Source organism: Saccharicrinis sp. GN24d3 (assembly GCF_052400645.1).
Lineage (GTDB): Bacteria > Bacteroidota > Bacteroidia > Bacteroidales > Marinilabiliaceae > Saccharicrinis.
This window is the reverse complement of sequence record NZ_JBQTGI010000012.1, coordinates 91,238-148,908: the sequence shown is the minus strand read 5'-3', so window position 1 is coordinate 148,908 and position 57,671 is coordinate 91,238. Positions and strand designations below refer to the sequence as shown.

Here is a 57,671-nt window from a genome sequence, read left to right as displayed (position 1 = left end):
CAATAGTTACATGGGGATTGTTTTTAGATAAATCACGAATCAGGTTTCTGCAGTTTTGCTTTCCCTCTTCCGTAACCTTTCTTGTTCCAACAACAGATAAAAGCTTTTTTCCGCTCAAAGAATGCGCCCCTAACTTATAAATCATCACTGGACCATCGTCACAATTATTAAGTCGCGAGGGAAAACGATCGTCCAGGAAAAAACAGGCTTCAATGTTTTTCTTTACAAGAAATTCGATTTCTTGCTCTGCCCTTTCCAGCGGTGATGAATTCGCAATCAACGAAGCTTGCTTCGTTCCGATTCCCGGAATTTTTGCCAATACCTTCTCCTTTTCTTTAAAAACAGCTTCTACATCTCCCAAATAGGCCACAACATTCCTAATTAGTTTTGGCCCCAAACCCTTCACCAAGCTAATGGCAATTTTATATTTTAACTGATTCTCCAATATCAAGGCATCATTTAATCCCGTAAAAATATAGAATTAACAACGATTAAGCCTATTGAATTAATGGGCAAATGCCAACAATAACTTTAATTTTTAAACATTATATCCACATTATGGAAAAACCCGACCTGTCAGTCGAAAAACATGACTAAAGCCCCCAATTCGGGTCGTCGGCGGTTTTTACTTGATGGAAGCAAAGAATTTTTTAAGATCGTTCAAATCCTTGCTCGAAAACGCAGTTATATAGATGGGAGGGTACTTAGCCAACTGGCTGGATGACATTTGAAACAACAGCAGTTTCTTTCTATAAAACTTATTCCCATTGATTTCATATTTAATAAATGCGGTTATAGGCACCCGGAACATTTTAAAATCCCTGCCAAAAGGAAAAGAATTATAGAATCTGACTTCAAAATGGTCGTCTACTTTGTCAATCTCAAAATAATAGTAACCACCATACACAAAAAAGTAAACGATAAGGGCCGCAATAAACCCACTGGTCCACTGTAACCAAATATGCATTAAAACATCAATAGTTAACGAACATACAAACAAGGCTGCAAAAATGATGATCCCGAATGTAAATATCAATTGGAAACTGCCGGCTGTCTTTCTATTATTCATCTTGTCTGTACATTTTTTAGTAAATTAAAATAAAAATGCGCAAAACACAAAACGCCTTTTAGCTGCAAAAACAGTTTATCGACCAACTATTTCCGTGTATAAAAACCTCGCAGGCTTAAAAAGTCACATTTTAAGTAATAATTTTGCGCTGCGCCATCCTTTTTTAATTATTTTTGACGACTTAAAATTCAACGCAAACAATAAAATTAATGCAGGTAATTGAAGAGAGCGAATCGAAGGTGTACGGAGCCGACGATTTAAGGAAAGATCTTTCAGCACTAATTGATAAATACAGGCGAGGCAAAGTTTTCCTGTTAATGGATACCGGATCACATAAACATTGCTATCCTAAAATAAAGGGGTTGCCCGAGATCGACGAAGACAACATGCTCGTTATTGAGCAAGGTGACCACAACAAAAATGTGGAAACGATTTCAAATGTTTGGCATTTTTTAAGCACGCACGGTGCCGACAGAAAGTCGATGCTTATTAACCTGGCAGGTGGAATGCCGTGCGATTTGGGTGGGTTTGCCGCAGCCACTTTTAAAAGAGGAATCGATTTTATTAACATACCAACTACCCTACTTAGTCAGGTAGATGCCAGTGTGGGAGGAAAGACAGGCATCAACTTTCATAGTTTTAAAAACGAGATTGGGGTATTTAAACATGCCGCTTCGGTACTGGTGTGCAACGACTTTATAAAAACGCAGGATCAGGAAAATATATGCTCGGGGTTTGCCGAAATGATAAAACATGCCCTCATCTATTCCAAAGATACCTGGAACGAACTAAAAAGCTTCAATATACAAAACACCGATATAGAGGCTTTAAAGCCTCTTGTTGTTAATTCAATACATATAAAAGAGCACTTTGTAAAGGCTGATCCTACCGAAAAAAACGTCAGAAAATCGCTGAACTTTGGACACACTATCGGGCACGCATTCGAAAGCTTTGCCATGAAGGAGGGCACCCCTATATTACATGGATATGCGGTTGCCTACGGCATGATTGCCGAACTATATCTTGGCCATAAGATCTGCGGCTTTCCCTTGACTAAACTAGAGGAAATAAATCAGATATTGACTTCCATTTATGGTAAATTTTCGTTTGGCGAAAATGATTTTGAATATCTGTATTATTTAATGACCCACGATAAGAAAAACGAGAAAAACCAAATTAATTTCACCCTCTTGGAAGATATCGGTCAGATAAAAATAAACCAGACCTGCACCAAGGAAGAAATTTTTGAGGCATTGGAGTTTTATCTGAACATTTAATTATTAATATTTTGATCGTACATATAAGATAGACGTGACAGCAATGCCACATATTGGTACTAAAGCAGAATCACAACGTCTCTTATCTCTTCCCGCCAAAAACCAATGATATGTGGTGGGATATTAAACAAGGTGAAATCCCGATACCTTTTATTAATATTAATTCGGGATAGTTTCACTCCATATTTAATTAAAAATGCAATATACAGTTACCGCACCAAAAGAAGTTGCACCCTATAAAGTAGCACTGCCTACCTCAAAAAGCATTAGTAACCGAGCGCTTATACTAAACGCCTTGGCATATAGTTCCAAACCTATAAAAAACCTTTCCGACAGTGACGATACGCAACTCATGTTAAAAGCTTTGCAGTCGGACAGCAATAATTTTGACGTTGGGGCAGCCGGAACGACCATGCGATTTTTAACGGCATTTTTATCCAAGATTGTAGGCGAATGGACCATTACGGGATCGGAACGTATGAAGCAACGCCCTATTAAGATTTTAGTTGAAGCTTTAAATAAGCTAGGTGCAAAAATAGAGTATATAGAAAAGGAAGGATATCCACCATTGCGTATTTTTGGCAGTTCCATGGAAGGCGGAGAGCTTGAACTACCTGGCGATGTGAGTAGCCAATACATTTCGGCGTTATTGATGATTGGTCCAACCATGAAAAACGGCCTCAAACTGACCTTGACAGGTGAAATTATATCCAGACCGTACATCACGCTTACTTTAAAGATGATGGAAACGTTTGGGGTTAAGAGCGATTGGAAAGGAAATGTGATATCTGTTCCAGCCGGCAATTACCAACCCACAGATTTTACGGTAGAGGCTGATTGGAGTGCTGCTTCATACTGGTTCGAAATAGCTGCCTTAACACCCGGTTGTGAACTAATCCTGCAAGGTGTTAAAAAGTACAGCGAACAAGGAGACTCGAAAGTTGCAGAACTCTTCAATCAACTGGGCGTTAGCCATAAATTCTCACAAAAAGGGTTGATACTGAAAAATACGGGCGAAACAGTTAAAAGGTTTAATTATAACTTTATCGAACAACCCGATCTGGCACAAACCTTTGCCGTTACTTGCTGCTGCCTGGATATACCATTTAAGTTTACCGGGTTGCAAACTTTAAAAATTAAGGAAACCGATAGAATTAACGCACTGATAGACGAACTAAAAAAGATGGGATTTGTGCTGACCTCGAATCAAGTAGACGATTTGGTTTGGGATGGCACAACATGTGAGAAAGAGCAAACGCCTTGTATTGCTACTTATAAAGACCACCGAATGGCGATGGCCTTTGCCCCTGCTGCATCAACAATTGGAAATATGGATATCGACGATCCGGCCGTAGTTTCTAAATCGTATCCTAAATATTGGGAGCACTTAAGCGAATTTGGGTTTAAAACGGAAGAATAAAAATATCACGCAGTAATAAAAAAACAGAAGGTGAATGATATAATATCGTTCACCTTTTTTCATAGATAGTAATGATAAGATACTGTATCTACGATAGAGTCTTTAGGGATTAATTCTCCACCATCACTCTACAATATTGGCCTTCAATTACAAAGGACGAAAAACTTATTAAAAAAAAGATTAAGGATTATGGCGAATGGCACTTTATCCTAAATGGTACAAATAAATGCAAGCCAATTACACCGATGCAATATATGTACAACTCTTATTACCATCATTTGCAATATAATTGCTATGTCCCCCCTCCTGTTTCACACTAAATTACATCCATTATCCATGTAACATTTAATCTAAAATTAAATCCTATGAAATCACTAAAAGAAAGTCAATGTTATTGGCGTGTTATGGCAATATTTATACTCATAGCCTTTATAGCCACAAACTGTAACGACCCTGCCGTAGATGATCCGATCCTTGACATCCAAGAAGAAGAAACTGCGAGCCTTGATGATTTACTGGCACAAATCGACCCACTAAAGGATATGGTTATCGTACCAAATGATGGCTCAATACAGGAAGCACACGATGCCATCATCGCTGAAGGCACAATCTTTGTTGAACCCGGCACATATTCCGAAACCTTGGACACCAAGGGCAAGACGGTTCAAATGATTGCATTAAGCAACAATGCCGACCAGGTCGCATTCAACAATCCCGAACAAACCGAAATACAATCTCTATCCGGCGACCAATTAAAAAGAGGGAGGAAAAACCGTATAAAGATGACCAGGGAGAATCTGGGTGGTGGAATTGCTCACTACAAATTCGAGGTTAATATTGGTAATGGAGAATATGACATGGTACGCATTCATCGGGTTGTAAAAGAACATAGACCTTATCGACCTATTAAAACAAAAGGTAATATTTTTATGGTTCATGGAGCCATTCAGAACTTCGATGATATCTTTTTAACTGCAGGAGCTGAAAATCCAGATGCAACGACCTCCGCTCCAATTTACCTGGCAACAAACAAAATAGATGTATGGGGTATTGATTTAGGATGGACAGAAGTTCCCATAGAAACTACAGATTTCTCATTTATGGAAGTTTGGGGTGTAGAAAAAGATGTAGACCACACCCTAAAAGCAATGACTATTGCCAGACTGATCCGTGGATTTACAGGGCAAAGCTTTTGCAAAATGAATTTACTTGGATTTAGTTATGGTGTTATGGTGGCTTATGGTGGCGCAAACCGCGAAACTCAGACACATAGAATTTGTCGCAATATAAAAGGTATTATTCCGGTAGACAGCCCATTTAAACTCAACCCTGCAGATCCTATTGCAATGGCAATACATGAAATAGCATACTCAAATGCTGAAAAAAACATAGCAAAGCTAAACTCAGGGATTTACAGTCGCGGTGATGATTATGGTCCATTCATCATCAATGTATCAAGTCTTGCCTATTACGAACCTGACGAACCCTCAGCGATATTCTCAGCTTTTGGTTTTACCAATAGTCAAGCCGCAAAATTTATATTCTCTATGGCTTCAGAACCAGATTACTGGCATTTCTATGCCGGTGACAAAGATAGTTTTTTATATACTGATCCAATCCGCAGTTTTAGATTGGGCGTCAACCTATCGCCTTATATGCCATTATTAATGACTTATGAAATGTCTTCCGTAAAATGCGACTATTACGATGTTAGTTTTGATGATCATCTATCTGAAATTAAGGTGCCCATATTATATATTGGAGCCGGAAGCGCAGGAACATTGGGCGAATATACACCCACACTTACATCCAGTTCTGACATTAGCAACCTTATTGTAACAATCCCAGGCGCGGAACCAGCCACTGACTATGGTCATGCAGACCTTTGGTTGGGTTATGATGCTCACAAACTGGTTTGGGAACCACTTTATCAGTGGTTGCTCGAGCATTAATTTATATTTTTTCTCATACAGTAACTCTAAAGGGTTAAAATTCGCTTTGCTGATAACTTTAACCCTTTAAATTTGCTAACCTTAAATTATTATATTTCCTCTGATACGGTGATATCCATTTTAAACTCTTTCGGAAATTACCTTTCATTATATAGTGGCTATAAGAAAAGGCAACAATTCTCTTTTAAAAACCTCTCTGCCCGTGGCAGACAGGTAACTCTCCCGAATACGAGTTCGGGACAGGCTCTAAAGGGAGAACCAGAACTCCCCGTAGAGAGATAATTCTCCACCATCACTCTACAATATTGGATTTTTAATGCAAAAAAGACGAAAAACTTTTTATTAAAAAAAAGATTAAGGATTATGGCGAATGGCACCTTAACTTAATTGGTACAAATAAATGCAAGCCAATTATAACGATGCAATATATGTACAACTCTTGTTACCATCATTTGCCATATAATTGCTATGTCCCCCCTCCTGTTTCACACTACATTGCATCAGTGGATTATACCAATTCAAAATTATATTTCAAACCTTTAAAATAATTATGATGAAAACACTTGTAAAACTTATGTATTTTATGACCTATTTAGGTCTTGTGCTTGCTTGTGCTCAATCCGATGATGTAGTGGATGAAATGTCGGATACTAGTTTAAAAAGCGGTAGAACACATACCGTAACTCTTCCGTTTGAAGCCAACTTCTTGGGTGAATACACTAATGTTATTTATCCCGATTCAACATGTGATGAATCTTATAACTGTCGTGTTTTTGTTGATTATACCGGGACGGCTACTCATCTTGGAAAAATGTATGGAAGTTTTGAATTCTGTGCCTGTGGTCCCGACGACCCTAATATTGAAGGTCCCGACGGAAAATATACTGGAGGTGAAACTTGCTTTCATGCCGCAAACGGTGACAAATTATTTCTACGTAGCGAAGGAAGCAGTGTTGCGTATCAAATGTTACCCGAACACCCTGAATACGTAAAGTCATGGTGGAGGGATAATTGGGAAATCACAGGCGGCACCGGACGCTTTGAAGGTGCTACCGGATGCGGAACATCTGACGATTACAACAGTTCGTTGGATTCCTATTCACATCATCACTGGACAGGAACCATTACAATGGTGAAAGGCAAAAGAAAATAACTACAACAACCATCTAATAAAATAACTTTACTGGGTTCAGCAAGTCGCTGAACCTTTTTTATGTTTTTCTTCATAGAGAACGATGCTATAATAGAATTCTATGCAGTACTAACAGGATAATTAAAATATTGCCATATGTAATATATTTTCGTAACTTTTTAAATCTAAAAATCCCATATATCTTTTCTTTTACTTAATCAATCATGACAGAGGAGCACAATACAGATAAAATCTTTATCGACAAGCTTACTGAAATAGTTAAAGAAAACCTCTCTGATGAGCATTTTGGGGTAAATGAATTGGCCGAAAAAGCTGGTTTTAGCCACTCTCAGCTTCATCGTAAACTAAAAGCAATCACCAACCAGTCGGCAAGTCAATTTATCCGTGGACTACGATTGGTTAGCGCTAAAAAAATACTAGAACAAGAGTTATACACCGCTGCCGAAATAGCTTATAAAGTTGGTTTTGGTAGTCCGTCATATTTCAGTAAATGCTACCACGATTATTTTGGCTTTCCGCCAGGGAAGTTCAAGAAACATATACATGAAAATAACGAAGACGTAAAGAACATTGAAGAAGATACAACAGAAACTATTTCACACAATGAACCTCTTTCTACAGTTCATACAAAAAAGAAAAGAACATCTTATAAAAAACACATTGCATTTGCTCTGGGAATATTGTTGATTCTTGCACTTTCGTTTTTTACTTATAAATATTTTGAAGAAGAAGCTTTAGTTGTGAATCATACTATTGCTGATAAATCCATCGCTGTGCTTCCTTTGAAAATTCTAATTAACGAAGAGAAAAATCTATATCTGGCAGATGGCATTATGGAGGATATATTAAACCGACTTTCTCAAATCAGAGATCTTCAAGTGAAATCAAGAATTTCAGCTGATAAATACAGCGACACCAATATCTCGTTACCTGAAATTGCCAAAGAGCTAGGCGTTTCGTATATCCTTGAGGGAAGTTTGTTGAAAAACAGTGACAGAGTAAAGATATATGTTAGACTTATTGAAGCTAAAAGCGATAATCATGTTTGGTCCGATCAATACGACCATGACTTGTCTGATATATTTGAATTTGTTTCTAATGTTTCCAAACAAGTGGCAGATGCGTTAAAAACAGTATTGTCTGATGAGGAAATAGAAAAACTTGACAAGAGATATACCGAGAGTGAAGAAGCTTACAATTTGTATTTGGAAGGACGTTTTCATTATCGATTAAGAACAGAGCAGAGCTTCAAACAAAGCATAGAGCTTTATAACCAAGCTCTTGCAATAGATTCGAATTATTCTTTAGCTTATGCAGGCTTGGCCGATTCTTATCTTACCAGCACATGGTATCGTTTCATACCACCCAAAGAAGGTATAATTAAAAGCAGGGCTTTTGCATTAAAAGCCTTAAGTTTTGACAGTAATCTGGCACAAGCTCATACTACATTAGGTGGAATAGCTACATATTTTACCTATGATTATAAAACAGCAGAGAAAGAACTTAAACTTGCCCTTGAAATTAATCCGGCTTATGTTAGAGCAAACAAAGTTTATTCAGAGTATCTGGATGTGATTGGAGATAGTATTGAAGCACGTAGATATATTAATATTGCCCTTGAGTACGACCCTTCCTACCACAACTTAATATTCCTTAGCTATAGATACTATTTCCGCAATGGTAATTACGATAAAGCACATATAGTGTCAAACAAACTGGTTAGATTAGATAAAAGAGAAAAAATGCATTTCTGGAGAAATTTTGAAATTAATTTAAGAAAAGGAATGGATGAAGAAAGTATAAAAAATTTAAAACGATTTTTAATCGCTGACTCTGCCAAAATAGAACCAAAGGTAATAGATGATTTATATAAGGAGAAAGGAATAAAAAGCATTATTCGTTTTATTATTGAAAATGATTTAGTAACCAATGATAGAGGTAGGAAGAATTATAAATCTGCGAGATTATATGCATTTATTGGTGATAACAAACAGGCTTTACATTTTATCGAAAAAGCTTTTGATGTCCACATAAAATATGAGCAGGACTTTATTCATCTCCGTTCAGAACCTGAGTTTATCGCTTTGCTAGTAAAAATGAACTTGGAAGGATATTGATATGCTTACTCCATTCAGTAAACCCTAATTACATTATAAATTCAACATGTAATTATATTTTTAAGAAAATGATGGTTATGCTCAATCACTTGGGCTATAATCTCTACGCAGACCATGCCTGTCATCGTACCTTAGTACTCGTAAAGTTCGATGTCAAATTTAATACTCAGACCCATGAAAAATACAATCGTTTTTTTATTATGTATCACGTTCTCAATCGCAGCATTGGGACAAGATATAAAAGGGACATTGCTACCCGAGATCAAAGTGACCCCGCCTATATTTATGGGAATGGAAAATTTTGTAAAAACAATAGAAGCGGAAGAAACACATTCTATAACTCAATATTTAGGCGAGCATTTTCAGTACCCTGAAGATATGGGTTTCATTTTCTTCGGAACAGAAGTCGTTAAATTTACAGTTAACCCAAACGGCGAATTAATTAACTACCATATTATCAACAGTATTGGATTCCCCATTGACGACGAAATTATCCGTTTGTTGAAAACAACCAACGGAATGTGGAAACCTGGTCTCAACAACGGAGAGGCAGTTGAAATGGAGAAAGAAGTCGCCATGGAAATCAAAGTCGGACAAACAAAGAATCTTGCTCTTTATCTGGATTTTACAAGTAAAACTTTGCATAGCTATAAAAAAGGAAGCAAAGCCTTAATAATTAAAGGAAATGCCAAAAAAGCATTAACACATTTTAATAATGCGATGCGATATAGACCTTATGAGAAAACTAATTTATTAATGAGAGGACTTTGCCGATATGAACTCGGAGATGCTGATGGAGCTCGACAGGACTGGGTTCGCCTTAAAGAATTGGGTGGTTATGATATTGAACCAGAATATTTTGCTGAAATAAAAAAACTGAAAGGATATCAGGAGTTTGCCTTTATGTATTTAAAACAATAGTTGGGGACTCCTTAATTCCTCCTGACCTTGTTGGACCTGATGCAGAAGAATGGTAAGAGTTTGGAACTTATTTCCCAAAGTTCCCCTCCGTTATTTTAGCCAACCTTTACGATTACCATGATGCAGAAAATACCAACACTTCATCGGGCTCGACTTAACCAAAACTTTAGTTCTATTCCAAAGCTCTAGATGAGATAAACATAGACATAGTCAACTTAATTTACCCTAACAATATCGTTTACGGATTCCTTGGCAAAGGGCATGTTATTGATTGGAAGTTCTATGAAGACATTAATCCTATAATCTGGGAGTTTATTAAAGATCGTCCTGGCAGGAAATATTAATCCAACGACATTAGCATTCTTTTTTCCGCGCTACAAAATATGGTCGTTTTTATGAATACTATATACCACTCATCCGATGACTCGTGATTGTCGGATGAGTTCTTATCATTCATCAGTAAATATATTTTACTCCAAAAAACTTTCTTGTCAGGATTTGATTGCATAACGTCTATACTGCTATAATCATAAAAAAACTGACATGAAGAACACTTTAATGATCGCACTCTTATTTGTTTCACTTATATTAACAAATGCACAGGAAGCGTTAACTCTTGAAGACAAAGCACCAAATTTTCGAGCCGTAACAACAAAAGGAGATGTTATTGATTTATCGGAAATCACCAGGCAGCAACAAATCGTTCTCTTTTTCTACCGCGGCCAATGGTGCCCGTATTGCAACAAACAAATGAGCGAACTACAGGATTCTTTGGATTTTATTACCAACTTAGGCGCTAGGGTCATTGCCATCACGCCCGAAAAACCGGAAGAAGTCGAAAAAACCATTGAAAAAACAGGTGCATCATTTGATATTATTTACGATGAGAACCATAAAATCATGGATAAATACAAGGTGACCTTTAAGCTTCCAAAAACCAAGCACGCCAAGTATAAAGCCTGGGGTATAGACATCAATAAGGCCAGCGGCAATAGCGATTATGCCTTACCCGTTCCAGCCACGTACATCATTGATAAAAACGGTATTATCAAAGGCTCTTTCTTCGATGAGGACTACAAAAAAAGAATGAGCGTTAAAGAGGTTGTTGAAATTTTAAAGAGGTAACCATATTGGGGAAAAATGCGTCTGCGTTCACTTCCCCAGTTTATTTACTTCCCGAAAACTCAAAGCTAACTTCTCTGGAACTCTCAATTGGCATCCCGTTTATCTTGGGAGCAATCCATTTAGTGGCTTTTAATTTTTCTTTGAGCTTTAAAGCAAAATCGGCATCTATCGATAGGTCAACATCCACCTTAACCACCTCACCTTCAGATGACACAAAAACTTTAACCTGAACTGCCATTTTCTTTTCTATGGTTGGATAAGTTAAACTGCGTTCCATTTTTTTAACGAGTTTTTTCATCCCACCTTCCGGCTCCGGCAGTAGCATATTATCCTTTACAGCACTATCTGAACCTAACCTGGCTTTAGCACGCCCGGCTGCTCCCGAAACTTCCTTTTTCTTCTGGCTCCCGTAACCAGTCACAACAACTTCGTCCATGGCCAGGTTCTGGGATTGCATCACCAGCTCGCCGACACTATCATCTTTGACAACGGCCAACTTATCCTTGAAGCCTATGTATTTAAGTTCTAACACAGCTCCGCTTTTAGGTGCCGAAATTTCAAAGTTCCCCTCCAAATCGGTAACTACACCTTCGTTTCGTAGCGACTCCGAGACTGCATCTCCAACCTTTGAATACATTACCGTAACCCCGGGCAACGGCATTCCTTGCTCATCCACTACCCTGCCCCTGAAAGAAGCCAAAACAGTATCTGGATAGGTACTTGCTATTCCTCTAATTCTAATATCACGAAATTCACGGTCCCCTTCGCCTTCAACCGCACTTACATCCACACCAGCTAATCTGCCTACCAACGCGCGTTCAGCCTTCACGGTCGAATCTTCATAACGTAATGCCATATTTACTTCCGGTTGCAATCCGGTGTCCACCACATCAAGCTTTGCCAATGCCTTGGTCGATATTGGTATTTCTTGCTCTGGCCCTTCAGTTTTCTTATGCGAAAAAGATGCCTCCTTTAATTCACCTACTGGTTTTGTCTGCAGTTCTTCTTCGTTCCTGGCTAACTTTGTTTGCGTGGGTGCGGAGGCTGGTTTCAACAGCATGGAATCTTCCGTTTTAACCTCCTCCTGAAGCTCTATGTTATCACTCACCAAATGAGTCTTTTGCGCTTCCCTATGAATCATGTACAACGTTGTGGCCCCAACCAGAAGCAAAAGACCGGCGGCAACCCTCATCCACACCGGAACAAGTCTTGCTTTTTTACTGTTTCTCAAACTAGCATGCAACACCTTCAACTCCGTTTCCACTTCCTCCATGCTCTTACCCTGATAACCTTCAACAGCATCCATCAAAAACGGGTCAGCCTCCATCCTGCGCTCAAAAGCATAACGATCCTCCTCAGTCATTTTACGACCAAGATATTTTAATATCTCTTCGATATGACGATCGTTATTTTCCATTATTTTCCAGGCACAGTTTTAAATTCCTCTTTGCGTTTTGAATATAACTCTTCACCTTTTTTACTTCTATCTGCATTTTATCGGAAATTTGCTGATAGGTCAACTGTTGAAAATAAAAAAGTTCGATGCTTTGTTTTTGTGCTTCTTTTAATTTTTCGATGCACGCTCTTAGCGCTTCCTCATTTCTTTCTTCCTCTTCCTTATCAATAGGATGCACCATAAACTCCGATTCCATAATTTTACCCGCCCAAAAATTGCTCTCATCTATCGAAAGCGCTTTATGTTTGGTTTTGCGCAATTGCATCAGGCAATAATTTTTTGTCACCACATATAACCAAGGTTTAAAACTATCTACTTCCCCATTTTTCAAGGAAACGGATATCTTTTCAAAAAGTTGTATGACTGCATCCTGTGCATCATCCTTGTTTTTCAGATACTTTAGGCACACACCATAAATCAGATCCATATAGCGACCATACAATTCCCCCAAAATATCCAGGTCGTTTGTGTCCTTATACTTTTTAATGATCGCCTCATCGGAGGTTTTTATATTTTTACTAAAAATGGATCGCATTGTATTTTAGAATTGTGGATAAATGTATAAAACATCGCTGAAAATTGTTCTCCCAATCTGATTAATTCATCCATTTTATGGAATACGATTTACAAATATTCTATTATACATGTATTGTTTGTCCAACGCCGTTGCAGATCTTCACATTTTAATTGACAAAAGGAAAAAAAACAATATCCTATCTTAAAAAAATATAAATATTCAAGTGCACACCGCTTAACTTTCATGTATTTCTGTACAATTTTCTATTTTTACAATCCATATACCACTTATTAAACGAATAAGGTTCCAAATGTCATGCTCTCCCTTCTTTTACTTTAACATCTGTAACGATGTGCTATGGATTTAGTGTGACTTTTCGAACAATTGCCATTTGAGAACATCATTCATCATTTTTGGCATCCTTATTTATTAAGCATTTAGAGTACTTAATTTATCGTGTTGATAATGAAGCAAATTAATAGAGCCGTAATTTAGAACAGCTTAATTTTATTTAATCTAAATAGTTTGTTAATTTTGCGCATTCTTAAAATTATTATTTAATTAATTTGGCCTTGTTAATTGGTAATGAACCTTAACGATTACAAGTTGTTATGGGGGTACAAGTAAAGGAGAGATTATGGCAGAAGATCAAGATAGAATATTAGAGGAAGTAACCGGTAATGAATATAAATACGGGTTCACTACCGATATCGAAACGGAAACGATTCCCAAAGGGCTGAACGAGGATGTCGTTCGCCTTATATCGGCAAAAAAAAACGAACCCGAATGGATGCTCGAGAATAGGTTAAAAGCTTTCGAGTATTGGAAAATGATGAAAAAACCGGAATGGGCGAAGCTCAAAATTCCAGAAATAGATTTCCAGGACATCATCTATTATGCTGCACCAAAACAAAAACCGCAGCTGGATAGCTTGGACGATGTTGACCCGGAATTAAAGGCAACATTCGACAAGCTGGGAATTCCTTTGGACGAACAGAAGATCCTTTCGGGAGTAGCCGTGGATGCGGTAATGGATAGCGTTTCGGTAAAAACCACGTTTAAAGAAACCCTGGCCGAAAAAGGTATAATTTTCTGCAGCTTCAGTGAGGCAGTGCAGGAGTATCCCGACCTGGTCAAAAAGTATATGGGCTCAGTTGTCCCTTACACCGACAACTTTTTCGGCGCACTCAACAACGCCGTATTTAGCGACGGGTCATTTGTTTACATCCCCAAAGGTGTTAAATGCCCTATTGAATTATCTACTTATTTCAGGATCAACGCGATCAACACTGGTCAATTTGAAAGAACCTTGATTGTGGCCGAAGAAGACAGCTACGTAAGCTATCTGGAAGGCTGCACCGCACCTCAGCGCGACGAGAATCAACTTCATGCAGCCATTGTTGAGATTGTTGCTATGGAAAGAGCGGAGGTAAAATATTCCACTGTTCAAAACTGGTACCCTGGCGACAAAAACGGAAAGGGCGGTATTTATAACTTTGTTACCAAAAGGGCTTTATGCAAAGGTGACTATTCAAAAGTTATGTGGACACAAGTTGAGACAGGTTCGGCCATCACATGGAAATATCCCAGCTGCGTGCTTATGGGCGACCATTCCGTTGGAGAGTTTTACTCCGTTGCAGTTACCAATAATTATCAGCAGGCCGATACGGGCACCAAGATGATTCATATTGGTAAAAACACCCGAAGCCTTATCGTTTCAAAAGGTGTTTCTGCCGGTAAAAGCCAAAACAGTTACCGCGGGTTGGTGAGGGTCAATAAGAAAGCTGAGAATGCACGTAACTTCTCGCAATGTGATTCTTTGTTAATGGGAGATAAATGCGGGGCACACACCTTCCCTTATCTCGAAATAAATAATAGCTCGGCGGTGGTGGAGCACGAAGCTACCACTTCAAAAATTGGTGAGGATCAGATCTTCTATTGCAACACCCGCGGACTCTCAACTGAAGATGCGGTTGGCTTAATTGTAAACGGATATGTTAAAGAAGTCATCAATCAATTGCCGATGGAATTTGCCGTAGAGGCTCAAAAATTATTACAAATAAGTTTAGAAGGTAGTGTAGGGTAATTATTCGTTTTTGAGACAGGAGACTCAACGATAAAACTTCACATACCTTCAACTTTAAAAACTTTTAACTGGAAAAAGAATGCTAGAAATAAAAGACTTACACGCTAAAATAGAAGACAAGGAAATATTGAGAGGAATCAACCTAACCGTTAAACCAGGGGAAGTTCACGCTATCATGGGTCCCAATGGATCCGGGAAAAGTACATTGTCGTCGGTTCTCGCAGGTAGCGAGGTTTTTGAAGTATCGGAAGGGTCAGCAAGTTTCTATGGTAAAAATTTGTTGGACATGCCGGCCGAAGACAGAGCTCGGGAAGGGTTATTTTACAGCTTCCAGTATCCGGTAGAGATACCCGGAGTTAGTATGGTTAACTTTATGCGTACCGCAGTAAATGAACACCGTAAGTACAACAAACAGAAACCATATACCGCCAGCGAGTTTTTAAAACTGATGCGCGAAAAAAAGAAATTGGTGGAGATCGACTCCAACCTGACCAACCGCTCAGTTAACGAAGGCTTTTCCGGTGGCGAAAAAAAGAAAAACGAGATTTTTCAGATGGCCATGCTTTCACCCAAAGTGGCTATCTTGGACGAAACAGATTCCGGATTGGATATTGACGCCTTACGCATTGTGGCCAATGGAGTTAACAAGTTAAAGTCGAAGGATAATGCTACGATAGTGATTACCCACTATCAACGACTTTTAGATCACATTGTACCGGATTACGTGCACGTATTATATAAAGGTCGAATAGTAATGTCGGCAGGTAAGGAACTGGCGCACGAATTGGAAGAAAAAGGGTACGACTGGATTAAAAAACAATTCGAAGATTAAAGCTAGTAAGCGCAGGAGCTAATACTTGACAATTTAAGCTCAAAATTTCTTGAACATCACAAAAAGGTTTGACAATGAGCATTGTGAGCACAGATTTAAAAACAGAACTAAAATATACTTCTCTTTTTGCAGAAGAAAAGGGCAAACTCAACCTATTGGTTTCCGATGTCATTTCGTCGCAACGAGAAAATGCCATTCAACTGTTTGAGGAAAAAGGCATTCCTACCAAACGGGTTGAAAACTACAAGTACACCAACATGGTACCTCTTTTCGAGGAAGATTATGGGTACGATTTCGAGCACGAAATATTTAAACAAGATCTTTCCGATGTGTTTAACTGCAACGTGCACGATTTGGAGGCGACCACCGTTTACCTTATCAACGGATGGTATTATCGTAAAAATCAGCTGCCCGCCAATTTACCCGAAGGGGTTATCATTGGGAGTCTGGCCGAATGTTCCAAGTCGCATCCCGAACTTTTCGAAGCGCATTATAACCAATATGCCAAAAACGAAGAAGATAGTATGGTTGCTTTAAATACGGCTTTTGCCCAAGACGGATTTTTCATTTACATTCCCAAGGGTACCGTTATTGATAAACCCATTCAGATTGTAAACATCATGGATGCCAGGGAAGATTTAATGGCCTTCCCGCGAAACCTGGTAATTGTTGAAGAAAATGCCCAGGCTAAAATCCTGCTTTGCGAACATACTATTTCCGACAAAAAATACCTGATTTCAGGAGTAACCGAGGCCTGGGTGGGCGAAAATGCCGTGTTCGATATATACAACATCCAAAACCAGCATAACCTGACCACCAACATTTCGTCGGTTTTCGTAAAGCAAAAAAAACATTCCAGTGTACTGACGCACAACCTGACCTTGCATACTGGCGTTACCAGGAACAACATTTACATCCATATGGATGATGAGCATTGCGAGTCGCACGTGTACGGTTTGTTTATTTCGGATAAAAACCAACACGTCGATAATTTCACGTTCATCGATCATGCCAAGCCAAACTGTTACAGCGAGGAATTGTTTAAAGGAGTATTGGACGATGCGGCCACGGCTGCTTTTGCCGGAAAAATAATGGTACGTCCCGATGCACAAAAAACCAACGCATTTCAACGCAACGACAACTTGCTGCTTACCGAAACAGCCAAAATGAACACCAAGCCCATGCTCGAAATCTACGCAGATGATGTGAAATGTTCTCATGGTGCCACCGTGGGACAATTGGACGAAAAAGCCATGTTTTACCTGCGCTCCAGGGGAATTAGCAAAGACGAAGCACGTATATTATTAATGTACGCCTTTGCATATGAGGCTGTTGAAAAAATAAGGGTGGAAGCCGTCCGGGAACAAATCAGGGAACTGGTGGAACATGTGTTCCGAGGCGAACTTAACAAGTGTAGTTCTTGCGTTTTATGCGGACAGGAAGCAGAGCCTGGTTACACTTGCATGTAAAACCTGCTAGTTAGTAACTGTTCCATGGTCACTAGTCAATAGTGTTGGCCAATGACTAAAGACAGATGACTTCCCGTCCAAATTAAATTTGGAGCCACGGGATGTCGTTTCACTCCAAATGACTAATAACTGATGACCAATATAGATATTAAAAAGGTAAGGGCACAATTTCCGATTTTGAACAGCACCATTCACGGCAAGCCTTTGGCCTACTTCGACAATGCCGCTACTACGCACAAGCCAGATAGAGTGGTAAACAAGGTGAAAGAGGTTTACGAAACCTTGAATAGTAATATTCACCGAGGAGTACATTACCTGAGCAATCAGGCCACTTTGGCCTATGAAGAAGCCCGCACCAAAGTACAATCATTTATTAATGCGGCGCATTCACATGAGGTAATATTTACCTCGGGAGCCACAGGAGCGATTAATTTATTGGCCAATTCTTTTGGGGAATCCTATATATCCGAAGGGGATGAGATCATCATTTCGCACATGGAACACCATTCTAACATTGTTCCCTGGCAAATGATGTGCAAGCGCAGAAAAGCCATATTAAAGGTAATTCCCATCAATGGTAATGGAGAGCTAGTTATAGACGAGTTTAAAAAATTGCTTTCTCCCAAAACCAAATTGGTTGCAGTAACCTACGTTTCCAATGCTTTGGGCACGGTTAACCCAATAGATGAAATTATAAAAAACACACATGCCAACAATTCACTAATTATGGTGGATGCATCCCAGGCCGTGCAGCATTTAAAAGTTGACGTGCAGGCCATGGACACCGATTTTATGGTTTTTTCGGGACATAAAATCTACGGCCCAACAGGTACAGGCGTACTGTACGGAAAGGAAAAACTACTGAACGAGATGGAACCCTGGCAAGGGGGTGGTGAAATGATTAAGACGGTTTCGTTTGAGGAGACAACGTACAATGAGCTACCGTTTAAATTTGAAGCGGGTACACCTAATATCGCGGGAGCAATCGGCTTGGGAGAGGCAATCGATTTTGTTTCGGAGTTAGGTGTCGAAAACATTTATGAATACGAGGATGAATTGCTGAGATATGCTACGGAACAATTCATCAAAATTCCGGGCATGAGAATTATTGGCACAGCAAGCAAAAAAGCCAGCGTAATCTCGTTTCTGGTAAACGACATACATCCGTTTGATATGGGTACCATGCTCGACAAAATGGGCTTGGCAGTGCGAACAGGACACCATTGCGCGCAACCCATTATGGATTTTTTTGGTATTCCCGGAACACTACGGGCATCCTTTGCCGTATACAACACAAAAGAAGAAATAGACCGTTTGGTTGAAGGCATCACAAAAATTGCCAAGATGTTCGGATAACACCCATCCGTTAATGACATTGGCGTTCAATTCATCTCGTCTTTAACGCTATCATTGATCGATCGGTATCCATATGCTAACTTAATTAATGGCTATAAGAAAAGGCAACAATTCTCTTTCAAAACCCTCTGACTCTCCCGAATACGTATTCGGGAGAGTCAGAGGGTTTCACTAAGGAGAATTTATAGAATAGAGAGTTTTCTTAGATGCACTAATTATTATAAGTGGTATAATTTATTTTTCCCATCTTTGCACAGACTTTCTTTTGTTTATAAATAAGAGACCATATAAAATGACAATTAAAGAGATACAAGACGAAATAGTTGAAGAGTTTAGCTCGTTTGATGAGTGGATGGACAAATACGCATACTTGATTGAGCTGGGTAACGATTTAGAACCCTATGATGATCAATACCGGGTGGAACAAAATATTTTGGAAGGATGTCAATCCAAGGTTTGGTTGCACGCATGGATGGAAGATGGTAAGGTGTATTATATGGGCGACAGCGACGCCATCATCGTAAAAGGAATTGTGGCTTTGATGATAAGAGCGTTATCCGGTCAAAGCCCTCAGGACATTATCAATAGCGACCTTTCGTTTGTGGATGTAATTGGTTTAAAAGAACACCTTTCTCCAACCCGATCGAACGGATTAGTGGCTATGATCAAACAAATGCGCCTCTTTGCCATAGCATTTAAAGCTCAGCAGGCTTAAACAAAACATTTTGCAAGACTGTTCTCTTATAGATTAGAGACATTAGATTAGAGATAATAGAACAATCCGTTTTATGGAAAATAAATAACACTCGTGTTATGTCAGGCATGGAATTTCGTGTAAGTTGCCATGATTATTGAATTTTTCAAAAAGAGAAAAATTAATCTGAGCCATATTCGTTCTTTTATAATATCCCAATCTATTCATTAAAACAGATGATAGGCAACAAGATAATATAACACGAGTTTATCGCTAATCCTTCATCTAAAAATCTTTACACTATGGACAATGAATTTTTATCAAAAGAAGAAGAGATAGTTAACACGCTAAAAACCATATTCGATCCGGAGATTCCGGTGAACATCTATGACTTGGGGCTTATTTATGAAGTAAATGTTAACGAGGAGGGCAAAGCAAACATTGTGATGACCTTGACCTCGCCCAACTGCCCTGTTGCAGAATCAATGCCCGAGGAGGTATTTGATAAGGTCAGCGACCTGGACGGTATCACACATGTCGACGTAAATTTGACCTTTGATCCTCCCTGGACAAAAGACATGCTTTCGGAAGAAGCCTTATTGGAACTTGGACTTCTTTAGAGGTTTCGGATTTCACATATTATATTAATGTGGACTTATTAAAGGAGGCATATAGCAAATTAATTAAGGACAAAGCCAAAGCATTGGGCTTTGATGCATGCGGTTTTACCAAGGCAGAAGCGTTAACTGAGGAAAAGGAGATTTTAAGGGGTTGGTTGGATAATAATAGGCATGGCAATATGCAATATATGGCCAACCACTTCGAAAAAAGAGTGGATCCCTCAATGTTGGTTGAAGGCGCAAAGTCCGTTATTGTGCTATTGACCAACTATACCCCGCAAAAAAAACAAACCGATCCTGATGCTCCCATTATTGCCCGTTATGCCTACGGGCAAGATTATCATCATGTAATTAAAGATAAGCTCAAGCTTCTGTTTTCCTATATTCAGGAAGAAATATACCCTGAACTTGAAGGGCGTTATTTTGTGGATTCAGCTCCCGTGCTGGAACGCAGCTTAGGGGTGAAGGCCGGATTGGGCTGGATAGGCAAAAACACAAACCTTATCCATAAAAAAATCGGCAGTTATGTTTTTATTTCGGAGCTCATCATTAATCTCGAGCTTCCGGCATCGGAGCCCATCAAGGAAGCCTGCGGTGGATGTACCCGTTGTATCGATGCCTGCCCCACCCAGGCGTTGATTGCACCAAAAACACTCGACGCACGTAAATGTATATCCTATCTTACCATTGAAAACAAGGAAGATATACCGGAAGAATTTGTCGGCAAGATGGAAAACCGCGTTTTCGGTTGCGATATCTGCCAGGAAGTGTGTCCCTGGACATGGAAATCGCGTCCGCACACGAACGAAAACCTGCAACCTGTCACCAAAATACTAGAACTCACCAAAGAAGAGTGGCAAACACTAAACCCTGACACATTCAGCGAAACATTCAGAAAATCAGCGATTAAAAGAGCGAAGTACACAGGTTTAAAGAGAAATATAGATTTTCTCCTGTCAAAAAAACAAAAATAACGACAATACCTTTATACCGAATATATTACATTTGGTATCTGGAATACCTGATTTTTGATGTTTTATGCACAACAACACATTCACAACCTTCACAACGCATTCAAAAGATGGAACCCAATTGCACGGACATTATCTAATGCCTTGCACAGATGCCGTTGCCGTTATTTATTTTATCCATGGGCTTGGCGGACATTCTGGGCGGTTTCTTCAACCTGCATCTTTATTTGCCAAAAAAAATATCGCTTCCATTGGCATTGATTTGAGAGGCAATGGACGTTCGGAAGGGAAAAGAGGCCATACCGATAGCCTCGAAAAATACATGGAAGACATTGACGCTTGCGTGAATTATAGCTCCAGGCTTTTTTCCGATCAGCTACCTAAACTAATAATGGGAAACAGCATGGGCGGAGCCATAGCACTTCATTACGGCATTAAACATAAAAATATGTTTTCGGGCCTTATATTAACCGCACCATGGATAAGACTAACCAGCCCAATCACCAAGGCCAAAATGTCTGTCATGGGTATCCTCGATAAAATAGTCCCCACTTATACATTTTCTTCAAAGGTTAAACCGGGGCAAATTTTAACTGAGAACGAACATCAAATGACAGAAGAATCCGACGAACTTATCCACAAACAAATAACAGCCCGATTGTTAATGGAGATGCACAAATTGGGAAATCAATTATTGGAAAAAGCAGATTGTTATCTTCCAACGTTAGTGCTGCATAGCAAAAACGACCCTGTTACCGATTATGCAGCCAGTCAGGAATTGTGCGGCAAACATTGCCTTTCGTGCAAATTGGTTACCCTGGATTTTTACACCCATGCGGTTCCGTTTGAAGAAAACAACACAGTTTACATTGAAGCACAAAGACATATAGATAAAATTTTAGTAGCCCATGAACAACTTCAGGACTGAAATAAAAGTTGATGAATCTGTTCACAAAATTGAATACGATTCGCAAGTGATGTTCCTGGGATCATGCTTTTCTGATAACATGGGCAATAAATTCAAAGAATATAGACTGCCTGTATTAACAAATCCTTTTGGTGTTATATACAATCCCTTGAGTGTTGCCAACACTTTAAGATCAGTAATAAGAAATAAAACATATACCGAATCGGAATTGCGATACCATAACGATTTATGGTTGAGTTTTGATCATCATGGTTCTTTCTCAAAACCAGATAAAAACGAGACTTTAAGATTAATCAATGACAAATGTCAAATTTCGTACGAATATTTAAAGCGAAGTCGGTTTATTTTTATCACCTTTGGCACGGCTTGGGTGTATCAGTTAAAAGAAACCAACCAAATAGTATCTAACTGTCATAAGTATGCTGCCAGATGTTTTAATCGCTATTTGCTTAACATTGAGGAAATAGTAAACACTTACAAATTATTATTGACAGAATTACTGGTATTTAATCCCGATTTAAAAATTGTATTTACGGTGAGTCCTGTGCGACATTGGAAAGATGGAGCGCATGGCAACCAAATTAGCAAATCAACTTTAATGATAGCGATCAATAACCTATGCGAGATGTTTGAAAGCTGCTCTTATTTCCCTGCTTACGAAATACTTATGGACGACTTAAGGGATTACAGGTTTTATGCCGGGGACATGTTGCACCCTAACAGTACTGCAGTGGAATATATTTGGGAAAAGTTCGAAATATCTTTTTTTTCCACAAGTACCTTGCATTATAAAAATGAGATGCTTAATTTAGAAAAGGCAGTTAAGCACCGTGCTTTGAACCCAGCCACAGACCAGCACCAGCGTTTTCTTAAAAAACAAATCGAAAAAATTGAAAAACTTATGATAACATACCCAAAAACTGATTTTGGTAACGATTTGAATGTATTACGTACTGAAATTATTTAAATTATTATAACAAATCGATAATTAATATAAAATTAAAACCTTTTAACCTGTAAATGTTCTTTTTAACACCATTTGTTCATATATTGGAACATCGTTAATAACTAGTTAATATAATACCCAAACATATTACTATTTTATTTAACACCCCTGTTTTATTAAACTTAATTCTAATGCAATAAACCAAAACAACTAATGTCCTATTTAGCATTTGAAAAATCCAAATTGATTAACCTTGAGCAATCCCTTTTCAAGGAGATACTCAGAACCAACCGAGCCGGTTCTTATTCCAGCTCAAGTATTGTTGGTTGTAACACCAGAAAATATCACGGGCTGTTGGTATGCCCGATTCCTGAATTTGAAATGACCCGGCATGTGCTAGTGAGTTCCATTGACGCTACCGTTGTGCAGCACGAAAAGGAGTTCAATCTTGGTATTAGAAAATACCATGGGAGTCATTACGAGCCTAAGGGGCATAAATATATTCGAGAACTCGATTTCGATATCATTCCCCGCAAGGTATACCGCGTAGGTGGTGTTGTGCTGGCAGTTGAGGAAGTGCTGGTGGCAAAGGAGGAGCAAGTGTTGGTTAAATACACCTTGTTAGAAGCCCATTCGGAAACAACCCTGAAGCTAAAACCTTTTTTGGCCAACCGAAGTGTTCACGAACTAACCCGGCAAAACCTGCAAGCCAATACCAAGTACGAAAAAATTCAAAACGGCATTAGCATACAGATGTACCCTAACCTGCCTAAGTTGTCTATTCAGCTATCCAAGGAAAATGAATTCGTGCCGATTCCGGATTGGTTTCGCGGCATAGAGTACTTTAAAGAAGAAAGGCGCGGTTACGACTATAAAGAAGACCTTTATGTACCGGGCTATTTCGAAGTTGAAATCAAAAAAGGTGAAAGTGTAATTATTTCAGCTTCTACCAACGAACAAAAAACGGGTGGTTTTAAAGCTAAGTTCAACAAGGAAGTTGAAAGGCGTATACCCCGCGACGGAATGTACAACAACCTCTTAAATTCTGCTTCCCAGTTTTTTGTGGACAAAGGAAATGTGACGACAATGGTAGCAGGATATCACTGGTACAAAAAGAGATTGCGCGACACATTAATCTCAGCCCCGCTTTTAACGCAGGCCTTGGAAGATGACGAATTATTTGAAAAAGTGCTGGCTTCTTCAGCTAAGGAGATTAAAGCAAGCATCACGGATAAATCCCTAACTGACATCAAGGAAGTGGATACTCCGCTGTGGTTTTTCTGGACCCTTCAACAGTGTTGGGGCAAATCGTGTATCAAAGATCTTTGGAACAAATACAAAGATCTGTTAGTATCCATTATTAATGCGTACAAAAAGGATAGATACGACAATGTAACAATGCTCGAAAATGGGCTCATCTATTCGTCCGACGATAAACATCCGCTTACCTGGATGAACGGAATGTGCGACGGAAAGCCTGTGACACCGCGCAACGGAATGTGCGTGGAAGTGAATGCCCTATGGTACAATGCCCTGTGCATGACCGTGCAATTGGCCAAAACAAGTAAAGACAATAAGCTGGCCAGTGAACTTGAACCGCTTGCCGAACAAGTTAAAGAATCTTTTATAGCTACTTTTTGGAACGATGACGAGCAATATCTGTACGATGTAGTAAACGGAGACAGCAAGGACTCTTCTGTAAGGCCCAACCAGGTTTTTACAACCGCATTTGCCTATTCGCCTTTGAGTAACGAACAGAAAAAGTGCGTTCTTGATGTTGCAAGAAATCAATTGGTTACACCTAAAGGACTAAGAACCCTGTCCCCCCAGAATCCTGCATACATGGGAGTAACAGATGGCTTTGCCAATATACGTGAGTTTGGTATTCACCAAGGTGCAGTATGGCCGTGGCTGGCCTCTTTCTATGCGGAAGGATATCTGAAACTTCATAAACAAGGGGGTATCAGCCATATCAAACTTTTGGTTGACAATTTCGAAGAAGAAATGGTGAATCACTGCATAGGCACTTTATCCGAGTATTACGACGGCAACCCTCCGCATATGGGTAAAGGTGCAGTAAGTATGGCCTGGAACGTGGCCGGAGTTCTTAAAATTCTTAAACTAATCGAAAAATATAGCTAATATGAGGGTATTAATGTTTGGCTGGGAGTTTCCTCCTCATATTACAGGTGGACTCGGCACAGCTTGTTATGGTTTAACAAGAGGTTTGTCTCACGTGAAGGATTTAGATGTTTTATTTGTGGTACCTAAGGCCTATGGCGACGAAGATCAAAGCGCCATTAAACTAATGGGTGCCAATAATGTATCTATCCGTCAGAGAAAAATCGATCTGAAAAAATTTGAAAAAGAAATGGACTACATCGAGGTGGATACGCACATCATACCTTATGTAGACCCTGAAGAATACTGGAAACTGACAAAACTGAAAGTTGAAGGCGAAAAGAAAATAGTACAAACGAACGAAGAGGGCAAGATTGATTTCTCGGGTAAGTATGGTGCAGACCTGTTGCACGAGATCTCTAACTATGCGCTGGTTTCCAGCGTGATTGCACAGGAGAATGAGTTTGATGTGATACACGCCCATGATTGGCTGGCCTATCCGGCCGGAATAGCGGCAAAAGAGGCTTCGGGCAAACCCCTGGTGGTGCATGTGCATGCTACCGACTTTGACCGAAGCGGAGGAAGTGTGAACCCGACGGTTTTCGAAATTGAAAAAAGAGGGTTAGATGCTGCCGACCGCATAATTACGGTAAGTAACCTCACGAGAACCACGGTAATCGAAAAATATGGTATCAATCCTGACAAGGTAGTAACCGTGTACAATGCCGTCGAACCCAAAGATATGGAAACGGAATTACCGTTTAAAAAGAACAAAGGTGAAAAGGTAGTTACTTTTTTAGGTAGAATCACCATGCAAAAAGGCCCTGAATATTTTATCGAGGCAGCTTACCGTGTCCTTCAAAAAATGGACAATGTGCGGTTTGTCATGGCAGGCAGTGGAGACATGATGGAAAAGATGATCCGTAGGGCAGCAGAACTTAAAATTACCGATAAATTTCACTTTACAGGATTCCTGAAAGGGGAAGATGTTTTTACCATGTTGCGCATGAGCGACCTGTATGTTATGCCTTCGGTTTCTGAACCATTTGGTATTTCACCACTGGAGGCCATGCAAAGCAATGTGCCGGTACTCATCTCATACCAATCGGGAGTGGCCGAAATATTAAACCATGCGATAAAAACAAATTTCTGGGACATTGACGCCATGGCCGATGCCATGTACGGTGTATTGAAATACCCATCACTGTCCAAGATGTTTATCCATCATGGCAAAAGCGAAGTTGAATCCTTAAAATGGGAAGATTCGGCTCTTAAAGTGAAAGAAGTATATGACTCTGTTGCCCAAACAGAAGTTAACTAACCTAAAAATCTACACATAATATGAAAACTATCTGTTTATATTTCCAGGTTCATCAGCCATTTCGTTTCCGTCGCTATAGATTTTTTGATATAGGTAACGACCATTATTATTATGATGACTATTCAAACGAGAGCATCCTACTGAAGATAGCCGAAAAAAGCTACCTGCCAACCAATGAGTTACTACTTAAACTTATTAAGGCAAATAAAGACAAGTTTAAAGTGGCCTTTTCGCTGTCGGGGATTGCCATCAAGCAATTTCAATTATATGCCCCGGAGGTTATTGAGAGTTTCCAAAAACTGGCTGCCACCGGCCAAGTGGAATTTTTGGCCGAAACCTATTGCCACTCACTGGTTGCCCTGAAGGACAAAAAGGAATTTGAGCGCCAGGTAAAACAGCATGGCGACATGATCAAAGAGCTTTTTGGCCAGAAACCTACCGTTTTTAGGAACACAGAGTTAATCTACTCCGACGACATGGGCGACATGGTATACAAAATGGGTTACAAGGCCATGCTTACCGAAGGAGCCAAGCATGTGTTAGGATGGAAAAGCCCTAACTACCTATATTGCAACAGCATCAATCCAAAACTAAAAGTTTTGCTTAAAAACTTTGTACTTAGCGATGATATTGCATTCCGTTTCGGAAACAAAGACTGGAACGAATGGCCCTTAACGCCCCAAAAGTATACCCAATGGCTGAAGGATGTTGATCCCAAAGCCGAAGTAATCAATTTGTTTATGGATTACGAAACCTTTGGTGAGCACCAATGGAAAGAAACCGGTATTTTTGAATTTCTGGAAGGATTGCCCGAAGAGATTCTTAAACACAAAGAATTATCTTTCTCTACACCTTCGGAAGTGGCGGACAACCTGCAACCGGTTTCGGCGATTAACGTCCCGTACCCTATTTCGTGGGCCGACGAAGAACGCGATCTTACTGCCTGGTTAGGAAACGAAATGCAGGAAGAAGCGTTTAATAAGTTATATGATTTGCTTCCTAAAATTAAGAAATGCGATGACGCAAAACTGAATGACGACTGGATTTACCTTCAGGCAAGTGATCACTTCTATTACATGTGTACCAAGTACTTCTCCGATGGGGATGTGCACGCTTATTTCAACCCGTATGAATCCCCTTATCAGGCATTTATCAATTACATGAATGTATTGAGCGATTTTACCCTGAGGCTGAATGCGGAAGTACCCGAAAATTCACAGGAAGAATCCATTTCGCACCTCACCAGTATCCTAAAAGAAAAAGAGGACAAGATTGCACAACTTGAGGCCAGTCTGAAAAAACTACGCGCCAAGAAAAAGAAAAAATAAAAAATACCTGTAAAAATTATTAGTAATCGATTAAATCGAGAAATTATGAGCATCAAAAAGCAGTTTTTAAAAAGTAAACCTGAATGTAAGGTTACATTTAAATTCGAGAAAAAACCAGACCTTACTCCAGAGTCTGTAAAAGTTGTTGGAGATTTTAATAATTGGGACAAAAACACAGAACCCATGAAACCATTGAAATCGGGTGATTTTACACAAACCATTAACCTTAACAGTGGTTCGCAGGTGCAATTCCGTTATTTGGTGAACGACAGCTTTTGGTTAAACGATGACCAAGCCGATGGTTTTATCGATGCCGGTATTGGCGACTCGGAAAAAAACAGTTTATTACAACTGTAATGTATTAATTATTGCTAAAGAGGATACCCCTTTAAATGGCTATCGAAGGGGTAACCTCTATTTTTTTTATACGGTTTGAAACCACATTTACTATTTTATCTATTGCAGAAATGAGTAACAACTATTTAAAACCCGACTATGTTTTTGAAACGAGCTGGGAAGTGTGTAATAAAATGGGCGGTATTCATACCGTTTTATCAACCAAAGCCTTAACCTTGGTTGAGCACTTCGGGGACAATATGATCTTCATTGGCCCCGATTTTTTAGGAGGCCCACAAAACAAAGAGTTTGAAGCGGACGACTCGCTTTTTCCTGAATGGAAAGAAATTTTAACCAAGGAAGGTCTGCGCGTCAGAATGGGAAGATGGAAGGTCGTAGGCCGCCCAATAGCACTCTTAATCGACTTTAGTACCTTTATACCACAAAAAAACGATATCCTGGCCCGATTTTGGGAGCTGTACAAAGTGGACTCAATTTCCGGACAGTGGGAATATATCGAATCAACGCTGTTCGGATATGCTGTGGGTAAAGTTATCGAAAGCTTTTACAAATGCTACCTGAACATTAACCATAAAGTTATCGCTCATTTTAACGAATGGATGACAGGAAGTGGAGCGCTATATTTAAAGAATGCACTTCCCCAGGTGGCTACAGTTTTTACCACACATGCAACGGTTGTTGGACGTTCTTTGGCAGGAAACGGAGCGCAATTATATGATCACCTGCACACCTTTAATGCAGACATATGCTCGCATGATCTTGGGGTTGCGGCCAAGCATTCGGTTGAAAAAAAATCCGCACAAAACGTTGACTGTTTTACAACAGTATCTGACATTACGGCCAAAGAATGTGCCCAATTTATGGAACGGAAAGTAGATGTTGTTACCCCCAATGGCTTCGAAAAAGATTTTGTTCCTCCCAAAGAAGAATTTGATAAAAAGCGAGCGAATGCCCGCAAGCAATTGAGAAAAGTATCGGAAGCATTGCTTGGATACAAACTGTCCGACAATGCCCTTTTTATCGCCAATAGCGGAAGGTATGAATACAGAAACAAAGGTATCGACGTTTTCCTGGATGGCTTAAAACACCTGAACGAAAAGGACGGTTTCCATCGCGAAAAAGTTGTTTTTATTTTGATCCCTGCCAACAACTACGGTGCACGTAAGGACTTAATTGCCAAACTCAACGGTGAAAGTACCGAAGAGCTCGAAAACCCATTTTTAACCCATGGCCTTAACGACCTGGGCTACGACCCTATCATCAACAAATTACAAGACATACACCTTAATAACGAAAAGGATGATACGGTTAAGTTAATTTTTGTACCCTCATACCTGAAAGGCAACGATGGCATTTTCAATTTGCCCTATTACGACATCCTTATCGGGATGGACCTAACAGTATTCCCGTCGTACTACGAACCTTGGGGCTATACACCACTGGAAAGTCTGGCTTTTAGTATACCTACCATCACAACTAACCTGGCCGGATTTGGAATTTGGGCCACACAATATTCCAGCAAAATAAAAGATGGTGTAGCCGTAATTGAACGTAACGACCACAACACAGAGGAAGCTGCTCATGAGATAGCCAGTACCATTGCTGAATTTGCCGCTAAATCGGAAACTGAAGTAGAGCAAATCAGGCAGAAAGCAAAAGATATCTCTTCAAAAGTTGATTGGGATATTTTAATGGAATACTATTTAAAGTCCTATGATTTGGCCCTGAACGCTGTCAAAAACCGTCAGGATCAGATTGGTGAAATCAAACAAGAAAAGCGTATCCGCATAAAACCCGAGAAATCGTCGCTCCCGGTTTGGAAAAAGCTGCTTGTAAAATCCAGGCTGCCTGAAAGAATTCAGACGTTAAGTGAACTGTCCCAAAATTTATGGTGGACCTGGAATTACCAGGCAACGGAGTTGTTTGAATCTATTGATAGGGAGGTATGGCTGAACTGTGGCAAAGACCCCATTAAATTACTGGAGCGCGTTAGTTACGATTATTTGTTGGAACTTTCCGAAAAAACCGACTTTGTTGAAGAGCTGGATAACGTGTATGCGATGTTCCGCCAATATATGGACAGGCCGGAGAAAATAGATCCATCAATTGCCTACTTCAGCATGGAGTATGGAATCAACGACACCCTAAAAATTTATTCGGGTGGCCTAGGCGTATTGGCAGGCGACTACTTAAAAGAAGCCAGTGACTCTAACGTCAACATGACTGCCATTGGTCTATTGTACAGGTATGGATATTTCCGCCAGTCGCTTAGCGTTCATGGCGACCAACAAGCCAATTTCGACAAGCAGGAATTTTCGACCCTTCCGTTGACCGAAGTAAAAAATGAAGACGGAACCCCTTTGGTACTAAAGATGTCTGCTCCCGGCAGAACTGTTTATGCTCGTGTTTGGCGCGCCGATGTGGGTAAAATCCCGTTGTACTTGCTCGATACCGACCACGAGTCAAACAGTGAGGGCGATCGTAATGTTACCCATAGTTTATATGGCGGGGATTGGGAAAACCGGTTGAAACAGGAAATATTATTAGGAATAGGCGGTATTCAATTGTTGGATACATTAGGCATTAAAACCAATCTTTTCCATTGTAACGAGGGACACGCAGCATTAATCAATGTTTCGCGCCTGATGAAATACATCAAAGCTAAATACTCATTCCCTGAAGCCATGGAATTGGTTAGAGCCTCTACCTTGTTTACAACCCATACGCCTGTTCCTGCAGGACATGATAAGTTCGACGAGGATTTAATCAGGGTATATTTCCGTCATATTCCTGAAAGGTTACAAATTTCGTGGGAAGAGTTTATGGCACTGGGTAGGGAAAACCCCAACGATGAGCATGAGAAATTCTCGATGAGTGTATTGGCTGTAAAAACATCGCAGCAAATAAACGGGGTTAGCTGGTTGCACGGAGAAGTTTCCAGAAACATGTTCCAAAACCTTTGGAAGGGATTCTTCCCCGAAGAGGTGCCCATTGGACATGTAACCAACGGAGTTCACTTCGGAACATGGACCTCGAGCGATTGGCAAAGGTTGTACGAGAAAAACTTTGACAACAAATTCAAATCTGACCTATCTAATAAAGATTATTGGCGACAAATTCAAAATGTAGCTGACGAGGATATCTGGAAAGTTAGGACCGGCCTTCGCACCAAGCTAATCGACTTTGTTAAAAACCGGATGGAGAAAAATATGTCGAGCAGTCATGCCGACCCGTCTCATATTCTCGAAGTTCTGGATTCCATGGACAACAACGCCTTAACCATTGGTTTTGCCAGAAGGTTTGCTACTTACAAACGCGCACACCTGTTGTTTACCGACGAAAAGCGTTTAGCTGAGATTGTGAACAACCCCGAAAAACCGGTTCAATTTATCTTTGCCGGAAAAGCGCACCCAGCCGATGGCGGTGGTCAGTCCTTGATTAAACATATTGTTGAAATATCTAAAAAACCCGAATTCCTGGGCAAGATTATTTTTCTTGAAAATTATGACATGGAATTGGCCAAAAGACTGGTTAGTGGTGTAGATATTTGGCTGAACACCCCTACCCGACCTCTTGAGGCTTCCGGTACCAGTGGAGAAAAAGCAGAGATGAACGGGGTGCTTAACTTTAGTGTATTGGACGGATGGTGGTACGAAGGTTACCGTGAAGGTGCCGGATGGGCCCTTTCCGACAAAAGAGTCTATGACAACCAGAACTTTCAGGATGAGCTGGATGCCGCCACTATCTACAGTATGTTAGAGAACGAGATTGTTCCTCTATTCTACGACAAAAACGAATATGGAATCTCCACGGAATGGGTTCAGTACATCAAAAACTCCATTTCGGAAATAGCGCCAACATATACTACCAAGCGTATGATGGACGATTATCTGGATCGTTTCTATTTGAAGATGGACAGCCACCTCAAAGAACTTGTATCTGATAATTGTAAGAAAGTTCATGATGTTACCAATTGGAAACGAAAGGTAAAATCCAACTGGAACGAAGTTGAAGTGGTAAAAATTGAGATGCCCGATATCTATGAGCGTCAATTGGGAATAGGCGATACCTATCAAATCAACCTGGTGATTGACTTAAAATCCCTTGAAGGAATTGATTTGTCGGTACAAGCAATTTTTGCGGATGTAAACGATGATGGGACAGCCAAGATGTTGAGCTTAGAGCAGTTTGTGCTTGAAAAGACCGAAGGTTCATTGCTTTATTATTCTTTGAACCACAAATTGAATATACCGGGTGTATACAACTACGGTATCCGAATGTTCCCGGTCAATAAAGAATTGTCCGTTCAAACTGATATGTGCTGTGTAAGATGGATCTAACAAATCGGTTCATTGGTCATTGGTCAGCTGGAACAAAGCGACATTCCGACGCATGAAATCTATTTCTGTTGGTATGTCGTAAGCGATGACAGATAATTAGACCAATAAATGGCGTAAATGTTGTGACTAATGTAAAAATATGCCCAACCGATAATATCGGTTGGGCTTTTAGCTAAGTTAACTCTAATCTATTAACGCCACCTTTTACAGACTGTATGAAAATTAGAATTATGGGTTTAGCATCCTCCAATTAATGCAAAAATGGATGGATGTGGAGCATCTTTCAACTTCAGTGATGAATACTACAAGTTATTCCTGTTTCCCTATGAAATTAACACTTGGGACAATGCCGATCGATTAACAATAGCGTTAAATATGAAATAAATCTAACGCTAACATCATAGACGAATCGGGATTACCCGTTGAAGACTATCTCTTTATCTGTGCTATTAATTTTTGAGATGAAAAATGGCTGGGTTATGACCGTGGGAGCGACTCTTTTGGGAGAATCTTTCTTTATTATTGCTTCAATGGAATTATTGGTTTCAACTAATCGTTCAACTTTAATTGTATAACCTCCGGTTACTTTAATTTCTTCAATAACAGCAAGCACAACATATTTAGTAAAGTCTATTTCTATCTCAGAAAAACGTTCACTTACATTATTGGTAGTATTAATCTTATCTAAAAGATTTTCCCATTCGTTTGAATTATGAATAACCAGGTTAACTTAAGAAATCATTTCACTGCCATTTACTTATAAGTTCCCTGTTCCAATTACAAATTGCTCAACCTACTCCAAATCACCAGAATCGTTTCCACAGCAATTTAGTCCAACAAGACTTGCCTGAACAAGTATCAATTTTATAGTTTTTGTTGCTTGTTCCATATTGTATTAATTTTTTGCGTATGTCTTAAGTACAATGAAGCTAGGTCAACCTATGTTATCGATGATGTTCATTGTCATCTTTTATGACTTCAACCACTTTGATATCCTTGTTATACGGCATCGGAACAACAATATGGTATTTCGCACCTGCGGCTACCGCAGAATTATCAGTTAAAAAGGTCACCGTGTAAACAAGTTCTTCATTGTTTGCCTCCACTTTTTCATGTAACAAAGATGCTCCCGCAGCAAAACTTTTGCTTCCCAGAATTATGATATATTCAGAAAAATCGATTTGAGGCAGGCAATCAGTAGTAATATATTTTTCCAGTTCTTCTTGTGAGTTTATGATATAATAATTGTTGGTGTGCCCCATCTTCAAGTGCCATATGTGATGCTCACAACCAAAGTCGGCAAACTTGTAAAACTCAGCAGGTATTAATACGTCTTCTTCCAGGTATTCCTTTTGACAACCTGCTCCCATTAAAACAGGCAACAGCAAAAAAGACAAGATTTTGAATATGGTATGTTGCATGACGTTTGATGATAAGCTACGATAATTAGACCATTAAAATGTCAAAAGGTTGCGTGCATTCACTATTTCACTTGAATTTTCTAATAAAAAACAAAGCCCAACCGCATAAATCGGCCAGGCTTCGTTTAAGAATTAACAATTGAATGTTTAATTTTTATATAATGGCAATCCTCTCTGTCGACATTTTTTTTAATTCGTCAATATTCGTGTTTATTCGAGCCAATTCGTGGATTAATGAACCCGCTTTGGCGGGATACGCTCCATCACAAATGCAGTGCGAGCCGGAATATATAATTTCAATTGATATTGATCCTGATTATATGGCATTCGGTGCGCAAAATAAGTCAGGGACTCATCCACATTTCCATATCCGCCAAACTCGGGATTGTCGGTACTGAGTACAATCTTGTATTTACCGGCATCCGTAAAAATTCCGTAATCGGTATATGAGTTTGTGGGAGAGAAATTGAAAATAAAATAAAAGCCCCCCCTTTTAAAGCACATCAGCTGATCTGCTTCGTTAATGTTTATCCCATAACAAGGCTCATTGTTTACCAGGTAGCCCGACTTGGCCTTATCTATCATGGCCTTATCGAAATTAGATAAAAATTTGAACTTGAGATCGGGATTCTCCATCAATCCCCACTGACGACGGGCATACTTGTGCGACCATCCATTGCCTTCTCTTGGAAAGTCGATCCACTCGGGATGGCCGAACTCATTACCCATAAAATTCAGGTATCCTCCATATGCAGTCGACAGGGTTGCCAAGCGAATCATTTTATGCAATGCCAGTCCCCGGTCAATAACCAAGCTTTCCGAGGCCAGGTTCATCTTGTCATACATTTCCTTATCAACCAGGCGGAAGATAATGGTTTTATCCCCCACCAAAGCCTGATCGTGCGATTCGGCATACGAAACAGTTTTTTCGCCGAAACGATGCTGGGACAATTCGTGGAATATCTGTCCCACATTCCAATGCTCGTCACTCTTTTCTTTGATCATCTTAATCCAGAAATCGGGCACTCCCATCGACAGCCGATAATTAAAACCCAAACCTCCGTTTTCAATAGTATCGGCCAAACCGGGCATGCCGCTCATATCTTCGGCAACCGTAATGGCATTGGGGTTAATATGATGAATCAATTGGTTGGCTAGTGTAAGATAGGTAATCGCGTCCATATCCTCGGTTCCATTATAATAATCGGCATAGGACGAAAAAGCATATTCCAGCCCATGATGAACGTACAACATACTGGTTACGCCATCAAAACGGAATCCATCAAAATGGAATTCCTCAATCCAGTAACGACAGTTGGAAAGCAAAAACTGAAGCACCTCCGTTTTACCGTAATTAAAACACTTACTGTCCCAAGCCGGATGCTCTCCTTTGCCTCCATCGTGGAAATATTGATATACGGTTCCATCGAAACGACCTAAGCCCTCCACCTCATTTTTTACGGCATGTGAATGCACAATGTCCATAATAACAGCAATACCGTTTTTGTGTGCCTCATTGATTAAATCCTTAAGTTCTTCCGGCGTTCCAAAGCGAGAAGAAACCGCAAAAAAGTTGGATACGTGGTAACCAAAACTACCATAATACGGATGCTCCTGAATGGCCATTAGCTGAATGGTGGTATATCCGGCCTTGATAATTTTTGGCAACACATTATTTTTGAACTCTGTATATGAACTTACCTTTTCTTCTTCCGATGACATGCCCACATGCCCCTCGTATATCAGCAAAGGGTTTACCTGAGGTTTGAAATCCCCGTCCTCCCATTTAAATTCTTCCTCGGGCTGCCAGACCTGGGCGCTGAATATTTTAGTTTGATCATCCTGAACTACCCGCTGTATATGCGAAGGCAAACGCAGTCCGTCACCTCCTTCCCAAAAAACATGAAGCTTGAACAAATCGCCGTGCTTTAACACTGATTTAGGGATATAAATTTCCCAATTGCCATTATCCTTTTTCTCAAACCGATATCTGTCATCACATTTCCACTGGCTAAAATCACCAATCAAAAATATTTGGGTAGCGTTGGGCGCCCATTCCCGCAAACGGTAGGTATCTCCTTCGGGGTGCAAGCCATAATAATCAAACCCTCCGGCCATCTGATACAAATCGCCAAATATGCCGTTTAAATAATTAAGTTTATTCCGATAATGGGAAATCCTACCTTTAATTGGTTCTTCAAATGGTTGTAACCAAGGGTCGTTTTTTACAAAAATTGGTGTTTCCATATTAAAATGATAAGGTATAGTTTCTTGTTTTTGAAAATGGATCTAAATATTTGGAAAGTCTTTCGCTTATTTGCGACAATCATTAGCTGACATCCCTATTAAACAAATCGTTTTATGCCAGTTTTATGCTAAAACTTATTTGTTAGATACTAATATAGCAACAGTATTTGGCATACCATCTATAATTTTAGAAAATTTGATGGTTTATTAACCTCAATTTTTGTTTTGAGAATTGTAACTTTGTCAGGGTATACTGAAAAAATTTCATGCTCGCATTAGAATATCGCATGCATCACATTAGTAAACAATGATTTACCAAGCCCATACTAGAACCAGTAACACATAAAACATGGATATACAGCAAATAAAACAACGATTTGGAATTATTGGGAATTCTTTTGGCTTAAACCGTGCCATTGATATTGCTGTACAAGTGGCACCTACCGATTTATCAGTCCTGATAACAGGGGAAAGCGGAACAGGCAAGGAAGTCTTCCCTAAAATAATTCATCAATTCAGCTCAAGGAAGCATGGCCCTTATTTTGCCGTTAACTGCGGTGCTATCCCGGAAGGGACCATCGATTCAGAACTTTTTGGCCACGAAAAAGGAGCCTTTACAGGTGCTTTGTCGGATAGGAAAGGATATTTTGAAGAAGCCGACAACGGAACTATATTTTTAGATGAGATAGGCGAGTTACCCTTGGCCACTCAAGTACGATTACTAAGGGTGTTGGAAGCCGGCGAGTTCATGAAGGTAGGCTCATCCAAGGTATTAAAAACCAATGTTCGCGTGGTAGCAGCCACCAATGTAATGATGGAGAAAGCGATTCGGGAAGATAAATTCCGCGAAGACTTGTTTTATCGCTTAAGCAGCGTGCCCATTACCATTCCTCCGCTCAGAGAGAGGTCTGATGATATTAATTTATTATTCCGTAAGTTTGCCCACGATTTTGCGGACAGATACCGTATGCCAGCCATCAAGCTTCAACCTGAAGCACGAGAAATCATTAGCCGATACCGTTGGCCCGGAAATATCCGCCAGTTAAAGAACATTACCGAACAGATCTCCGTGATTGAGGAAAACAGGGAAATAAACGGTGATACCATGCGCAATTATATCCCCTACAACAGTGGAGACAACTTGCCTGCCGTGATGGATTCTCCCGCGGGTGGCGATGCATCTTTTGCCAATGAAAGAGAGATTCTTTACAAAGTTCTCTTTGACATGAAAAAGGATATGGGTGATTTAAAAAAACTCGTTCTTGAGGTAATACAGCAAGATGGAACTATCAACGTTCAGGGTGAACATGCACACATCATCAAAAAATTATACGATCAGGATTCTGACTTTGCAAACACCCCGGCTTCTCGACCCGAAACTCCGGTAATCATTAAAAAACCTTCCCAGACCGGCAATATTCACGAAGGGATTGAAGATACCGAAGAATTTGTTGAAGAATCATTATCGCTGGAAGACAAAGAAATAGAACTTATAAAGAAAGCGTTGGATAAATATAATGGCAAGCGCAAATATGCGGCACAAGAATTGGGGATATCGGAACGTACACTTTATCGTAAAATAAAAGAATATAACATTACCAACTAACCGGTATTGCCCATTCATGCATTTTTGTGAAAACAACTTGGCTAATTGGTATTTACACAACTATTATTCGTTAAATAAAAAACTCCAGTCAAAAATGAAACATATTATAACGTATTTAGTATTGTTTATGGGGCTTTCGGCATGTTCCGTAAACCTCACATTAAACGGGGCGTCGGTGCCTGATAACCTAAAAACCTTTACGGTTCAATATTTCGAGAACAGGGCTCCTTTGATTAACCCGACGCTAAGCCAGACTTTTACCGAAGAATTGAAAGACAGAATCACGAGCGAATCGAGATTGGTGTTGGAATCGCAAAACGGGGATATTGATTTTTCAGGGGAGATTACAGGTTACAGCATTCGCCCGATGGCCATTCAGGCAGATGCTGTTTCGGCAGAAACCCGACTAACCGTGACCGTTAAGGTAAGATATAGAAACTTTAAAGACCCTAAGGACAACTGGGAATCGCAGTTTAAAGCCTACGAGGATTATTCGAGCGACCAAAACATCACCGACATTGAAGACGAATTGGTTGCGTTGATTATTGAGCAAATAACAGAGGATATTTTTAACAAAGCTTTTTCTGACTGGTAGAAAAAATAAACTTTCGTGAACTATTGAAAGTGTTAACACATGAACAAAACCCAATTTGCTGAAATATTAAAGAATCCCGAGTCCCTGTCCGAGGATACTCTTGCGGGAATTAGGGAGATTATTGAAGAATATCCCTTTTTTCAGATAGGTAGAATGTTGTGGTTAAAAAACCTGCACAAGCTGGATAAGATTAAATATAACAGCGAATTAAAAATCTCGGCGGCATACATTGCAGACCGTACCAAACTTTTTCAGCTTATAAATAATATAGGCAAGCCCATTCCGGAAGCGCCCCATTCGGAAACAGTGGAGAACACCTCCGATCAAGAGTCTCCTATTCAGGAAACTGCCGAAGAGGCGAAAGTGAATGTTGAGGAACATAAAACGTCGGTAACCGTTACGGATAATTACTTGAACGCGTCGGATGATTTATCTGACGACGAAAGTTCTATCTATGATTTTGCTCCCAAGCTGAAGCTTCAGGAAGAAAAAGAAAACGAAATTCAAGATATTGTTCTTCCTGCCGCGGACCTGTTGGATTACGAAATGACTTCTTCGTCTAGTTATTCGTTGCCTGATCTGAAAGATGTTGAAGAAGTCGATTCCGGAGACAACCGCTCCTTTTCGGATTGGTTGCACATCATGCATTACTCGACCTCTCCCCAAAAGGAAGAAAAGCCTAGACCAAAGAATAGAGGCATGGATTTAATCGACAACTTTTTGAATTCCAACCCTCAAATAATTCCGGATCCCGCAAAAAAACCGAAAAATGTGGATCTGGGAGAGGATAGCACCCACACTCAGGATGATATTTTAACGGAAACGCTGGCCGAAATTCATATCAAACAGGGAAACAAAAACAAAGCGATTGCAATTTTCGAAAAATTACGCTTGAAATATCCTGAAAAAAGTGTTTACTTTGCACGTCGAATTAAGGAGTTAAAAGAAAATTAAATTTTAAATAACAAATAAGATATGTATCCAGTTGTATCTGTGCTAGTGATTGTGGTAAGTATATTATTAATACTTATTGTTTTGGTTCAGGATTCTAAAGGTGGAGGTTTAGCATCTAACTTTTCCGCGTCGAACCAAATTATGGGAGTAAGAAAAACCACCGACTTTTTAGGAAAAGCAACTTGGTATTTGGCAGGTGGACTTTTGGTTTTATCGCTTGTAGCCGTAATGGTTATTAAAGAACCGGGCGTTGCTTCCGGCGATAGCGAATTAGACGAGAAACTAAATCAGATAGCGCCAACGCAGACAGAGCTACCTAGCTTCCCTGCTGCAGGAAACGATGCAGCAACTACGGAAGAAAACAACGGTTCGCAAGAGTAAGCCGAGTTTAGCAAAAGATATTTAAGTGCCGGTATGCAAATGTCATATCGGCATTTTTTTGTTATATCGCATGCACCCCTTGACAGGGTTTGGGACCATGTTGTACTGTTGATTCAGGATTCAATCCGTATTATTCATCCTCCCATAAAAAAAATGAATATGGTTTTCTGTCCCGTTTATTGCCAATATTTTTGTCCCATAGCCTGTAAGGCACCTGTAATGCACTTAAGCAGTTCATGTTCCTATGCCTTTTGAATTGAAGCTTCCCTATTTAAAATAGCAAATATGTTTTGAATAAATTGAGGTTACATTAATAATTCACCGTAACAATATCAACCCCATATTTTCTTTTTCAACAATGTTTACCTCATTCAACCCGCAATATGCATTAGAAATGCGGTTACACAAAGAACTCCATTAACAATTGAAGCGGATACATCGCAGGTTACGACGCTGTTTTTTTTGCAAAACTTTGAAAAGAATTGTGTGGTGAAATAATTTCATAATCTGAACTCTGCCCGAGGAGTAATAAGGATAACCTGTTCCGCACACTTGCTGAAGCCCCATCCGACAGGAACGAATGCATTCTCAAGTAAAGTTGTATTGCAAAGGGTAACGGCCATAAAAATACGATTCACCAGGCGACCCATATTACAACACTTTATGTCTTGCAGAAAGTCAACTAATGGTGTCATCCCGCGTGTGGGATGTCAGCCCTTGTCAGTGCGATTATGCAATTATGTCAGTCTGATGCTGTAAAAAAGGCTCAAAACTCAATTGGCACAGTTTATGAAAAAAACAAAACGCAATAAAAAAACAGTTTAACTTTTAAATCATTTACAATATGTCACAAGTACAAGGAAAGATTCTAGCCGGAAAAATTTTGGTTAAGCCCCAGGCGGCAGAAACAAAGACAGCAAGTGGAATCATTATTCCTGATTCAGCTAAAGAAAAGCCTCTTCAAGGTGAGGTTATTTTGGTAGGTGCTGAAAAAGCAGATGAGAAAATGGAAGTTGCCGTGGGCGATGTTGTTCTTTACGGAAAATATGCCGGAACAGAATTGAACATCGAAGGTACCGACTACCTTTTGATTTCTCAATCAGACGTATTATTCATTAAATAATTAAGTAACTAGTTAAAGCTTAAAACAAAATGGCTAAAGAAATTAAATTCAATATTGAAGCTCGCGATCTATTAAAAGGCGGAATTGACGAGTTAGCAAACGCAGTAAAAGTAACCTTAGGGCCTAAAGGGAGAAACGTAATCATCGATAAAAAATTTGGCGCTCCATCTATCACCAAAGATGGTGTTTCTGTGGCTAAGGAAATTGAGTTGAAGGACCCTTATGCCAACATGGGTGCGCAAATGGTAAAAGAGGTGGCTTCGAAAACTGCTGACAACGCAGGTGACGGAACAACAACGGCTACCGTTTTGGCTCAGTCGATTGTAAGTGTTGGTTTAAAGAACGTAACTGCCGGTGCCAACCCAATGGAACTGAAAGCGGGTATCGACAAGGCTGTAAAGGCTGTTAAAGAAAGTATTGCGGCTCAGTCGCAAGAAATTGGTGACCATACGGAGAAAATTGAGCAGGTGGCTAAAATTTCTGCAAACAACGATGCAGAAATCGGCCGTTTGATTGCCGAGGCAATGGAAAAAGTAGGTCAGGAAGGAGTTATCACCGTTGAAGAAGCCAAAGGTATTGAAACTACTGTTGAGGTGGTTGAGGGTATGCAGTTCGACAGAGGATATATTTCTCCTTACTTTGTTACCAACACCGAAAAGATGGAAGCCGAGTTGGAGAATCCTTATATCTTGATCCACGACAAGAAAATCTCCACTATGAAGGACCTTCTTCCTGTATTGGAAGCAACCGCTCAAACAGGTCGTCCTTTGTTAATTATTGCCGAAGATATTGACGGTGAAGCGTTGGCTACCTTAGTGGTAAACCGCTTACGTGGCTCGTTAAAAGTGGCTGCAGTTAAAGCGCCCGGTTTTGGCGACAGAAGAAAGGAGATTTTGCAAGATATCGCTGTTCTAACCAACGGTACTTTAATTACTGAAGAAGTTGGTTTATCCCTTGAGCAGGCTACCATAGAGATGCTGGGTGAAGCTGAAAAAGCAACGCTTGATAAAGAAAACACGACTATTGTTAACGGTGCCGGTGCCAAAGAAGTAATTGGTGAAAGAACCGAGCAGATCAAGTCACAAATTGCCAACACTACTTCTGAATACGACAGAGAGAAATTACAGGAGCGTTTGGCAAAATTAGCCGGTGGTGTTGCCGTATTGTATGTTGGTGCTGCTTCTGAAATGGAAATGAAGGAGAAGAAAGACCGCGTTGATGATGCCTTAAGTGCAACACGTGCTGCGGTTGAAGAAGGAATTGTACCCGGGGGTGGGGTTGCTTTTGTTCGTGCTATTGATGCGCTGGAAGGTATCAAAGGCGAGACCGAAGATGAAAACACCGGCATCGAAATCGTAAAAAGAGCTATCGAGGAGCCACTACGTCAGATCGTTACGAATGCCGGTAAAGAAGGTGCAGTAATTGTTCAGAAGGTAAAAGATGGAAAAGGTGACTTTGGTTACAATGCCCGTATCCATGAGTACCAGAACTTTTTTGCTACCGGTGTTATTGACCCTGCTAAAGTAACCCGTATTGCTCTTGAAAACGCTGCTTCTATCGCCGGTATGTTCCTAACTACCGAGTGTGTAATTGTAGACATTCCAGAGGATGAGCCTGCAATGCCTGCCGGAGGTATGGGCGGAATGGGCGGAGGTATGCCCGGAATGATGTAACAGCCATTAAACATTGACAATTCGCTGCCATACCCATAGATATGGCGCAAAACGATTCCGAAGTAAAATAAATAAAAGGTAGCGGGATTGCACCTTATTAAAATCCTGCCGCCAAATTTATATTTGACGGGAAGAGATAAGAGACATTTGACAAATATATTCGATGTCTGAAACCAGATAAAGCCGGTTCGAAATTTTTCGGGCCGGCTTTTTAATAAGATATATTCTATCGTTTTTTAGACTTTGATTGTTTATGGCAACTGAATACCTTGAGTAGATTATCGGCATCATACATAAGCACATCCAAAACCCAATCGAACTTTGCCTGCAAATTTACAAACATCGACTCCTACAACATTAAAGACAGTGGCCGGGCACATGCATGGTACGCCGAACTGGCTTGTTAGGTTTTGTCATGTTGCACAGTTATTACAACATTCCCCTTTTTACGTCCTGTATCAACATACCTATGTGCCTCAACAATTTGCTCTAAGGGATATTTCCTATCTATTACAACCTTAAATTTTCCCGTCTCAAATAATGAATTGAGTTGCTCCAGGTATTCAGCCTTTAATTTTGGAGATCCATCATCAATTGATACGTGTTTTCCATTGGGGGAGAGTGCGTTTTTACACTGAGCCTTTAGCTTTTTCCTGTCAATCTTGCCATAAGGCACAGCATCCAGTATAAAATCGTACCGTTCTTTACTGTTGGCAACATCCTCTTTTGTATAATCAATTACTTGATCAGCCCCAAGAGATTTCACCAGTTCAATATTTCTTGTACTGCATATACCGGTAACTTCGGCGCCAAGGTTCTTTGCAAGTTGCACTGAAGCAGTCCCTATAGCTCCCGAAGCACCATAGACCAGAACCTTTTGTCCTTTTTGTATATTGCCTTTCTCCAAAAAATACGGAGCTAAAACACCTGCATAAACGGCTGCTGCCGCTTCCTCATAACTCATCCCAGGATGCTTAATCTCAATACACCCCAGCTTCGAATCCTCTTCCGAAATACATATATATTCCGCATAAGCTCCAAAACTATAACCGGTAAATCCATAAACCTGATCTCCTTTATTAAATCGTTTCACCGCTTTACCAACTGATTCGATTTCCCCGGCAAAAACAAGTCCAGGTATAGGCTTTCGCGGTTTTTTAAAACCTATCATCACTTGAAACATCAGCCTTATAAAAAAAGGCATATCAGCACCCCGAATCAACACATCACTTCCGGTTACTGCTGTCGCAAAGTTTTTTATACATACCTCATTATCCTTCGGAACTGGTTTTGGCATTTCTTTGACCTTTAAAACTTCGGGCGGTCCGTATTTATTACAAACAACTGCTTTCATGAGATTATTAATTTTCATTTAACCATGCATACGTTTAAACTCAGGCACTTATTAGCAAGTTACATGCAATATCGCATGAATTTCCTTATCCTCCTTTTGTGAAATAAGTTTACAAGCTTCATCTGTTGGTATGCATTTGATTTCAACACCTCGCTGTTCGGCTTTTTTGAGCACCTCTCCCATGACAGGTAAACGGCCATATATACCAGTGCCGACAATCAACTGTTTGCCTTCCAAGGGTATGTTTTCATCAACAGAGAGCGGAGTATGACCAAACCTGTCCCGGAATGGCCTGGAAGCTTTTTTTTTGCGTTTACTAACCTTGCCGTTTTCTATGATTACATCATAATCGTATACCTTACCATTAATCTCGATTTCTCCAAAATCAATATATCTTGCTTTCATCAGTTTATACTATTTATTCAATAAGATAAACACTTTTGTAATACGAAGCCAATTTAGTTAGCAAGTAAGAAGTCGGGCGGAATGAGTTGTTATAGTTTTTTTATCCTTTTAGTTTTACGCTAAGACAAATATCAAGAATTTGTTGTTTCTCTGGATGTTCGTCAGAATTGTTTAGATAAATTTCATAGCTTGGTCTGGACATATCCATCTCAAAATTGTTTTTATCGGCCCAATCTTCTAATTTGTTCCAAACAGTTTCGTATTCCTTAGGTCCGGCTAATTCACAATGCTGCACTGCATATTGTCCGCCAGGCAAAGACTTTCTTTGAATTTCACCCTCAGCTTCTATATCTTGAGGAATGCTCATACAGATGTCTAATTTAAATTCTTCGGGCGGGGTCGTTTTCGAGCAGTTTTCATAGGATACTAAGAATACAGATGTTTCCGAAATTAACCCTTTGGTTCCGGCCCATCCGCAAAGCTTATTAAATAGGTCAGAAAAGATTTCCTGTTTCCCTACGAAATCACCTACAAATGAAACACATGCAACTTCCCTTGTGTCCAGTTCTTTAATTCTTGGTTGATCCGTTTTCATGGTTTTTCTCCTTTCTAAAATTTAATATCAGAGTTAATGCTATTTTCTGGTGAATGTTACTTCCATTATTAATTCCCAATTACCATAAGAATCTGGATTTTGCATTCTTAATTCTATTTTATCAGGATCAATTTTTCTGAAAGTTTGTGCTAATAGACTATCGTGTCAGTTTAGAAATAAAGTCTCTTCATTAATAAATTCACCTGTTGCGATTGAAAAATTTCCTGAATTTTCAAACCACCATAACCGAAACAGCTTTGCTTTCTCATCCCAGGCAAATATCGCATGCGCTTCATCTGTATCACTTTCAATGGCAGAAGAGTAATCAAAATAAACATACTTGTCATTTAAAGCCCGTTTGAAAATTCCGGTTCCAACACTTGTAGATGCCTCCCCAAACGAACTTTTAGGAATATTATATATCATCTTCCAATTGCCAAGTAAGAAGTCTAACTTGTTTATCATATTGGATTTCATTTAAATCCCCCTTATTATGGCTGAGTAATCTTTTCAATTATCTTTCCATATCTTTGAGCAGGAAATTTCATTATATTTGCGTAGTATTTTTTTCTTACAATGGTATTTTGGTTGCCACCATCATTAGTAGTTATAAATCTCAATTTGATATCTCTCTGTGGGAAATCATACCACCCATTTTTCTTATAGTATCTATGATCTGCTTGCCAAAGTGGTCTAAGCCTGCCCCATACATTGTCTCTGAAAATTTTATGTCCCCCAATGCCAAGAAAATTTTGCGGTTTGATATATCCCTTTACTGATAAATGAATCAATCGCTCGGCAAGACTCTGCAATTGACTGTCTATTGTTGCTGAATTTTTACACTCATCAGTAATAATAATATCCACTAAATTAGATTCCTGACAATCTGTAACTGAAGGTTCAAGGATTTGCACGAGATTATGATTTTGAGCTAAAGGTCCAGAAATGATGTATGCCATCTGCTTGTTTTGCAAAGATTATTCCATTCACCTCGCCTCCGGTCAGTGGTTTCGGTTTTGTGTTTTTAATTGCTTTACTCAGGCGTTCCGCTTGGAGGTCCCCATTAAAACAACAAGCCTCGATCTCCACAATGGAAGCGGGCTTTATCCTTTCAGCGGAGAGAGAGGGAACTGAATGCATGCCCTATGTATCCTATCCTCCATATATTACGAATATTTAGAGTAAATATTGACAAGCTTTACATTCGTTTTGTATATAGAAATAAAATTACTCCGATGAAACAAAAGTAATGAACGATGAATATCCTTTGTTCTGAAGTCATATCTGGCGGTTATGTTCACGCTCAAAAGTCCTGGCGACGGAGAAGGCTAATTCATAGTGCTATCCTTCTTGATATTAGGTAGATAATATCTTAACTTTGTATTATTATCTTTCAAAGCAATGTAACCATTCTCTGACTTAATAAGCAAGCCGCCATGAAAAATTCAGTAACATCACCTAAATTGTCAGAAGACTTTTCTGGCTTTAATAAAAAGCATTTCCGCCTTTTCCGGATTTTGAAAACAAACTTGTGTATAGTGTTTGTAATTTCGATTGTAGTACAGTTATTTACAATTGTTGGATGTACACAAAAGGTGGATTTAGCATTAGAAGAAGCTGCCATCTACAAAGTTGACAGTATGTTAGTTGCAGCTATAAATGAACGTGACGTGGAGACCTGGTTGAGCTTTCTTAGTAATGATGCTAAAATGATGCCTCCAAATGCACCAGCTGTGGAAGGTAAAGATGCAATCAGACAGATGCTTGGTGAATTTCTTAAATTTCCGAAGTTGCAAATATCTCATGATCCATATTCAGTTATTGTATCGGAGGATGCCGATATGGCCTATATTTGGTATGCCTATGAGATTGTGTTAGGTGATGGGGAAAACGCACCCCATGTTGAGAAAGGGAAGGATATTTCAATTTACAGGAAACATGCAGACGGTTCATGGAAACTTGTTGTCGATATATGGAGTTCTAATACCCTGCATTAGAACTGGTCATGTGTCATAAAAACCTTACGTAAATAATTAAAGTTCTCTCAATTAGAAATAGTAGTTTTAAAGGGGGGTATGCCATAAATGGAACACTACTTATTATAACTTATCGGGTATAACTCTATCGTTGTTAGGGAATAATATACCCGAAAAGGTATAGATGTTGATCCTATATTACTTGTGGAAGCAAAAAATATTTTAATAATAATATAAATATCCAAAACAGGAATTAAATAAAATGTAACCTCACCTATGACATAAATGCAGGCGAAGAAGTTACCAACGGTCATACCTATACCTGAAATTAGCCTTTTCCCAAGGCTATCAGCTTTACGTTTATTGAATTGCTAAAAACCCTCGATTATAGAGCCAACTAAATAATAAGAAAACAATAGAATTGCGATCCATTTTAAAATTACTGATAAAAGCCAGAAATCTATTCTGGTAACAAGAAAAATATTAGCAAGGAATACAATAAAAATTAATCCATAATGAAGCACAAAAGAGGTAATCATGAATGTAGAGCCCCAAAATGCACCCTCTTTCATCCGCTTATTTGCAATAGAAAATAGACTTCCTGCTGCTACAACAAGAATGAGGGGAATAGCGAAAGCAGCACAAAAGCCATTGTCTATTAAAAGCATAGAAAATTTCAGTTTTATTTTATGGAAGTGTGGTCTCGTAGGAGATCATGTCATTTTAATCGTATTCAGATCCACTTTCCTTTCTTTTCCCCTTAATTCAATACTGCCTAAAGTTTTCAACTCATAGATTTCGGGATTTTGAATCAAATCAAAAGTTTCCTTAGAGATCAGCATATCCACATTGTATTTATTACATGATTCCTGAATACGTGCGGTGGTATTTAAAACATCACCGGAATAGATAATCTCCTTTTTTACCATCCCTATCTCACCGGCCATCACCTGACCATGGTGAATCCCTGCTTTCATTTCTGGTATCAGCCCATATTTGTCCATGTAAATTGATCCCATATCAATAAGTTTTTGTTGGATTTCCAGGAAGCAATTAATACAATTGCCATCCTGAACACCCCTTATCAATGGCCAGGTAATTACTATTTCGTCGCCTACATATTGATAGATTTCACCTTTGTTTACTAGTATTGCCTCTGTTATATCAGAGTAAACATCGTTCAACAAATTAAAATATTTTTCATTTCCCAATTTTTCAGCTATTGTGGTAGATGATCGCATATCTGAGAACAGAAAAATTCTTTGTTCTTTTTTGGGGTGGTGGTATTTGCCCCTTATAAATTTCAGTAATATGCCTGGGCCAAATTTGTCATTCACCTGCAACATAAAGAGTGTAAAAAGGGTGATTGTTCCCCACATGATAAAATAAATAAATAGGTTAGGTGTAACAATAAATTCTAAGCTACGCTTTAAGGTTTCAAAATATTCCCTATGGTTTGAAGATATATTCCAGGAAATTACGGCAGTTATACCCAAAGTGATGATCACAAAAATTAAAATATACCCCACTGCCGTGGTTAACATTGTATGCTTAAACGACTTTCTCCTGAAATATTTACTATTAACAAATATCAATAATGAACCGCCAAATATACCAGCAAATAGTCCAATCAAAATATTTATTAATAATTGTGTATTTGCCTTATATAGCTGGCTCGCACCCATACTATAAGGCGACGTTAGAATGGCATTTTCATACAATACGATGAAACTGCTGAACACAGTGTATAGAATACTAATTATTGCCAGTTTGCCAAGATTCATTTTTATTTCTGAGAATATTTTCATGACGATTTTTTTAATTCCCCAATCATGCCTTCAAGCCCCCGATCCAGAATAGTACATTTCTCCCTTTGAACATCCAGATAGCTATTTAAGTCTTTTGTGAGTTTAGGATGCCCGCAATTTTAATTAACTCGAAAACCTGGTTGGCTTTAACCCGCAATATGCATTTATACTCGTGTTATGCAATTAAACTACCTCAAAACAAGGCGTTTCACTGAGTTGCCTCAACTCACTGTAGCAATGCTCCCGAAAGTAATCGGGACAAGTAATGCCTCGTTTTAGCAATGCCTTGTTTTATGGTAATATAAATGCTCATTACGCACCTCTAATCCGGGTTGAACAACATTCTTTGCACTTCTTCCTGTCAATGGCCGACAAAGTGGATTCAATCCATTCTCAACACTTTTGCTCCACGGATCTTTCTGGTTTTGAGTTCAACCAATGCTTTGTTGGCATCTTCTAACGCAAATTCCTGAACCTCGGGTTTGATATGCATTTCCGCCGCAAGTGCCAGAAACTCGCTTACATCTTTTCGGCTGACGTTGGCTACGCTCTTAATTTCCTTCTCGAGCCAAAGGTGTGTAGGGTAGTCTAACTTTAAAAGATAATCTATGTCTGCTTTTTCCTTACGGATCGCGTTAATGACCAACCTTCCGCCGGGTTTCAGATTTTTCAATGCTTCAACCACTGGTTTCCAAGCCGGTGTGGTGTCAATAATGCAATCCAGTTTTTCCGGAGATTCCTCCATAGCTTGGCCTGCCCAGACTGCGCCAAGCTCTTTGGCAAATTCCCTCTCCTTTTCGCTCCTTGTAAAAACAAAGACTTTTACATCCGGATATCGATGCCTTACCATTTTCAAGACAAGGTGAGCGGAAGCCCCAAATCCGGTCAGGCCCAGATTTTGCCCATTCCTGATCCCCGTCAATCTCAAAGAGCGGTAACCAATGGCTCCGGCACACAACAATGGGGCGGCCTCACAATCCTCAAAACTATCGGGAAGGTGATGGGCAAAGCCTTCCCGGACAGTCATATACCCGGCATAGCCACCATTAACATCCCTGCCTGTTGCCCTAAAGTGTTCGCACAAATTCTCATTGCCTGACAGGCAGAACTTGCAGGTTCCGCAAGCAGCATAAATCCATGCGATGCCCACCCGGTCACCGATTTTGAAGATTTTGGTGTTACTACCGACAGCTTCGACCCGCCCTACCACCTGATGACCAAGAACAATAGGCAAATGAGGCGGTGGTGTGCGTCCCTCAATCTCGTCCAATTCGGTATGGCAAACACCGCAAGCCGATACTTTTACCAGAATCTCGTTCTTTGCAGGTACAGGATCAGGCAGCTCGGTCAACTCCAGCGGGGTCGGATTCTCTCGAAGCCTGCAAAGCTTCTTTAACACCATTGCTTTCATATGTTTAAAGATTAGCAAAACTCTGATAACCAGTGCAAATTTCAATCATGCTCCTGTGTGCCCAATTATTTGCCCTGGCCATGCCAGTTTCATCTGTTTATTCTTGTAATAGTTCTAGCCTGATATATTGAAGCGCTTCTGTTAAAAGCTTATTGAATTCTTCGGGTTTTTCCATCATTGGAAAATGTCCGGTTTCTTCTATGTAAAAAAGCTTATAGTTTTTGATATGTCGTTTATTTTCCTGTGTATTCGTTGGCCATAGCCGAGCGTTAATCGATACGACAGGAATCGTTATACTTTCAAAAACCTGAATGGCTTCGCTGTTTACATATTGCTCTATATAATTGCGAAAAGCACTTAAGGCAATGCTTTTAGGGGCAGAAGACATGTCTTCTTTAATCCAACGAACTAATTCTTTGTCAGTTTCCTGAGGAAACATGGCCAGGACAAAACTTTGTGCAGCAGTCACAAAATTATCTTCAAAAGGCTTTACCATTTCATCAAAAGCATGTTGAGGTAATTGCTCAGCAACGTTTTGAAAGGTGTCAATACCAATAATAGAAATTACTTTTTGGGGTATCAGTTGCGCGGCTTTTGCTACCACACTTCCACCCATTGAGTGACCGATCAAAATAGCTCTATTTATTTTCTCCCTATCGATTACTGCTTTAATATCCTTAGCGAATGACAACATGGTACAGTCAACTCGATTTGTTGAAGAATTACCATGTCCAGCAAGGTCGATTGCAATCACTTTATAATCTTTTGAGAACACAGATGTCTGATTCTTCCAGTATCGACTATCACAGCTCCAACCGTGAACAAAAATCAACGCAGTTTCCCCGGTTCCATATACGTTATACGCGATTCGTTCAGTATCACCGGATATCGCAACATCATGCTTAACAAAAGCAACGTCTCTGTTACATCCCAATAAAATGGAAAAAGAAAGTAATGTTCCAAAAATAATTTTTTTCATTTTATCTGCATTTCTCTGATCTGAGTGTACCCGGAACCGGTTGTAAGTTTGTATAAATAAGTTCCGGATACTATGTTTTGGTTATAAAATAAAAAGTCATAGGTGCCGACAGATAGATTTTCGTTTACCCATGTAGCTAATATTTGTCACCGGATGATTTATAAATAGTTATGGTAATATGGTCGGGTCTGTTTAATGACAGGACATTAAATTGTTAGTGACAGTATCTTACTTCGTGAAGTTCCATGAAGTATAAGTCTCCGGGAATTATGTTTACAAACTCCAGCTTTCTTTTCTTTTCAGAAATCCGGTTACCAAATTATAAAACGCGTACAGTTCCAATGGGAAAGATAAATACCCCAGATACCCTAACAATGGCATTTCAAAAATATGTAAAAAATCGACAAACGGTATTTTATAGAGCCATTTGGGATAGGAATAAAAATTCCACATTTCCCAAAACAAGCCACAAGTCAGGCATCCAACGGATAATGCAATCAACGGCCGCCAGTCGCCCCGGGCAAGATGGTCGAACAATGATTTATGCTTTAACCAAACATTGACCGGCTCAATAATAAAATAAACCGACAACCACATAAGCGGGAAAAAGTATCTTGGAAAGATGAGTAATAAGGCTAACATGAGCCAGCCCAGCATAAAAATGCTAAGCATCTTTTTAGGGGTCGGAATAATCCGAAATCCGGTCTTGATTTTTGAATGCCATTTAAAAGTGGTAATCAGGTTGGCCGTGCAAAAAACGGCAGGTATAACTGTTGAAAAACTTAATGAGGCCAGAATAGCATATTGTAAATCAGTAAAAAACTGACGTCCATCGTAAAACCAGTTCTGGGCGCGAATATTAAGTAACTCAAACAACCACCAAACGGGTATGGAGATCAAAAACATTTCCCAAAACAACAAACGGTCCCGCGTAAAAATGGAGTTTCCCCTTCGGACAACAGTAAGGCCGTCGACTGCTAGGCAATAGCCAAACCACAATGGAAAAAACATCAAGTGCGCGCGCAGACCAGAAAGGAACCAATTCAGGCTCCAGAAGGTTGCGATTAATGCGAATCCAATCCAACCATGTATGGGCAGTTTTTTAATGAACGACATGGTATTGCTTGCAGTATTTGTTATTTTCTTTAATCGTATGATAGTTTCAATTGAAGCCGTATTGTTTTTTCTACGGAAGCCAACCATTTCTTTTCATACGTTGGTTCACCCAGTATTGACAACACATCTGTGTCTATTTTTTTGTCAGACCCTTGTTCGCCACAAAAAATCTTCAGACTGTTACAGACAACTTCCATACGAGGTCGAAGTGGCGATAAGGATATATTCCATGCACAAGCTGCAAAAGGCCTTTGGGGCTTAAGGTTTCCACCTATAACCTCAAGTATAATCTGCAGGTTTTCTACAAACTTCCAGTGGCAAGTCCAAAGAAGGTAGATAGCTAAACCCAATGAGAAACTTCCTCCATCTAATCCTTTTAGGTCGTCAAAAGGCATGGTTTCAATGGTGTGTCGCCAAAAATCTTCATGTTCCCTATAGTATTCCGGACAGTTGTTCTGGCCAACCACCAACCATGCATATTGGGTACTTGGATCTTGTTCTGACCCTGTCCAGCCGGTCCAACTGCGTATTTTTTCGATGACACGCTGGACCTGCCATTCTTTTAAAGGGGTACGTTTTTCCAAACAAGTATGAATCACAGATGCCTGTATAGAATCAGTGGACCAATCGATCGATGAAATGGGACATCCGGCACCCCATGCCGATAAGGCACCAGAAACTCGCTTCGACAGTGTTTCTTTTGGATGAATTTGGCCTGGGGTCCGTGTGCCTAATCCTTTATTTGCCTGTCCTGTCCCTATTGCTTCAAGTATGTTGTGGACCCATCTTTCTGCCTTGTGGTGGCACATTTCCAAACAGCTAATCAGTTCTCGGGTTTTCAATACATTCTCAGCCAACGGGGCAATCTGGTCCTCCAAACGATCAATATTTACAATCTCGGAATCGCTTTTTTGCCCAATATCACAGTTCTTCCACCAATCACGTTTTATCATCAACTTTTACCCGGTTTCTGAAATTAGACTTTTGTTATCGGATGGTTACATCACATGGCATTTACACTGCTTCGCCTTGTCAGTACCATTTGCCTGACGAAGACATACTTAAACCCGGATTATGCATTAGAACTTCGTCGTGAACATTGAAAGTGCAATAAAACAAGGCTTTACTGAAACGAGGCATAGCATCGTTATGGTGAGTTGAAGTGAAGCAGCGGTGTGTCTTGTTTTGAAACAATTTCAATGTGTAATAGATTTTCTAATGCATATTGCGGGTTAAACAGATACAAATCTATTTATAGCAAAATTACTATTTACAAGGAAGTAAGTCAAGGGAAATAAAACACGTTATACACTAATGGGAAGCGTATTACAATTCTCCGATATTAAACTTATCGATGATTTCGCCGGCAATACTTCGATTGGAGGGATAGTTGGGAAGATCATTTCGATCATACCAATCGGCTTCTAAAATTTCTCTATTATCCACCCGGATAGTCTGTTCTTCCGCTGCTTCCGCAACAAAACCGATCATCACAGACCCGGAAAACGGCCAGGGCTGGCTTTTGTAATAGCGTATATTTTTTATTTCCACCCCCACCTCTTCCTGCACCTCACGGACAACAGCATCCTCGATGGATTCACCCACATCTACATATCCGGCCACCAACGAATAAAACCCTTCGGGAAAATGTGCTCCTCTGGCCAACAAAATTTTATCGTTACAAATAATCGCCACAATAATGGCCGGAGAAATAGTAGGGTATTTAGTATTTTGACACGAAGGACACACAACGGCTCTCTCGTCTAATCTTGGTTCTGTCAAAGTTCCGCATTGACCGCAATATTTATGCTGGTCGTACCAGTTTTTTAACTGCAATGCAACGCTGGCAACCCAATCGAGCTCCTTTTCCGAAAAGGGATTTCGAAAGTGAATGTCGTGAAATACAAACCGTTCTTCATGCTGTGCTGTGCAATCCCGCACCAAAAAACAAGGCGTATTTTTAAAAGTAAAAAGAAAAACCCCATCGGAAGCACATCCGTTCATATCCTTTTTTGTAGGAATTTCAAGCGACTCTCCGCTTTGCTTCATCATTAAAGCATTCCCCTTAAAACAGAAAACATAATCGTTCTCATTGAATTCCATCTTAGCCACAAATCTATTGTCAAACTGATGTGGGTGAATATCTTGAATCATAGCGCTGTGTTTAATTGGATGGTTGTTTTTTATAGGTCCTCAAGCTTTCCAGTACTACAGTGGCAAATATAATAATCCCCCCTATTATGGAGCTCGACCTTGGATATTCACTTAAAAATATGATACCTATCAACACCCCGTATAATAGCTGGGAACTACTCATTAAACTAATTGAAGTAACCGAAAAGTTTTTTAGGCTGTACAAAAACAGTGTATGCCCAATGGCTGTGGTCAATAACGAAAGCAATAATATGCCAGGCAATTGGTCTGCAAGGTTAAAATCTTTGCAAATTAAAAATACGGGAGAAAACACAACTGCAATAACTATCAGTTGATACATCATCACTACCGATCCATTATAAGATTGAACTTTTGATTTGGTAATAATATTTCTAAGTGAATAAAATACTGCAGAAAGAACACCTACACATAAGGCTTTAAAATAATCGTTCTTTAAGTCGAACTCAGGTACCAGGAAATAGACACCCACCAAGGTCATCAACCCTAACAGGATCTGCGCATTTTGAAATCTCTTTTTTAAAATAAGCGGTTCCAATAGCGAGGTGATTACCGGAAAGGTAAACAGCGATATCATACCCATCGCAACGCTCGATAACACCAGCGAGTAAAAATAGGTGACCCAATGTAAGCCCATCAGCACACCGCTTAATACAAGTACCCCTCTATCCTGTTTCCGAATTTTTAAATCGAACTTTTTCCATCTGCAAAACAGGTATATAAAAACACCTCCTAATAAAGCCCTGGATGCTATCATTACAGGAACGGGCAATTCAATATACCTGGCCAAAGCACCAGAAGTGCTCATAAAAACAATGGCTATATTCAATTCCAGAATATTCCTGAGGTGTTTGTTGTTAGTCATTGGTCAATCAGTCATTTGTCAATGAACAATATGGTATTATTTAAAATTATAGGAGTTGAAGTTACTGCAAAAGAAACTACAGAGTTGATGGCAATACCAAATGTTTAATGTTTGATTTTAAACACCGTTTAAGCGAAAACTACAAATACTATAGTTAATATTTATTGATAAGTAACAGATAATAATCCAACAGTTGACCAGCGAGCAAATAGCCCACTGATGCACTTACTGAGATATTAATCTACATTTACGATCTCACATTGTAAATCACAACACTTATTGTTATGACCTCCTAACAGATGCCAATTTCACTTCTTCCTTTCATTCCCAAAATCCACCGAAATTTCCGGGTTCAGGAATGTTGTTTGGGACATTATTTATTAACAATTGGTATTGCGAGTGGTAACTTCATCCTTAAGAGCAGCCACAAGTACACTTAGGTCCCTCGATATGACCATGATGGTCAATAATCATTTGCTTCACTTCTTCTTCGCAACAAATGCCCTTGGGGTGCATTTTTTCGCATTGGTTATCCTTACAGGCATCGGTACTCCAACGAATATCTTCCAACGACTTGGCGCCTTTTTCAATGGCCGCTTGAACCGTTGCCCTGCTTACATTGCGGCAATAACATATCATATCTATCTCCATGATCCTATTTTTTTATTGGCTGCAAAGATAAGAGATTTTAAATAATAGAAGATGAACGCCTAGGCATTGCTCCTCGTCCGATGCCAAAGGCCATAGCCGACGGCAGTCCACTACAGCTTCAGCGACACGCAAAAAGGCGTAGCGATATTACTATGTGAATATTTACCCTCATCCCTCCAACTTAGGCAGAGTGCTTCCCTGAGCTCACAGCTGAGGGAAGAGCCCTTGCGATTATACCTTTGGCCACGGGATGTCGCTTCCCCCCAACAAACCATATTCCGTTTACACAAAGCGCATAATTTCCTCAACTGATTTACGAGGAGTAGGCTTTGGGTGTTCACCTTCTTCGTAACCGTAAACAATAAGTGCGGCCACAGTTTCTTCTTCGGGCAGCCCAACAATTCCTGATATTTTCTCATCATTAATCACTCCCATAACACAAGTACCCACACCTTTTGCGTGAGCTGCTAAACAGAATGTTTGACAAGCAATACCCGCATCAAACACTTCCCATACATTGGCTTTAGAGGTAACATACTCGTCTTTATCGAGTTTGCCACTTTTACCTTTTACAAAACTCAATACGGCAACCCCTTTGGCTTCTTTTAACGTGTTCACGTTATAAACAAAACCATCAACCCCATCCGCTGCCAGTTTTTCGATTACCGTTCTGTTATCCACCAAGGTATATCTTGCTACCTGAAAGTTTCCCCAGGAAGGAGCCCATCTGGCCAGCTCAACAATCTCTTTCATGGTTTCATGACCTACCTTTTCATCCTTGAATTTACGAACGCTACGGCGCTCTTTAATCATTTCAATTGCATCCATTCTTTATGTTTTTCTGGTTATTAATCAATTTCTTGTTGTAAACACAATGTGTAATTAAAGCCATTTAAGATTACTCCAATGCTTTCCCGTTCCCTCTTATTAAATTGAATGACGCTCGGGCACACTTTCCAAAAGGGCCTCTTCCATATCGGAAATGGCATTTTTAATCCTGTCAATGGCTCCCTGTTTGTCACCGGGCAGTTTTGCATCGAAGCTCACGGTGTTTATGATATGTATCCCCATGTAGTAGGTTGGCACATCCACCAACTCTAATGTTTTAATTTGCTCTTCGAGCACTTCTCGTTCGGTAGCCAATTCAAACTTTCCATCGGCTATATCTTTAGCCAGTATGGTTCCATCGTTGGGGCTTAATGTAGTTGGAACAATTCCTACAGGTTTTACCTTATTGATCAGTCTTGCATTGGCTTGAGCGTTTTCAATACCTTTTCCTTTGCCGGCAGCACCAAACATAAAGCCATAAAAGAAGGTCATCCCCACCTTATTCAAACGCTCCAGCTGAATTTCCGCATCCTCAAGCGTAGCACCTTTGTTAAGATATTTGAGTGCTTCGGCATGCCCGGTTTCTACCCCGATCCATAGGTCACCAATACCCAATTTGGCCAACTCAGCCAGCTCTTCATCTGTTTTACCCATAATATTATTGATGGAAGCGTACATTGTTATTACCTCAACCTGAGGCAGGTAATCATGTATTTTTTCGGCAATCACTTTTAAACGCCTCGCTGAAAGCACAAAGGCATCTCCGTTAACCAAAAACACCCGCTTTACGTTTGGGTATAACTGCTTGGCTTCTTTCAGGTCCCTCTCTACCTGATCTATTTTATCTACCGAGAAGTTCACATCGCGGTACATGGTACAAAACGTACATTGATTATGCGCACATCCTACGGTTACTTGTAGCAATAGTGTGTTCGCCTCGTAAGGAGGTCTATATACTGGTCCTGTATAATTCATTTTAATTTATTTTTGGACAGGATTAACAGGATTTACAAGTTATCTTTACGTTAAACATTCAATCATATTAATCTTTTCAATCCTATCCGAATTTCTTTGCGCTCTAGTTTCTCAAAAGTTTGTTTGTAAAATCTATCAATTGATTGATGGCATCCTCGTT

At 39.7% G+C, this 57,671-nt stretch carries 52 protein-coding genes (2 of these 52 running past the window's edge); 28 read left to right on the top strand and 24 right to left on the bottom strand.

All coding sequences use genetic code 11. The annotated features are described in order from the left end of the window. Positions 1 to 445, bottom strand: partial view of a DNA-processing protein DprA gene (gene dprA, locus ACT29I_RS15530; protein WP_444793898.1) — the 5' end (the start) only. 662 nt of this gene lie to the left of the window's left edge; the window shows 445 of its 1,107 coding nt (coding positions 1-445); the start codon lies at positions 443 to 445; its stop codon lies off the left edge, out of view. A 180-nt stretch (positions 446 to 625) separates the two neighbouring features. Continuing rightward, complete coding sequence (locus tag ACT29I_RS15525) at positions 626 to 1,069, bottom strand: hypothetical protein (RefSeq protein ID WP_444793897.1); 444 nt, start codon at positions 1,067 to 1,069, stop codon at positions 626 to 628. A 209-nt stretch (positions 1,070 to 1,278) separates the two neighbouring features. On the opposite strand from ACT29I_RS15525, the gene aroB reads away from it, so the two are divergent. The 7 genes from aroB to ACT29I_RS15490 all read left to right on the top strand — a co-directional run bounded on the left by aroB (position 1,279) and on the right by ACT29I_RS15490 (position 11,034). Then, positions 1,279 to 2,346, top strand: a complete 1,068-nt coding sequence (gene aroB / locus ACT29I_RS15520; RefSeq protein WP_430935410.1) for a 3-dehydroquinate synthase — start codon at positions 1,279 to 1,281, stop codon at positions 2,344 to 2,346. Positions 2,347 to 2,542: 196 nt separating this feature from the next. Next, entirely contained in the window at positions 2,543 to 3,766 is a 1,224-nt protein-coding gene (locus tag ACT29I_RS15515) for a 3-phosphoshikimate 1-carboxyvinyltransferase (protein WP_444793896.1), read from the top strand. 365 nt (positions 3,767 to 4,131) lie between these two features. Then, positions 4,132 to 5,718, top strand: a complete 1,587-nt coding sequence (locus ACT29I_RS15510; protein ID WP_444793895.1) for a hypothetical protein — start codon at positions 4,132 to 4,134, stop codon at positions 5,716 to 5,718. A 550-nt stretch (positions 5,719 to 6,268) separates the two neighbouring features. Beyond that, a complete protein-coding gene (locus ACT29I_RS15505) occupies positions 6,269 to 6,871 on the top strand; it encodes a hypothetical protein (RefSeq protein WP_444793894.1) in 603 nt (200 codons plus the stop codon). Between the two features lie 203 nt (positions 6,872 to 7,074). Further along, positions 7,075 to 8,988 (top strand): helix-turn-helix domain-containing protein, encoded by a 1,914-nt coding sequence (locus ACT29I_RS15500; protein ID WP_444793893.1) that lies wholly within the window; start codon positions 7,075 to 7,077, stop codon positions 8,986 to 8,988. A gap of 174 nt (positions 8,989 to 9,162) precedes the next feature. Continuing rightward, positions 9,163 to 9,909 (top strand): energy transducer TonB, encoded by a 747-nt coding sequence (locus ACT29I_RS15495; protein WP_444793892.1) that lies wholly within the window; start codon positions 9,163 to 9,165, stop codon positions 9,907 to 9,909. A 543-nt stretch (positions 9,910 to 10,452) separates the two neighbouring features. Further along, a complete protein-coding gene (locus ACT29I_RS15490) occupies positions 10,453 to 11,034 on the top strand; it encodes a peroxiredoxin-like family protein (protein ID WP_444793891.1) in 582 nt (193 codons plus the stop codon). Between the two features lie 40 nt (positions 11,035 to 11,074). Here ACT29I_RS15490 and ACT29I_RS15485 read toward each other — a convergent pair whose 3' ends face one another. Both ACT29I_RS15485 and ACT29I_RS15480 read right to left on the bottom strand, forming a co-directional pair. Continuing rightward, positions 11,075 to 12,451 carry a carboxypeptidase-like regulatory domain-containing protein gene (locus tag ACT29I_RS15485; RefSeq protein ID WP_444793890.1) on the bottom strand — a complete coding sequence of 459 codons (1,377 nt, stop codon included), beginning with the start codon at positions 12,449 to 12,451 and terminating at the stop codon, positions 11,075 to 11,077. Continuing rightward, positions 12,441 to 13,025: an RNA polymerase sigma factor gene (locus tag ACT29I_RS15480; RefSeq protein WP_430933822.1), complete on the bottom strand. Its 585-nt coding sequence runs from the start codon at positions 13,023 to 13,025 to the stop codon at positions 12,441 to 12,443. The genes ACT29I_RS15485 and ACT29I_RS15480 overlap by 11 nt, the downstream gene beginning before the upstream one ends. A 619-nt stretch (positions 13,026 to 13,644) precedes the next feature. Here ACT29I_RS15480 and sufB point away from each other — a divergent pair. The 14 genes from sufB (at position 13,645) to glgP (ending at position 32,376) form a co-directional block, all read left to right on the top strand. Further along, positions 13,645 to 15,093 carry a Fe-S cluster assembly protein SufB gene (sufB, locus tag ACT29I_RS15475; protein ID WP_430933821.1) on the top strand — a complete coding sequence of 483 codons (1,449 nt, stop codon included), beginning with the start codon at positions 13,645 to 13,647 and terminating at the stop codon, positions 15,091 to 15,093. Positions 15,094 to 15,172: 79 nt separating this feature from the next. Continuing rightward, positions 15,173 to 15,925, top strand: coding sequence for a Fe-S cluster assembly ATPase SufC (gene sufC, locus ACT29I_RS15470; protein WP_430933820.1), 753 nt, complete (start codon positions 15,173 to 15,175; stop codon positions 15,923 to 15,925). 74 nt (positions 15,926 to 15,999) lie between these two features. Then, positions 16,000 to 17,394: a Fe-S cluster assembly protein SufD gene (gene sufD, locus ACT29I_RS15465; protein ID WP_430933819.1), complete on the top strand. Its 1,395-nt coding sequence runs from the start codon at positions 16,000 to 16,002 to the stop codon at positions 17,392 to 17,394. A gap of 132 nt (positions 17,395 to 17,526) precedes the next feature. Further along, complete coding sequence (locus ACT29I_RS15460) at positions 17,527 to 18,750, top strand: aminotransferase class V-fold PLP-dependent enzyme (protein ID WP_444793889.1); 1,224 nt, start codon at positions 17,527 to 17,529, stop codon at positions 18,748 to 18,750. A gap of 292 nt (positions 18,751 to 19,042) precedes the next feature. After that, positions 19,043 to 19,465: a SufE family protein gene (locus ACT29I_RS15455; RefSeq protein ID WP_430933817.1), complete on the top strand. Its 423-nt coding sequence runs from the start codon at positions 19,043 to 19,045 to the stop codon at positions 19,463 to 19,465. 281 nt (positions 19,466 to 19,746) lie between these two features. After that, positions 19,747 to 20,064: an iron-sulfur cluster assembly protein gene (locus ACT29I_RS15450; RefSeq protein ID WP_430933816.1), complete on the top strand. Its 318-nt coding sequence runs from the start codon at positions 19,747 to 19,749 to the stop codon at positions 20,062 to 20,064. A gap of 29 nt (positions 20,065 to 20,093) precedes the next feature. After that, the gene (queG, locus tag ACT29I_RS15445; protein ID WP_444793888.1) at positions 20,094 to 21,038 is read left to right on the top strand and encodes a tRNA epoxyqueuosine(34) reductase QueG; all 945 of its coding nucleotides are present in this window, start codon (positions 20,094 to 20,096) and stop codon (positions 21,036 to 21,038) included. A gap of 64 nt (positions 21,039 to 21,102) precedes the next feature. Next, entirely contained in the window at positions 21,103 to 21,963 is an 861-nt protein-coding gene (locus ACT29I_RS15440) for an alpha/beta fold hydrolase (protein WP_430933814.1), read from the top strand. Beyond that, positions 21,944 to 22,930 (top strand): GSCFA domain-containing protein, encoded by a 987-nt coding sequence (locus ACT29I_RS15435; protein WP_430933813.1) that lies wholly within the window; start codon positions 21,944 to 21,946, stop codon positions 22,928 to 22,930. Before ACT29I_RS15440 ends, ACT29I_RS15435 begins: the two co-directional genes overlap by 20 nt. 192 nt (positions 22,931 to 23,122) lie before the next feature. Beyond that, positions 23,123 to 25,051, top strand: coding sequence for a glycogen debranching enzyme N-terminal domain-containing protein (locus ACT29I_RS15430; RefSeq protein ID WP_444793887.1), 1,929 nt, complete (start codon positions 23,123 to 23,125; stop codon positions 25,049 to 25,051). Between the two features lies 1 nt (position 25,052). Next, on the top strand, positions 25,053 to 26,351 hold the full coding sequence (locus ACT29I_RS15425; protein ID WP_430933811.1) for a glycosyltransferase family 4 protein: 1,299 nt from the start codon (positions 25,053 to 25,055) through the stop codon (positions 26,349 to 26,351). A 20-nt stretch (positions 26,352 to 26,371) separates the two neighbouring features. Beyond that, complete coding sequence (locus ACT29I_RS15420; RefSeq protein WP_430933810.1) at positions 26,372 to 27,679, top strand: glycoside hydrolase family 57 protein; 1,308 nt, start codon at positions 26,372 to 26,374, stop codon at positions 27,677 to 27,679. A 45-nt stretch (positions 27,680 to 27,724) separates the two neighbouring features. Further along, positions 27,725 to 28,036 carry an isoamylase early set domain-containing protein gene (locus tag ACT29I_RS15415; RefSeq protein ID WP_430933809.1) on the top strand — a complete coding sequence of 104 codons (312 nt, stop codon included), beginning with the start codon at positions 27,725 to 27,727 and terminating at the stop codon, positions 28,034 to 28,036. Positions 28,037 to 28,146: 110 nt separating this feature from the next. After that, on the top strand, positions 28,147 to 32,376 hold the full coding sequence (gene glgP, locus ACT29I_RS15410) for an alpha-glucan family phosphorylase (protein WP_444793886.1): 4,230 nt from the start codon (positions 28,147 to 28,149) through the stop codon (positions 32,374 to 32,376). A 415-nt stretch (positions 32,377 to 32,791) separates the two neighbouring features. On the opposite strand, the gene ACT29I_RS15405 is transcribed toward glgP, so the two are convergent. The 3 genes from ACT29I_RS15405 to ACT29I_RS15395 all read right to left on the bottom strand — a co-directional run bounded on the left by ACT29I_RS15405 (position 32,792) and on the right by ACT29I_RS15395 (position 36,044). Next, positions 32,792 to 32,989 carry a protease complex subunit PrcB family protein gene (locus ACT29I_RS15405; protein WP_444793885.1) on the bottom strand — a complete coding sequence of 66 codons (198 nt, stop codon included), beginning with the start codon at positions 32,987 to 32,989 and terminating at the stop codon, positions 32,792 to 32,794. Between the two features lie 331 nt (positions 32,990 to 33,320). Further along, positions 33,321 to 33,797, bottom strand: coding sequence for a hypothetical protein (locus tag ACT29I_RS15400; RefSeq protein ID WP_444793884.1), 477 nt, complete (start codon positions 33,795 to 33,797; stop codon positions 33,321 to 33,323). Between the two features lie 231 nt (positions 33,798 to 34,028). Then, on the bottom strand, positions 34,029 to 36,044 hold the full coding sequence (locus ACT29I_RS15395) for an alpha-amylase family glycosyl hydrolase (RefSeq protein WP_444793883.1): 2,016 nt from the start codon (positions 36,042 to 36,044) through the stop codon (positions 34,029 to 34,031). A 349-nt stretch (positions 36,045 to 36,393) separates the two neighbouring features. On the opposite strand from ACT29I_RS15395, the gene ACT29I_RS15390 reads away from it, so the two are divergent. From ACT29I_RS15390 to groL, 6 genes are all read left to right on the top strand, one after another. After that, positions 36,394 to 37,650: a sigma-54 interaction domain-containing protein gene (locus ACT29I_RS15390; RefSeq protein ID WP_430933805.1), complete on the top strand. Its 1,257-nt coding sequence runs from the start codon at positions 36,394 to 36,396 to the stop codon at positions 37,648 to 37,650. A gap of 94 nt (positions 37,651 to 37,744) precedes the next feature. Continuing rightward, positions 37,745 to 38,245 carry an LptE family protein gene (locus ACT29I_RS15385; RefSeq protein ID WP_444793882.1) on the top strand — a complete coding sequence of 167 codons (501 nt, stop codon included), beginning with the start codon at positions 37,745 to 37,747 and terminating at the stop codon, positions 38,243 to 38,245. A 39-nt stretch (positions 38,246 to 38,284) separates the two neighbouring features. Beyond that, the gene (locus tag ACT29I_RS15380; RefSeq protein ID WP_430933803.1) at positions 38,285 to 39,199 is read left to right on the top strand and encodes a tetratricopeptide repeat protein; all 915 of its coding nucleotides are present in this window, start codon (positions 38,285 to 38,287) and stop codon (positions 39,197 to 39,199) included. A 21-nt stretch (positions 39,200 to 39,220) separates the two neighbouring features. Beyond that, the gene (gene secG / locus ACT29I_RS15375; protein ID WP_430933802.1) at positions 39,221 to 39,580 is read left to right on the top strand and encodes a preprotein translocase subunit SecG; all 360 of its coding nucleotides are present in this window, start codon (positions 39,221 to 39,223) and stop codon (positions 39,578 to 39,580) included. 844 nt (positions 39,581 to 40,424) lie between these two features. After that, the gene (locus ACT29I_RS15370; protein ID WP_430933801.1) at positions 40,425 to 40,703 is read left to right on the top strand and encodes a co-chaperone GroES; all 279 of its coding nucleotides are present in this window, start codon (positions 40,425 to 40,427) and stop codon (positions 40,701 to 40,703) included. Between the two features lie 29 nt (positions 40,704 to 40,732). Then, on the top strand, positions 40,733 to 42,376 hold the full coding sequence (gene groL / locus ACT29I_RS15365) for a chaperonin GroEL (RefSeq protein ID WP_430933800.1): 1,644 nt from the start codon (positions 40,733 to 40,735) through the stop codon (positions 42,374 to 42,376). A gap of 403 nt (positions 42,377 to 42,779) precedes the next feature. On the opposite strand, the gene ACT29I_RS15360 is transcribed toward groL, so the two are convergent. The 5 genes from ACT29I_RS15360 to ACT29I_RS15340 form a co-directional block, all read right to left on the bottom strand. Next, positions 42,780 to 43,730 carry an NAD(P)-dependent alcohol dehydrogenase gene (locus ACT29I_RS15360; RefSeq protein WP_444793881.1) on the bottom strand — a complete coding sequence of 317 codons (951 nt, stop codon included), beginning with the start codon at positions 43,728 to 43,730 and terminating at the stop codon, positions 42,780 to 42,782. Positions 43,731 to 43,781: 51 nt separating this feature from the next. Next, positions 43,782 to 44,135, bottom strand: coding sequence for an MTH938/NDUFAF3 family protein (locus ACT29I_RS15355; RefSeq protein WP_430933798.1), 354 nt, complete (start codon positions 44,133 to 44,135; stop codon positions 43,782 to 43,784). A 100-nt stretch (positions 44,136 to 44,235) separates the two neighbouring features. After that, positions 44,236 to 44,730: an AraC family transcriptional regulator gene (locus tag ACT29I_RS15350; RefSeq protein WP_430933797.1), complete on the bottom strand. Its 495-nt coding sequence runs from the start codon at positions 44,728 to 44,730 to the stop codon at positions 44,236 to 44,238. A 165-nt stretch (positions 44,731 to 44,895) separates the two neighbouring features. Continuing rightward, positions 44,896 to 45,195: a hypothetical protein gene (locus tag ACT29I_RS15345; RefSeq protein ID WP_444793880.1), complete on the bottom strand. Its 300-nt coding sequence runs from the start codon at positions 45,193 to 45,195 to the stop codon at positions 44,896 to 44,898. Between the two features lie 26 nt (positions 45,196 to 45,221). After that, positions 45,222 to 45,689: a hypothetical protein gene (locus ACT29I_RS15340; RefSeq protein WP_430933795.1), complete on the bottom strand. Its 468-nt coding sequence runs from the start codon at positions 45,687 to 45,689 to the stop codon at positions 45,222 to 45,224. 477 nt (positions 45,690 to 46,166) lie between these two features. On the opposite strand from ACT29I_RS15340, the gene ACT29I_RS15335 reads away from it, so the two are divergent. After that, positions 46,167 to 46,727, top strand: coding sequence for a YybH family protein (locus tag ACT29I_RS15335; RefSeq protein WP_430933794.1), 561 nt, complete (start codon positions 46,167 to 46,169; stop codon positions 46,725 to 46,727). A 350-nt stretch (positions 46,728 to 47,077) separates the two neighbouring features. On the opposite strand, the gene ACT29I_RS15330 is transcribed toward ACT29I_RS15335, so the two are convergent. The 12 genes from ACT29I_RS15330 to ACT29I_RS15275 all read right to left on the bottom strand — a co-directional run. After that, on the bottom strand, positions 47,078 to 47,374 hold the full coding sequence (locus tag ACT29I_RS15330; RefSeq protein WP_430933793.1) for a hypothetical protein: 297 nt from the start codon (positions 47,372 to 47,374) through the stop codon (positions 47,078 to 47,080). Between the two features lie 45 nt (positions 47,375 to 47,419). After that, positions 47,420 to 48,514: an adenylate/guanylate cyclase domain-containing protein gene (locus tag ACT29I_RS15325; RefSeq protein ID WP_430933792.1), complete on the bottom strand. Its 1,095-nt coding sequence runs from the start codon at positions 48,512 to 48,514 to the stop codon at positions 47,420 to 47,422. Between the two features lie 382 nt (positions 48,515 to 48,896). Continuing rightward, positions 48,897 to 49,925, bottom strand: coding sequence for a zinc-dependent alcohol dehydrogenase family protein (locus ACT29I_RS15320; protein ID WP_430933791.1), 1,029 nt, complete (start codon positions 49,923 to 49,925; stop codon positions 48,897 to 48,899). Between the two features lie 97 nt (positions 49,926 to 50,022). Beyond that, positions 50,023 to 50,904, bottom strand: a complete 882-nt coding sequence (locus ACT29I_RS15315) for an alpha/beta fold hydrolase (RefSeq protein WP_430933790.1) — start codon at positions 50,902 to 50,904, stop codon at positions 50,023 to 50,025. 273 nt (positions 50,905 to 51,177) lie between these two features. Beyond that, a complete protein-coding gene (locus tag ACT29I_RS15310; protein WP_430933789.1) occupies positions 51,178 to 52,020 on the bottom strand; it encodes a hypothetical protein in 843 nt (280 codons plus the stop codon). Between the two features lie 29 nt (positions 52,021 to 52,049). Beyond that, a complete protein-coding gene (locus tag ACT29I_RS15305) occupies positions 52,050 to 52,973 on the bottom strand; it encodes a hypothetical protein (protein ID WP_444793879.1) in 924 nt (307 codons plus the stop codon). A 373-nt stretch (positions 52,974 to 53,346) separates the two neighbouring features. Next, the gene (gene nudC, locus ACT29I_RS15300; protein WP_444793878.1) at positions 53,347 to 54,174 is read right to left on the bottom strand and encodes an NAD(+) diphosphatase; all 828 of its coding nucleotides are present in this window, start codon (positions 54,172 to 54,174) and stop codon (positions 53,347 to 53,349) included. Between the two features lie 10 nt (positions 54,175 to 54,184). Further along, on the bottom strand, positions 54,185 to 55,057 hold the full coding sequence (locus ACT29I_RS15295) for a DMT family transporter (RefSeq protein WP_444793877.1): 873 nt from the start codon (positions 55,055 to 55,057) through the stop codon (positions 54,185 to 54,187). Positions 55,058 to 55,471: 414 nt separating this feature from the next. Beyond that, positions 55,472 to 55,708 carry a (2Fe-2S)-binding protein gene (locus ACT29I_RS15290; RefSeq protein WP_430933785.1) on the bottom strand — a complete coding sequence of 79 codons (237 nt, stop codon included), beginning with the start codon at positions 55,706 to 55,708 and terminating at the stop codon, positions 55,472 to 55,474. Between the two features lie 282 nt (positions 55,709 to 55,990). Next, complete coding sequence (locus tag ACT29I_RS15285; protein WP_430933784.1) at positions 55,991 to 56,536, bottom strand: nitroreductase family protein; 546 nt, start codon at positions 56,534 to 56,536, stop codon at positions 55,991 to 55,993. Positions 56,537 to 56,635: 99 nt separating this feature from the next. Beyond that, positions 56,636 to 57,511, bottom strand: a complete 876-nt coding sequence (locus tag ACT29I_RS15280) for a radical SAM protein (RefSeq protein ID WP_444793876.1) — start codon at positions 57,509 to 57,511, stop codon at positions 56,636 to 56,638. A 103-nt stretch (positions 57,512 to 57,614) separates the two neighbouring features. Beyond that, positions 57,615 to 57,671, bottom strand: the 3' end of a protein-coding gene (locus ACT29I_RS15275) for an SDR family NAD(P)-dependent oxidoreductase (RefSeq protein ID WP_444793875.1). Its footprint extends 741 nt past the window's final position; the window shows 57 of its 798 coding nt (coding positions 742-798); the start codon falls outside the window, past its right edge; its stop codon occupies positions 57,615 to 57,617.

Bases quoted from the DNA above. Each gene is read 5' to 3' on its own strand.
- ACT29I_RS15335 (WP_430933794.1), top strand. From the start codon at position 46,167: ATGAAAAATTCAGTAACATCACCTAAATTGTCAGAAGACTTTTCTGGC.
- ACT29I_RS15295 (WP_444793877.1), bottom strand. From the start codon at position 55,057: ATGACTAACAACAAACACCTCAGGAATATTCTGGAATTGAATATAGCC.
- ACT29I_RS15425 (WP_430933811.1), top strand. From the start codon at position 25,053: ATGAGGGTATTAATGTTTGGCTGGGAGTTTCCTCCTCATATTACAGGT.
- ACT29I_RS15325 (WP_430933792.1), bottom strand. From the start codon at position 48,514: ATGAAAATATTCTCAGAAATAAAAATGAATCTTGGCAAACTGGCAATA.
- ACT29I_RS15290 (WP_430933785.1), bottom strand. From the start codon at position 55,708: ATGGAGATAGATATGATATGTTATTGCCGCAATGTAAGCAGGGCAACG.
- ACT29I_RS15485 (WP_444793890.1), bottom strand. From the start codon at position 12,451: ATGGAAAATAACGATCGTCATATCGAAGAGATATTAAAATATCTTGGT.
- ACT29I_RS15310 (WP_430933789.1), bottom strand. From the start codon at position 52,020: ATGTCGTTCATTAAAAAACTGCCCATACATGGTTGGATTGGATTCGCA.
- ACT29I_RS15455 (WP_430933817.1), top strand. From the start codon at position 19,043: ATGACAATTAAAGAGATACAAGACGAAATAGTTGAAGAGTTTAGCTCG.
- ACT29I_RS15385 (WP_444793882.1), top strand. From the start codon at position 37,745: ATGAAACATATTATAACGTATTTAGTATTGTTTATGGGGCTTTCGGCA.
- ACT29I_RS15430 (WP_444793887.1), top strand. From the start codon at position 23,123: ATGTCCTATTTAGCATTTGAAAAATCCAAATTGATTAACCTTGAGCAA.
- ACT29I_RS15490 (WP_444793891.1), top strand. From the start codon at position 10,453: ATGAAGAACACTTTAATGATCGCACTCTTATTTGTTTCACTTATATTA.
- ACT29I_RS15415 (WP_430933809.1), top strand. From the start codon at position 27,725: ATGAGCATCAAAAAGCAGTTTTTAAAAAGTAAACCTGAATGTAAGGTT.
- ACT29I_RS15420 (WP_430933810.1), top strand. From the start codon at position 26,372: ATGAAAACTATCTGTTTATATTTCCAGGTTCATCAGCCATTTCGTTTC.
- ACT29I_RS15450 (WP_430933816.1), top strand. From the start codon at position 19,747: ATGGACAATGAATTTTTATCAAAAGAAGAAGAGATAGTTAACACGCTA.
- sufC (WP_430933820.1), top strand. From the start codon at position 15,173: ATGCTAGAAATAAAAGACTTACACGCTAAAATAGAAGACAAGGAAATA.
- ACT29I_RS15510 (WP_444793895.1), top strand. From the start codon at position 4,132: ATGAAATCACTAAAAGAAAGTCAATGTTATTGGCGTGTTATGGCAATA.
- ACT29I_RS15320 (WP_430933791.1), bottom strand. From the start codon at position 49,925: ATGAAAGCAATGGTGTTAAAGAAGCTTTGCAGGCTTCGAGAGAATCCG.
- glgP (WP_444793886.1), top strand. From the start codon at position 28,147: ATGAGTAACAACTATTTAAAACCCGACTATGTTTTTGAAACGAGCTGG.
- ACT29I_RS15460 (WP_444793889.1), top strand. From the start codon at position 17,527: ATGACCAATATAGATATTAAAAAGGTAAGGGCACAATTTCCGATTTTG.
- ACT29I_RS15360 (WP_444793881.1), bottom strand. From the start codon at position 43,730: ATGAAAGCAGTTGTTTGTAATAAATACGGACCGCCCGAAGTTTTAAAG.
- ACT29I_RS15340 (WP_430933795.1), bottom strand. From the start codon at position 45,689: ATGGCATACATCATTTCTGGACCTTTAGCTCAAAATCATAATCTCGTG.
- ACT29I_RS15370 (WP_430933801.1), top strand. From the start codon at position 40,425: ATGTCACAAGTACAAGGAAAGATTCTAGCCGGAAAAATTTTGGTTAAG.
- ACT29I_RS15390 (WP_430933805.1), top strand. From the start codon at position 36,394: ATGGATATACAGCAAATAAAACAACGATTTGGAATTATTGGGAATTCT.
- ACT29I_RS15400 (WP_444793884.1), bottom strand. From the start codon at position 33,797: ATGCAACATACCATATTCAAAATCTTGTCTTTTTTGCTGTTGCCTGTT.
- ACT29I_RS15515 (WP_444793896.1), top strand. From the start codon at position 2,543: ATGCAATATACAGTTACCGCACCAAAAGAAGTTGCACCCTATAAAGTA.
- ACT29I_RS15355 (WP_430933798.1), bottom strand. From the start codon at position 44,135: ATGAAAGCAAGATATATTGATTTTGGAGAAATCGAGATTAATGGTAAG.
- ACT29I_RS15285 (WP_430933784.1), bottom strand. From the start codon at position 56,536: ATGGATGCAATTGAAATGATTAAAGAGCGCCGTAGCGTTCGTAAATTC.
- ACT29I_RS15380 (WP_430933803.1), top strand. From the start codon at position 38,285: ATGAACAAAACCCAATTTGCTGAAATATTAAAGAATCCCGAGTCCCTG.
- groL (WP_430933800.1), top strand. From the start codon at position 40,733: ATGGCTAAAGAAATTAAATTCAATATTGAAGCTCGCGATCTATTAAAA.
- ACT29I_RS15495 (WP_444793892.1), top strand. From the start codon at position 9,163: ATGAAAAATACAATCGTTTTTTTATTATGTATCACGTTCTCAATCGCA.
- nudC (WP_444793878.1), bottom strand. From the start codon at position 54,174: ATGATTCAAGATATTCACCCACATCAGTTTGACAATAGATTTGTGGCT.
- ACT29I_RS15330 (WP_430933793.1), bottom strand. From the start codon at position 47,374: ATGCTTTTAATAGACAATGGCTTTTGTGCTGCTTTCGCTATTCCCCTC.
- ACT29I_RS15280 (WP_444793876.1), bottom strand. From the start codon at position 57,511: ATGAATTATACAGGACCAGTATATAGACCTCCTTACGAGGCGAACACA.
- secG (WP_430933802.1), top strand. From the start codon at position 39,221: ATGTATCCAGTTGTATCTGTGCTAGTGATTGTGGTAAGTATATTATTA.
- ACT29I_RS15505 (WP_444793894.1), top strand. From the start codon at position 6,269: ATGATGAAAACACTTGTAAAACTTATGTATTTTATGACCTATTTAGGT.
- ACT29I_RS15395 (WP_444793883.1), bottom strand. From the start codon at position 36,044: ATGGAAACACCAATTTTTGTAAAAAACGACCCTTGGTTACAACCATTT.
- ACT29I_RS15525 (WP_444793897.1), bottom strand. From the start codon at position 1,069: ATGAATAATAGAAAGACAGCCGGCAGTTTCCAATTGATATTTACATTC.
- ACT29I_RS15435 (WP_430933813.1), top strand. From the start codon at position 21,944: ATGAACAACTTCAGGACTGAAATAAAAGTTGATGAATCTGTTCACAAA.
- ACT29I_RS15315 (WP_430933790.1), bottom strand. From the start codon at position 50,904: ATGAAAAAAATTATTTTTGGAACATTACTTTCTTTTTCCATTTTATTG.
- aroB (WP_430935410.1), top strand. From the start codon at position 1,279: ATGCAGGTAATTGAAGAGAGCGAATCGAAGGTGTACGGAGCCGACGAT.
- ACT29I_RS15440 (WP_430933814.1), top strand. From the start codon at position 21,103: ATGCACAACAACACATTCACAACCTTCACAACGCATTCAAAAGATGGA.
- ACT29I_RS15305 (WP_444793879.1), bottom strand. From the start codon at position 52,973: ATGATAAAACGTGATTGGTGGAAGAACTGTGATATTGGGCAAAAAAGC.
- ACT29I_RS15500 (WP_444793893.1), top strand. From the start codon at position 7,075: ATGACAGAGGAGCACAATACAGATAAAATCTTTATCGACAAGCTTACT.
- ACT29I_RS15345 (WP_444793880.1), bottom strand. From the start codon at position 45,195: ATGATAAACAAGTTAGACTTCTTACTTGGCAATTGGAAGATGATATAT.
- sufB (WP_430933821.1), top strand. From the start codon at position 13,645: ATGGCAGAAGATCAAGATAGAATATTAGAGGAAGTAACCGGTAATGAA.
- sufD (WP_430933819.1), top strand. From the start codon at position 16,000: ATGAGCATTGTGAGCACAGATTTAAAAACAGAACTAAAATATACTTCT.
- ACT29I_RS15350 (WP_430933797.1), bottom strand. From the start codon at position 44,730: ATGAAAACGGATCAACCAAGAATTAAAGAACTGGACACAAGGGAAGTT.
- ACT29I_RS15480 (WP_430933822.1), bottom strand. From the start codon at position 13,025: ATGCGATCCATTTTTAGTAAAAATATAAAAACCTCCGATGAGGCGATC.